Source organism: Aquisalinus luteolus (assembly GCF_009712425.2).
GTDB classification, from domain to species: domain Bacteria; phylum Pseudomonadota; class Alphaproteobacteria; order Caulobacterales; family Parvularculaceae; genus Aquisalinus; species Aquisalinus luteolus.
Genome location: NZ_VCJR02000002.1, coordinates 1 through 57,671, shown reverse-complemented (window position 1 = coordinate 57,671; position 57,671 = coordinate 1). Strand labels below are relative to the sequence as shown.

General features: G+C 59.1%; 44 protein-coding genes (1 of these 44 running past the window's edge). 26 read left to right on the top strand and 18 right to left on the bottom strand.

Annotated features, from left to right (window positions below):
* The 7 genes in view from cpaB to FF098_RS08600 are tightly spaced (at most 46 nt apart) and all read left to right on the top strand, a layout consistent with a single transcriptional unit that may run on beyond the window.
* Nucleotides 1-92: the final stretch of a Flp pilus assembly protein CpaB gene (cpaB, locus tag FF098_RS08630; RefSeq protein WP_155139577.1), read on the top strand. The gene continues 667 nt to the left of window position 1, outside the view; only the last 92 of its 759 coding nucleotides appear in the window; its start codon lies off the left edge, out of view; its stop codon occupies nt 90-92.
* A gap of 46 nt (nt 93-138) precedes the next feature.
* Nucleotides 139-1,626 carry a type II and III secretion system protein family protein gene (locus FF098_RS08625; protein ID WP_166426434.1) on the top strand — a complete coding sequence of 496 codons (1,488 nt, stop codon included), beginning with the start codon at nt 139-141 and terminating at the stop codon, nt 1,624-1,626.
* 21 nt (nt 1,627-1,647) lie between these two features.
* The gene (locus FF098_RS08620) at nt 1,648-2,322 is read left to right on the top strand and encodes a CpaD family pilus assembly protein (RefSeq protein WP_155139575.1); all 675 of its coding nucleotides are present in this window, start codon (nt 1,648-1,650) and stop codon (nt 2,320-2,322) included.
* Between the two features lie 25 nt (nt 2,323-2,347).
* Nucleotides 2,348-3,997 (top strand): AAA family ATPase, encoded by a 1,650-nt coding sequence (locus FF098_RS08615; RefSeq protein WP_155139574.1) that lies wholly within the window; start codon nt 2,348-2,350, stop codon nt 3,995-3,997.
* A 9-nt stretch (nt 3,998-4,006) separates the two neighbouring features.
* Nucleotides 4,007-5,449: a CpaF family protein gene (locus tag FF098_RS08610; RefSeq protein WP_155139573.1), complete on the top strand. Its 1,443-nt coding sequence runs from the start codon at nt 4,007-4,009 to the stop codon at nt 5,447-5,449.
* A gap of 2 nt (nt 5,450-5,451) precedes the next feature.
* A complete protein-coding gene (locus tag FF098_RS08605; RefSeq protein ID WP_155139572.1) occupies nt 5,452-6,450 on the top strand; it encodes a type II secretion system F family protein in 999 nt (332 codons plus the stop codon).
* Between the two features lie 29 nt (nt 6,451-6,479).
* The gene (locus tag FF098_RS08600; protein ID WP_155139571.1) at nt 6,480-7,460 is read left to right on the top strand and encodes a type II secretion system F family protein; all 981 of its coding nucleotides are present in this window, start codon (nt 6,480-6,482) and stop codon (nt 7,458-7,460) included.
* 808 nt (nt 7,461-8,268) lie between these two features.
* On the opposite strand, the gene FF098_RS08595 is transcribed toward FF098_RS08600, so the two are convergent.
* Nucleotides 8,269-9,309 (bottom strand): tetratricopeptide repeat protein, encoded by a 1,041-nt coding sequence (locus FF098_RS08595; protein ID WP_155139570.1) that lies wholly within the window; start codon nt 9,307-9,309, stop codon nt 8,269-8,271.
* A gap of 143 nt (nt 9,310-9,452) precedes the next feature.
* Here FF098_RS08595 and FF098_RS08590 point away from each other — a divergent pair, with 143 nt between their 5' ends.
* Nucleotides 9,453-10,847: a leucyl aminopeptidase family protein gene (locus FF098_RS08590; RefSeq protein ID WP_155139569.1), complete on the top strand. Its 1,395-nt coding sequence runs from the start codon at nt 9,453-9,455 to the stop codon at nt 10,845-10,847.
* Nucleotides 10,848-10,855: 8 nt separating this feature from the next.
* Here the strand turns inward: FF098_RS08590 and FF098_RS08585 are convergent, their stop codons facing one another.
* Nucleotides 10,856-11,170 carry an REDY-like protein HapK gene (locus FF098_RS08585; protein WP_155139568.1) on the bottom strand — a complete coding sequence of 105 codons (315 nt, stop codon included), beginning with the start codon at nt 11,168-11,170 and terminating at the stop codon, nt 10,856-10,858.
* 107 nt (nt 11,171-11,277) lie between these two features.
* On the opposite strand from FF098_RS08585, the gene FF098_RS08580 reads away from it, so the two are divergent.
* Complete coding sequence (locus tag FF098_RS08580; protein ID WP_155139567.1) at nt 11,278-11,691, top strand: VOC family protein; 414 nt, start codon at nt 11,278-11,280, stop codon at nt 11,689-11,691.
* A 7-nt stretch (nt 11,692-11,698) separates the two neighbouring features.
* Here FF098_RS08580 and FF098_RS08575 read toward each other — a convergent pair whose 3' ends face one another.
* Nucleotides 11,699-12,313, bottom strand: coding sequence for a hypothetical protein (locus FF098_RS08575; protein ID WP_155139566.1), 615 nt, complete (start codon nt 12,311-12,313; stop codon nt 11,699-11,701).
* Complete coding sequence (locus FF098_RS08570) at nt 12,310-14,598, bottom strand: peptidoglycan-binding protein (protein WP_155139565.1); 2,289 nt, start codon at nt 14,596-14,598, stop codon at nt 12,310-12,312. Before FF098_RS08570 ends, FF098_RS08575 begins: the two co-directional genes overlap by 4 nt.
* A 243-nt stretch (nt 14,599-14,841) precedes the next feature.
* On the opposite strand from FF098_RS08570, the gene FF098_RS08565 reads away from it, so the two are divergent.
* A complete protein-coding gene (locus tag FF098_RS08565; RefSeq protein ID WP_155139564.1) occupies nt 14,842-17,346 on the top strand; it encodes a glycoside hydrolase family 9 protein in 2,505 nt (834 codons plus the stop codon).
* Here the strand turns inward: FF098_RS08565 and FF098_RS08560 are convergent.
* A complete protein-coding gene (locus FF098_RS08560) occupies nt 17,343-19,145 on the bottom strand; it encodes a PAS domain S-box protein (RefSeq protein ID WP_166426433.1) in 1,803 nt (600 codons plus the stop codon). The two genes, FF098_RS08565 and FF098_RS08560, sit on opposite strands and share 4 nt — an antisense overlap.
* A gap of 149 nt (nt 19,146-19,294) precedes the next feature.
* Between FF098_RS08560 and FF098_RS08555 the strand changes: the two genes are divergently transcribed.
* On the top strand, nt 19,295-19,846 hold the full coding sequence (locus FF098_RS08555; RefSeq protein ID WP_155139563.1) for a hypothetical protein: 552 nt from the start codon (nt 19,295-19,297) through the stop codon (nt 19,844-19,846).
* Nucleotides 19,847-19,849: 3 nt separating this feature from the next.
* On the opposite strand, the gene FF098_RS08550 is transcribed toward FF098_RS08555, so the two are convergent.
* From FF098_RS08550 to FF098_RS08540, 3 genes are all read right to left on the bottom strand, one after another.
* Nucleotides 19,850-21,199, bottom strand: coding sequence for a patatin-like phospholipase family protein (locus FF098_RS08550; protein ID WP_155139562.1), 1,350 nt, complete (start codon nt 21,197-21,199; stop codon nt 19,850-19,852).
* A gap of 77 nt (nt 21,200-21,276) precedes the next feature.
* Nucleotides 21,277-23,283 carry a S9 family peptidase gene (locus tag FF098_RS08545; protein WP_205967449.1) on the bottom strand — a complete coding sequence of 669 codons (2,007 nt, stop codon included), beginning with the start codon at nt 23,281-23,283 and terminating at the stop codon, nt 21,277-21,279.
* A 92-nt stretch (nt 23,284-23,375) separates the two neighbouring features.
* Nucleotides 23,376-24,389 carry a cupin-like domain-containing protein gene (locus FF098_RS08540; RefSeq protein WP_155139559.1) on the bottom strand — a complete coding sequence of 338 codons (1,014 nt, stop codon included), beginning with the start codon at nt 24,387-24,389 and terminating at the stop codon, nt 23,376-23,378.
* Between the two features lie 584 nt (nt 24,390-24,973).
* Between FF098_RS08540 and FF098_RS08535 the strand changes: the two genes are divergently transcribed.
* From FF098_RS08535 to FF098_RS08520, 4 genes are all read left to right on the top strand, one after another.
* The gene (locus tag FF098_RS08535; RefSeq protein WP_155139556.1) at nt 24,974-28,672 is read left to right on the top strand and encodes a TonB-dependent receptor; all 3,699 of its coding nucleotides are present in this window, start codon (nt 24,974-24,976) and stop codon (nt 28,670-28,672) included.
* A gap of 139 nt (nt 28,673-28,811) precedes the next feature.
* The gene (locus tag FF098_RS08530; protein ID WP_155139554.1) at nt 28,812-30,347 is read left to right on the top strand and encodes a tryptophan halogenase family protein; all 1,536 of its coding nucleotides are present in this window, start codon (nt 28,812-28,814) and stop codon (nt 30,345-30,347) included.
* Nucleotides 30,344-31,852, top strand: a complete 1,509-nt coding sequence (locus FF098_RS08525) for a tryptophan 7-halogenase (RefSeq protein ID WP_155139552.1) — start codon at nt 30,344-30,346, stop codon at nt 31,850-31,852. Before FF098_RS08530 ends, FF098_RS08525 begins: the two co-directional genes overlap by 4 nt.
* Before the next feature lie 11 nt (nt 31,853-31,863).
* Nucleotides 31,864-33,381: a tryptophan halogenase family protein gene (locus tag FF098_RS08520; RefSeq protein WP_155139550.1), complete on the top strand. Its 1,518-nt coding sequence runs from the start codon at nt 31,864-31,866 to the stop codon at nt 33,379-33,381.
* Nucleotides 33,382-33,439: 58 nt separating this feature from the next.
* Here FF098_RS08520 and FF098_RS08515 read toward each other — a convergent pair whose 3' ends face one another.
* Complete coding sequence (locus FF098_RS08515; RefSeq protein WP_155139549.1) at nt 33,440-34,216, bottom strand: ThuA domain-containing protein; 777 nt, start codon at nt 34,214-34,216, stop codon at nt 33,440-33,442.
* Nucleotides 34,217-34,363: 147 nt separating this feature from the next.
* On the opposite strand from FF098_RS08515, the gene FF098_RS17940 reads away from it, so the two are divergent.
* The 6 genes from FF098_RS17940 (at nt 34,364) to FF098_RS08485 (ending at nt 41,594) form a co-directional block, all read left to right on the top strand.
* On the top strand, nt 34,364-34,987 hold the full coding sequence (locus FF098_RS17940) for a gluconate 2-dehydrogenase subunit 3 family protein (protein ID WP_155139547.1): 624 nt from the start codon (nt 34,364-34,366) through the stop codon (nt 34,985-34,987).
* Nucleotides 34,988-35,103: 116 nt separating this feature from the next.
* Nucleotides 35,104-36,783 (top strand): GMC oxidoreductase, encoded by a 1,680-nt coding sequence (locus FF098_RS08505; RefSeq protein ID WP_155139545.1) that lies wholly within the window; start codon nt 35,104-35,106, stop codon nt 36,781-36,783.
* Nucleotides 36,784-36,786: 3 nt separating this feature from the next.
* Complete coding sequence (locus tag FF098_RS08500; RefSeq protein WP_155139543.1) at nt 36,787-37,374, top strand: gluconate 2-dehydrogenase subunit 3 family protein; 588 nt, start codon at nt 36,787-36,789, stop codon at nt 37,372-37,374.
* A 46-nt stretch (nt 37,375-37,420) separates the two neighbouring features.
* The gene (locus tag FF098_RS08495) at nt 37,421-39,112 is read left to right on the top strand and encodes a GMC oxidoreductase (RefSeq protein ID WP_155139540.1); all 1,692 of its coding nucleotides are present in this window, start codon (nt 37,421-37,423) and stop codon (nt 39,110-39,112) included.
* Nucleotides 39,109-39,993 carry a sugar phosphate isomerase/epimerase family protein gene (locus FF098_RS08490; RefSeq protein ID WP_166426432.1) on the top strand — a complete coding sequence of 295 codons (885 nt, stop codon included), beginning with the start codon at nt 39,109-39,111 and terminating at the stop codon, nt 39,991-39,993. The genes FF098_RS08495 and FF098_RS08490 overlap by 4 nt, the downstream gene beginning before the upstream one ends.
* Nucleotides 39,994-40,025: 32 nt before the next feature.
* Nucleotides 40,026-41,594: a TolB family protein gene (locus tag FF098_RS08485; protein ID WP_166426431.1), complete on the top strand. Its 1,569-nt coding sequence runs from the start codon at nt 40,026-40,028 to the stop codon at nt 41,592-41,594.
* 99 nt (nt 41,595-41,693) lie between these two features.
* On the opposite strand, the gene FF098_RS08480 is transcribed toward FF098_RS08485, so the two are convergent.
* The 6 genes from FF098_RS08480 to FF098_RS08455 all read right to left on the bottom strand — a co-directional run bounded on the left by FF098_RS08480 (nt 41,694) and on the right by FF098_RS08455 (nt 49,078).
* The gene (locus FF098_RS08480; RefSeq protein WP_155139534.1) at nt 41,694-43,010 is read right to left on the bottom strand and encodes an MFS transporter; all 1,317 of its coding nucleotides are present in this window, start codon (nt 43,008-43,010) and stop codon (nt 41,694-41,696) included.
* A gap of 99 nt (nt 43,011-43,109) precedes the next feature.
* Entirely contained in the window at nt 43,110-44,156 is a 1,047-nt protein-coding gene (locus FF098_RS08475) for a sugar phosphate isomerase/epimerase family protein (RefSeq protein WP_155139532.1), read from the bottom strand.
* 15 nt (nt 44,157-44,171) lie between these two features.
* Nucleotides 44,172-45,338: a Gfo/Idh/MocA family protein gene (locus tag FF098_RS08470; RefSeq protein WP_155139529.1), complete on the bottom strand. Its 1,167-nt coding sequence runs from the start codon at nt 45,336-45,338 to the stop codon at nt 44,172-44,174.
* Between the two features lie 81 nt (nt 45,339-45,419).
* Nucleotides 45,420-46,148: a gluconate 2-dehydrogenase subunit 3 family protein gene (locus FF098_RS08465; RefSeq protein WP_155141279.1), complete on the bottom strand. Its 729-nt coding sequence runs from the start codon at nt 46,146-46,148 to the stop codon at nt 45,420-45,422.
* Entirely contained in the window at nt 46,148-47,845 is a 1,698-nt protein-coding gene (locus FF098_RS08460; protein ID WP_155139527.1) for a GMC family oxidoreductase, read from the bottom strand. Before FF098_RS08460 ends, FF098_RS08465 begins: the two co-directional genes overlap by 1 nt.
* Before the next feature lie 78 nt (nt 47,846-47,923).
* Entirely contained in the window at nt 47,924-49,078 is a 1,155-nt protein-coding gene (locus FF098_RS08455) for an adenine nucleotide alpha hydrolase family protein (protein ID WP_155139526.1), read from the bottom strand.
* Between the two features lie 585 nt (nt 49,079-49,663).
* Here FF098_RS08455 and FF098_RS08450 point away from each other — a divergent pair.
* The 5 genes from FF098_RS08450 (at nt 49,664) to FF098_RS08430 (ending at nt 53,375) form a co-directional block, all read left to right on the top strand.
* Nucleotides 49,664-50,068, top strand: coding sequence for a (R)-mandelonitrile lyase (locus FF098_RS08450; protein ID WP_155141277.1), 405 nt, complete (start codon nt 49,664-49,666; stop codon nt 50,066-50,068).
* 57 nt (nt 50,069-50,125) lie between these two features.
* A complete protein-coding gene (locus FF098_RS08445) occupies nt 50,126-50,989 on the top strand; it encodes an aldo/keto reductase (RefSeq protein WP_155139525.1) in 864 nt (287 codons plus the stop codon).
* A 70-nt stretch (nt 50,990-51,059) separates the two neighbouring features.
* Nucleotides 51,060-51,413 carry a cyclophilin-like fold protein gene (locus FF098_RS08440; protein WP_155139524.1) on the top strand — a complete coding sequence of 118 codons (354 nt, stop codon included), beginning with the start codon at nt 51,060-51,062 and terminating at the stop codon, nt 51,411-51,413.
* 189 nt (nt 51,414-51,602) lie between these two features.
* Nucleotides 51,603-52,001 carry a hypothetical protein gene (locus FF098_RS08435; protein ID WP_155139523.1) on the top strand — a complete coding sequence of 133 codons (399 nt, stop codon included), beginning with the start codon at nt 51,603-51,605 and terminating at the stop codon, nt 51,999-52,001.
* Between the two features lie 3 nt (nt 52,002-52,004).
* Nucleotides 52,005-53,375 carry a relaxase/mobilization nuclease domain-containing protein gene (locus FF098_RS08430; RefSeq protein WP_155139522.1) on the top strand — a complete coding sequence of 457 codons (1,371 nt, stop codon included), beginning with the start codon at nt 52,005-52,007 and terminating at the stop codon, nt 53,373-53,375.
* Between the two features lie 207 nt (nt 53,376-53,582).
* Here the strand turns inward: FF098_RS08430 and FF098_RS08425 are convergent, their stop codons facing one another.
* The 3 genes from FF098_RS08425 to FF098_RS08415 are packed head-to-tail and all read right to left on the bottom strand — an operon-like array spanning nt 53,583 to nt 57,464.
* Nucleotides 53,583-53,873, bottom strand: a complete 291-nt coding sequence (locus FF098_RS08425) for a DCL family protein (RefSeq protein ID WP_155139521.1) — start codon at nt 53,871-53,873, stop codon at nt 53,583-53,585.
* Nucleotides 53,873-56,497, bottom strand: a complete 2,625-nt coding sequence (locus tag FF098_RS08420; protein WP_155139520.1) for a DEAD/DEAH box helicase — start codon at nt 56,495-56,497, stop codon at nt 53,873-53,875. Before FF098_RS08420 ends, FF098_RS08425 begins: the two co-directional genes overlap by 1 nt.
* Nucleotide 56,498: 1 nt before the next feature.
* The gene (locus FF098_RS08415; RefSeq protein ID WP_155139518.1) at nt 56,499-57,464 is read right to left on the bottom strand and encodes a HamA C-terminal domain-containing protein; all 966 of its coding nucleotides are present in this window, start codon (nt 57,462-57,464) and stop codon (nt 56,499-56,501) included.
* Nucleotides 57,465-57,671: the final 207 nt, after the last annotated feature.

Sequence of the window (57,671 nt, the reverse complement as noted above, 5' to 3'; positions counted from 1 at the left end):
TGCGCAGTGCCTTCCAACCGGAAGGTGGCGATGAGCTGCTGCAGGAAACGCAACCGTCCGAAGTCGTCGTAATCCGTTATGGCCAGTCGTAACACGTTTGAGAGAGTGGTCAGCAGGGGCAAGAGAATGAAACACCCAATGTCAGGACATGCCATGAACCGGGCAAGAAAAACTTTCACCGCAGCCCTCAGACCGATCCTGGGCGCGGTTTTCGCTGGTATTGCGGCGTTCACCGCATCGGCCGCACCCGTTGCTGCACAAGGCAGCGATGTTGTCATCAATCGCGGCGGTGACCGCCAGAGCTCGCGCACGCTGACGCTGGCCCTCGACAAGGCCGTGATCATCGAGCTGCCGCAGGCAGCGTCCGATGTTCTCATCTCCAACCCGGCCAAGGTCGATGCGGTCATCCGCTCACCGCGCCGTGTCTATCTTCTGGGTCTGGAGGCCGGTCAGGCAAACGCGTTCTTCTTCGACAGCCGCGGCGAGCAGATCCTGAATCTCGAGATCCTTATCGAACGCGACACGGCAGGGCTCGATTCACTGCTGAAGAAACTGATGCCGGATGCGCGCATCACCGTCGATACGGTCAATGCGAACGTCATTCTGAAAGGCTCCGTACAAACATCGTCGGATGCCTCGCGCGCGCAGGATGTCGCCGCCCGTTATGTCGGCGACCCGGACCTTGTCATGAACATGCTGTCCATCCGCGACCAGAACCAGGTTATGCTGAAGGTCCGCATCGTCGAGATGCAGCGCCGCCTCGTCAAACAACTGGGCGTCAACGGCTCGGCCTTCGCCCGCCTTGATGACGCGATCCTGAATACGTCATGGACGTCATCCTTTGCCGCGTCGGGCAGTGCGCTCGGCGGTATCGATGCTGATATCGTGACCAATGGCATTGGCGATATCACCGACCTCGATTTCATGTTCAACGCCTTCGAGCAGAACGGCATGATCAAGACGCTGGCAGAACCGACGCTGAACTCGCTTTCCGGCGAAGCAGCGACCTTCCTTGCCGGTGGCGAATTCCCCGTGCCGGTCGGACAGGATGATGGCCAGGTCACGATCGAGTTCAAGAAATTCGGTGTTTCCCTCGGCTTCCGTCCTGTCGTCCTGTCGAAAGACCGCATCAACCTTGCGATCGACACAGAGGTCAGCGAAATTTCCCGCGCCAACTCCTTTACCCTTGGCAGTGGCACCACGATCGATCCGGATACGGGCAATCCGACAGTCAGCAGCGTACTGACCATTCCGGGCCTGACCGTGCGCCGCGTGTCCAACGTCGTCGAGCTGCCGTCCGGCGGGTCGATGGCGATTGCCGGCCTGTTGCAGGAAAATATCCAGACTGCTGTCGAAGGCGTGCCGGGCCTGAAGGACGTTTCCGTTCTTGGCCAGCTGTTCCGCTCGAACGAATTCATCAACCAGGAAACCGAGCTTGTCGTGATCGTGACGCCATATCTGGTCGAGCCGACCACCATGGCCAACCTGACCGATCCGTCCGAAGGCTTCGTGCCGCCAAGCGAAATCCAGTCCATCGTCGTCGGCAAGTTGCAGTCGGCCTATGGCATGAAACCACGCGGTGAGCCGCGCACCCTGCAGGGTCCGCACGGCTTCATCCTCGACTAAACGCGAAAGAGAACCAGGCATATGAAAAAGTTTATCGCCCTCCTGATCGCTACTTCGGGTCTGGCCTCCTGCGCATCGCCGTTCAACGGTGAAATGCAAGCCACGACGATCGAGGAACAGCACCCGATCACCGTGGAGCAGCAGGTCGTGACAATGACCGTCGCTGTCGACAACTCGCTGAGCGAGCTGTCCGCCATCGACAAGGCGCGTGTGAAAGCGTTCGCCGATACCTATTTCACTCGCGGGCACGGGCCGGTGACCATCACGGCGCCGTCCGGTGGTGGCCAGATCGATTTCTATGGCCAGCAGGTAGTCGCTGACATTCGCGATGCGCTTTATGCGGAAGGTCTCGACTATGCCGCGATGCAGGGCGCGTCCTATCGCCTGTCGCCGGAACAGAGCGAGCCGGAAGTGATCATCAGCTTCAGCAATTACGTTGCAAGCCCGAGCGCCTGCGGTGCGTGGGACGAAGAATATTACCGTCGCTCGCATAACCTGCGCACGAAGAATTTCGGCTGTGCCCAGCAGAACAACCTGGCTGCGATGGTCGCCGATCCGCGCGACCTGGTCGGGCAACGCCGTCTCGGCAATCCGGATGCAGCCCGTGAAGCCGACGTATACGGCAAGTATATCCGTGGCGAAGTGACCTCGAGTGCCGCAGAAGAAAGTTCGGAAATTTCCGCGTCTGATCAATAGGGGCCGTGAAGGTCTGGAGAACACAATGAGCAATCTGTCAAACAGCAAGTTCGATTTCGACCGGGAAGACGCCTTCGACGAGGATGTCGCCGAACTGGAAGCCCTGTCCGACGACGATCTGGATATCGATCTCGAAGGGTTCGACTTCGACGATATCGATCTCGAAGGCATGGACGACTGGGACGAGGACGAGATTGACGAGGCGCTCGACAACGCCGCTGGCAATGCAGCCGTCGAGCAGACGACTGAAGACATGCTCGCCTTCGATGAGGATGCCGCCACTGATAGCGACCTTGGCGAAGATACTGTCGAACAGACCCCGGCCCAGATGCAGCAGGCGCTCGAGAATGATGACGAGCTGCCGCCGCTCCTCGATGAGGTGCATGAACAGACAAGTGCCGCACCGCTGGCTGCACCGGCCGTCTCCCATTCCCGTCATGACTATGACGATGAAGAGTTCGAACCGCAGGAAGGCGACCACATTCCGGTGCCGCGCATCAATATCGATGTGTTCTGCGAGACAACGGAAATCAGTGGGCTGATCGAGGCGACCGCCAATGACCGGCGCATGGCCAAGGCCCATATCAACCTGTCCTTCGGCGGTGTCGAAAAAGCCGCCCAGCATTACCAGAATACGGCAACGCCGAACCTGATCATCCTGGAAACCGTCCATGGCGGCCAGCAATTGTTCGATGGCCTCGCCCGACTCGCAGAGGTCTGCGACCCGTCGACCAAGGTCGTCATCCTCGGCAAGATCAATGATGTCACCCTCTATCGCGAACTGATGGCACGTGGCATCAGCGAATATCTGATCGCGCCGCGCGCGCCGATCCAGATCACCCGCGCGATTGCCGGTCTCTATCTCGATCCGTCCGCACCGCCGATCGGAAAGAATATCGTCTTCGCCGGCACCCGCGGCGGCACCGGTTCTTCGACGATCTGTCACAACGTCGCCTGGGCCATTGCCGAGCATTACGCCAATGACGCAGTGCTGCTCGATCTCGACCTGCCTTTCGGCACGGCAAGCCTCGACTTCGCCCAGGACCCGTCCCACGGCCTGACCGAAGCGCTGGGCGCGCCGGAGCGTCTTGACGACGTACTGCTTGATCGCCTGCTGCAGAAGTGTACGGATCGCCTGTCGCTATTCTCAGCGCCGAACATGCTGGACCAGGACTACGACGTCCCGGCCTCGGCATTCGAGGAAGTGCTCGACATCGTGCGCAAGGGTGCCCCGAACATCGTCATCGACCTGCCCCATGGCTGGAGCGGGTGGACACGGGACATCCTGCATTCCGCAGACCAGATCATCCTGACGGCAACGCCGGACCTGTCGTCCTATCGTAACGCCAAGAACCTGATCGAGACGATCAACGCGACCCGCTCGAACGATGCACCGCCGATCCTCGTCATGAACCAGGTCGGCGTGCCCAAGCGCCCGGAAGTGCCGGTCGAGCAATTCGCCGAAGCTCTCGACATCGAGCCGACCGCCGTCATCCCGTGGGATCCGGTGCTGTTTGGCACGGCGGCAACCAATGCCGAGACGATCTTCCAGGCAGACGCCAAGTCCAAGGTCACCGGTTCGCTTGACTTTATCGCCGGGACAATCCTCGGCCATCACGGCAAGAAATCCCGCAAGAAGGGATTCGATATCAAGTCACTGCTGAAAAAGCTTTAGGGACAGACTATGTTTGGTAAGAAATCCGCCCTGCAGGAACAGCCCGTCGCGCAAAAGCCGACGCCAAAACCTGCTGCCGCAAAAAGCGCGCCGAAGCCGGCGCCGAAACCTGCTGCAAAGCCGGCGTCAAAGCCGAAGGCGGATGCCGACAAGCCTGTCGTTGAAAACAAGCAGCAGTCGGAGAAATATTACCAGACGAAAACGACGATCTTCAACGCACTGATCGACACGATCGACCTGTCGCAGCTCGCCCAGCTCGACCCGGAATCGGCTGCCGAAGAGATCCGTGACATCGTCAACGAGATCATCTCGATCAAGAACCTGCAGATGTCGATTGCCGAGCAGGAAGCCCTGCTGCAGGACATCTGTAACGACGTCCTGGGGTATGGCCCGCTAGAGCCGTTGCTCGCCCGTGATGATATTGCCGATATCATGGTCAATGGGTCGTCGCGTGTCTTCATCGAGGTCAACGGCAAGATCCAGCTGACCAATATCCGTTTCCGCGACAACGCCCAGCTGATGAACATCTGTCAGCGGATCGTCAGCCAAGTCGGCCGCCGGGTCGATGAATCCAGCCCGATATGCGACGCGCGCCTGCCGGATGGTTCGCGTGTCAACGTCATCGCGCCGCCGCTGTCGATCGATGGCGCCGCGCTGACCATTCGTAAGTTCAAGAAAGACAAGTTGACCATGAAAAACCTGGTCGACTTCCAGTCGATCTCGCCGGAAGGGGCCAAGGTTCTTGAAATCATCGGCGGTTGCCGGATCAATACGCTGATCTCGGGCGGTACGGGTTCGGGCAAGACGACGCTGCTGAACTGTATGACATCCTTCATCGAAACCGATGAGCGCGTCATCACTTGCGAAGACGCGGCCGAACTTCAGCTGCAGCAGCCGCACGTCGTTCGTCTCGAGACGCGTCCACCAAACCTGGAAGGCCAGGGCGAGGTGACCATGCGCGATCTTGTCAAGAACTGTCTGCGGATGCGTCCTGAACGGATCATCGTGGGCGAGGTACGTGGCCCGGAAGCGTTCGACCTGCTGCAGGCCATGAACACCGGTCACGACGGCTCCATGGGCACGCTGCACGCCAACTCGCCGCGCGAAGCCCTGCAGCGTGTTGAATCCATGATCACCATGGGCGGCTACAACCTGCCGTCAAAGACAATTCGCGAGATGATCGTTGGCTCGATCGACATCATCATCCAGGCCGCCCGCCTGCGCGACGGTTCGCGCCGTATCACCCACATTACCGAAGTACTGGGTACGGAGGGTGACACCGTTATCACGCAGGACCTGTTCGTCTACGATATCGAGGGCGAGGACGATGACGGCAAGGTCCTCGGCCGCCACAAGTCGACGGGTATTGCCCGGCCGGCCTTCTGGGATCGTGCCCGCTATTACGGCCGCCATGTCGAGCTGGCCGAAGCGCTCGACGCGGCATCGGAGTAGTCATGCAGCTTGACCAGCAAACCCTCCTCATGCTGATCCTGGGCGTCGTTTGTATCGGCGCCCTTGGTTATGTCTTCATGGCGCCGACGAGCCAGAAAAAGGCAAGCCAGCGTGCCGCAGGCCTGTCAGGCAACAGCCGCACGGCGCAACGCACGGGCGGCAAGGGCCAGCAGGAAAACACGAAGGACCGGCGCAAGCATATCCAGGAATCCCTGCGCAAGATGGAAGACGCGCAGAAGGAACGGGCCGAGAAACAGAAGCTCAGCCTGAGCCAGAAGATAGAGCAGGCCGGCCTGAACATTTCAGAGCGCGACTTCTATGTCGCCTCCGTCATCTGCGGCATCGGCTGCGCGCTGGTCGGGTTCATCTCCGGCCAGGCGATGCATGTCATCGGCATGATGACATTTGTCGGCGCCCTTGGCCTGCCGCGCTGGGGCCTTTTCTTCCTGAAAAGCCGCAGGCAGAAGAAATTCCTGACCGAGTTTACCGGCGCGATCGACGTCATCGTGCGCGGTGTCAAATCCGGCCTGCCGGTGCATGAATGCCTGAAGATTGTATCGAAGGATGCAGAGGAACCCGTGCGCGCCGAATTCGCCCTGATGATCGAAGGCCTGCGCATCGGCCTGTCCCTCGACCAGGTGCTGGAGCGCATGTATGATCGCATGCCGCTGCCGGAAGTGAACTTCTTTTCCATCGTCCTGATCATCCAGCGCCAGACTGGCGGTAACCTGGCCGAAGCGCTGGGCAACCTCGGCACGGTGCTGCGTAACCGCAAGCTGATGCAGGGCAAGGTTTCCGCCCTGTCGATGGAAGCGAAAGCCTCCGCCGTCATTCTCGGCTCGTTGCCATTCATGGTCGGCGGCATGGTGCATATGTCGTCCCCGGAATATCTGGAGCCACTCTGGAATACCCAGATGGGCAATTTCATCCTTCTCGGCTCAGGGCTGTGGATGTCGATCGGTATCTTCATCATGAAGAACATGATCAGCATTAAGGTCTGATTCACCGTAACTGATTTAGGCTCGCGACCATGGAAGACTTTCTCAATGTAGTGATGGACCGGCAGAACCAGATCGCCTTTCTGGCGGCTGTTGCCACCGTTGCTGCTGCGATCACCATTCTGGGGCCGATGCTGGCGCGCGACCCGATGGCCGGGCGCCTGAAGGAAGTCAGCGACTACAAGAGCCGGCTGCGTGACGAGCACCGCGAATCCCTGAAGAAAAAGGGCGCAAGCCTGCGGACCGAAACGGCGCAGGGCATGGCGCGGGAAATCGTCGAGCAGTTCAAGCTGCTGGAATTCTTCGATGCCAAGAGTGCGGCCAAGAAACTGGCCCAGGCTGGCTATCGCGGCGAGCGGCCGGTGTTCACCTTCATGCTGGCACGCCTGGTCATGCCGTTCCTCGCCTGTTTCGCCGTTGGCTGTTACGTCTATATCTTCAACGGGTTTGACTTGGGCAGCTTCATGCGCCTGATGGCAACGATCGGCGCCTTTGCCGTCGGCTTCTACCTGCCGAATATCTGGCTGACAAACACCATCACCAAGCGTCGCCAGAAGATGCAGCTGTTCTTCCCCGACGCCCTCGACCTGTTGCTGATCTGCGTTGAATCCGGCATGTCGATCGAACATGCCCTGCAGAAGGTCAGCGAGGAAATCGCCGTCAACTGCCCGGAACTGGCGCAGGAACTGGCGCTGACGACGGCCGAACTTTCCTATCTGCCGGATCGCAAGGTGGCCTATCAGAATCTGGCCGATCGTGTCGGTACGGATGGTATGAAATCCGTCGTCACCGCGCTGATCCAGACGGAGAATTACGGCACGCCGCTGGGCCAGTCCCTGCGGGTCATGGCCGCCGAGAACCGCGAGCTGCGCATGCAGGCTGCGGAGAAAAAGGCCGCCGCCCTGCCACCGAAACTGACAGTCCCGATGATCCTGTTCTTCCTGCCGGTGCTTTTCGCGATCATCCTCGGCCCGGCCATGCTGCGCGTGTTCGGGATGGATGGTCCGCAGTAGGCGGAAGATTTCAAAATACAGCTTTCGATATCCGGTGTTTCACCGGTGTCGATCTGTCAAGGGCGAAGCCGCTCCGCGGTCGCCAAAGGCGACCCTTGACTGATCGCCGCCGGCAAAACAATGGCTCACCAAGCCTGTAAGGCAGGCTCTGCCTTACAGGCATTGGCTGACCATAAAGGCTAGACTTCAGCGTGATACGGTGTCGAGTTTCTTTCCAAAACATCCATCTTGTCATCCCGGGGGATGCGGAGCATCAACCCGGGACCCATTTGCCAGAGGCCTTTGCTTTACCAAGCCAGCCTCACCGTCTCTGGAAAATGGGTCCCGGCTCGCGCTGCGCTTGGCCAGGATGACAAGAGAGGCAGCATTGAAAGCACCGTCAGCTATCGCTGCGGTGGTGAGAAATAGAACGAGGAAGGCCCGTGACGGACATTCTTCAAGCGTTGAGCGCGAAAGCGACAAGCGTGGAAGCGCATATCGCCCGTCACGGCGGCATTCCGGTGCGCGGCCCTGAGGGAGCTCTCGCGCCTATCCGTCTGGACAGGATGCCGATCCCTGTCACGAACGCCGACGCGCGCCCGCTCCTCTCCCCGAGGGGATAACAGGGATGCCTGCTGGATGATGCCGCCCGCAGGTAAGGGCGACATCATCCCTCCGCCCGATTCTCACCGGGCTTGCATCAGAGAATAGACGGATACGGATGAGCGGGGATAAGTCTGGTCTAAAATAAAAAACGCCGCCGGAGTGATCCGGCGGCGTTCTCTTATCCCGTGCAAGACAGGCTCCCCCATTTTGAATTCGTGCGGGCTTACCCTTGCGACTGGTCGTCAGCGAGAGAAGAAAGGATCTCTTCGTTCTCTTCCTCTTCCGGCTCGATCGGTTGTGGTTGCGGCTGTAGCGGTGTCGGCTCGCTCGCCGCCGGCGCAACGGGGCGCTGCGGCGTGTCCGCGCCAGGGGCCGGCTGGCCGTTGACCGTCAGCGGTACTTCGTAAACCGGCGTCATGCGCGAAGCGCGCGGCGGATTGACATACTCCTCGCCGAAATCAGGCAGATCGACATTGTCGCCGCTGAACTCCTGCCAGTAGGCAGGCTGGGCGACAAGAGAGCGGAAATAGGTGACATTGTTGTCGGCGATGCGCGGCGGCAGGTCGGAGCGGGCGAGCCGCTCTGCCTCGTTTGCCTTGCCGGCGAAACCAAGCACGAGGGCGAGGTTCTGGCGCACGCGGGCGGAACCTTCGCGGCTGGTCGTTGCCTTGCGCAGGGTCATTTCGGCGCGCTGAATGTCGCCGGAAAGAGCATAGGACAGGCCCTTGTTGTTCAGCACGGAAACATTCTCTGGCGACAGGGACAGGGCGATGTCATACTGCTTGCGGGCCTCGCCATGCTCGCCGATCTTGTCGAGGGCGACGCCATAGGCGGAATAGGCACTCCAGTTGCGTGGCTCGGCGTCGATGGACCGTTCCAGCGGGCGTACGGCCTCGAAGGCACGGTCATTGGCGATCAGCACCTTGCCGAGTTCCAGGTTCACCGCGGCATCGGCCCGCACCGTTTCAGCGAAACGGGTCATGACCTTCAGCGCTTCCTCGTTGTTTTCCATGTCGCGCAGCGCTTTTGAATAATTGACTGCCGTGTCGCTGTCGGACGGGTTGCGGTCATAGCGCGTGCCCCAATAGGCAGCCTTGGAGATGACATCCATATTGTCCGGCGACGGGGCGCCGGACATGGTGCCGAGCTGGGCGTTCAGCGCCTCGTTCGAGCGGTCGAAACTGGCGACATCCTTGACGCCCTCGACGCTCGAGCACGAGGCGAGCGCCATGGCGGAAACGCCGATCAAGACTCTATTCAGCATGCGGGACATAGTTGATCCTCACTTCAGACCTGTTACCGTTCGCGCCATAATGGCCCAAGGTGTTCAAGAAACCCTTAACCACCACTGGCCAAACAGGTTTTTCATCCCAGTTTATAAGTTTCAGACAGTCAGAGAGTTAACGAATGGTTGCCTTCAACGACGCCTACACCGCCCATGACGCAGACCGTGCCGCCAAGGCGGTGCCGATCTACCTCGCCCCGTCGGAAAATTTCGATGGCTGGCTGGAGGAGACGGCGATCGATCACCTGCTGCTGACCAAGGCGAACAAGTTCAAGGGGCAGGCTGGCAAGGTGCTTATCGCGAGCAATGCGGTCTTTGTCGGCCTTGGCGATGGCAGCGACCCGTTCGTGACCGGGGCGGCGGCAGCGGCCCTGCCGGAAGGGGACTATGTTTTCGCCAATCCGGTTGAGGGGCCGGTTGAGGGAGAAGCAGCGCAGCTATTCTGTCTCGGCTGGGCGCTCGGCGCTTACAAGTTCGATCGCTACAAGGAACGCGAAAAACCCCCCGTGCTGGTGCTGCCCGAAGGCCTGGACATGGCGGCGCTCGACCGCACCGTCGAGGCCGTGTGGCTTGCCCGCGATCTGGTCAATACGCCGACGGAGGATATGGGCCCGGATGCGCTCGCCGATGCCGCCAAGGCGGTCGCCGCGCGGTTCAAGGCCAAGGTCAATGTGATCGAGGGCGAGGCGCTGCTGAAGCAGAACTTCCCTCTGATCCATGCGGTTGGCCGGGCAGCAGAGAAAGCGCCGCGCCTGATCGATTTTTCCTGGGGCGACAAGAACGCACCGAAGCTGACCCTGGTCGGCAAGGGCGTGTGCTTTGATACCGGCGGGCTGAACATCAAGCAGGGCAGCTATATGGCCCTGATGAAGAAGGATATGGGCGGCTCTGCCAATGTGCTGGCGCTCGCCCAGATGATCATGGCGGCGAAGCTGAACGTACGCCTGCGTGTGCTGATCCCGGCCGTGGAGAACAATATCGCCGGCAACGCCTATCGCCCGGGTGATGTGTACCCCTCGCGCAACGGCATGACGGTGGAGATTTCCAATACCGACGCCGAAGGCCGGCTGGTGCTGGCCGATGCGCTGGCGCTGGCGGTGGAAGACACGCCGGAAATGCTGTTCACGTTCGCTACGTTGACGGGGGCGGCGCGCGTGGCAATGGGGCCGGAGGTTTCCCCCTTCTATGTCCGTGACCGGACCATTGCAGATACGATCATGGCCGCGGGAGATCGCCTGTCCGATCCGTGCTGGCGCATGCCGCTGTGGAAGAACTATGACAGCTATCTGTCATCGGACATTGCCGATGTGAACCACGCCGCCGATACCCCCTTTGCCGGGTCGATCACGGCGGCGCTTTTCCTCAACCGGTTCGTGCCGGAAGAAATTCCCTATACGCATTTCGATATTTTTGCGTGGAACCCCAAGGAGCGCCCCGGCAGGCCCAAGGGCGGCGAGGCGATGGGTATCCGCGCCGTGTTCGACATGCTGGCAGGGAAATATGGCAGTCAGGGATAATTGCCGGATCAGGCAACCGTCTCTGCAATGATGAATTCCGGTTCATCGGCGAAGCCCATGAACTGGCCCATGATTTCCTGAACGGTTTCGCCCGGCAGGTCCTCGCTGGCGAAACCGACCATGTCGTTGATCTCGAAGATCTCGACATAGTCGACCGAGGGCTTGCCCTTGCCGATCAACAGGCTGTCGGCGCGATGGGTGTGAAAGCTGCTGACGCGGGTCAGGCCGCGCATGGTCGGGTAGTCCGTTTCGCGCACCCATGCTTCGAAATCGTCCTTGCTAACGCCGTCTTTCAGCTTGTACATGATAATGATGCGAGTCATCTGTTCTCTCCCCTGCATGTATTGCAGGAACACGATAGCGGCAGATGGCTGGCGATGATATCCCCGGAACCAGTGAGACCAGCAATCATTTCAGGACGAGTGCACAGATGACACCCTTTCACCTTGCCTTCCCGACCACGGACCTTGCCGCAACGCGCAGCTATCTGGAGGGCGTATTGGGCTTTGCTGTCGGGCGCACGGCCGCACGCTGGGTCGATTTCGACATTGCCGGGCATCAGGTGACGGCTCATCTGGTCGACAGCGCGGCCGACCTGCCGACCAATCCGGTCGACGGGCGCGCCGTGCCGGCTTTTCACTTCGGCCTCGTGATGGACTGGGATGACTGGCAGGCGCTGGCTGACAGGCTGGAACAGGCGGGGACGGATTTCCGTATCGAGCCGACGATCCGCTTCCGCGAACAGCCGGGCGAGCAGGGGACATTCTTCATCAATATCCCCGGCGGGGCGGTGATGGAATTCAAGACATTCCGCGACATGGCGAAGCTGTTCGCCACGCAATAGGGACCGATCAGTCGTCTTCGGAGCAGACGGTCAGCACGTCGCTGAGGGTCGGGCAATTGCGCTTGCGGTTCAGTTGCGGCCCGTCATCCTTGCTTGCCGCTTTTGCGTCATACTCCGTGACGGGAACATCTGCAAAAGGTTCCCATGACAGGATGCGGCTGGCCTGGCCGTCGAGGCGACCGGACATGGCGTAGAACTCGGTCTGCGCGATCAGCATGTCGCCGCGCTTTGCCTCGCAGGCATCCCAGCTGTCGCCGCTCGCACCGCTCTCGCATTTCAGGAGGGCAGAACAGCTGTTGCTGGCGCGGGAATAGGTGCGCGACAGTTCCGCCTCGAGCGCTTCCATCTCGCGTTCATACCCATTGGCGCGCCTGATATCTTTCTCCGTACGCGGCGCGACGGTGTTCACATAGAGCCGCTCGCGCATCATCTGCCACAGGCTCTGGTAGCGGGCTTCGTAAAGGGCGTTCTGGGCCGTGATGTCGCCGGGCTGGCAGCTCGGCTCGTAGGTGATTGGCTTGGGGTTGCCGGTCATGTTGTGGAATGAATTGTCGATCGGCGTACAGGCGGAGACAGCGAGGGCGACGGCCAGGATGACGGTGGAAGTCTGTAAAAATCTCATAACGTCTCTCCTGCAGATGTGTCCGGTGCTGTGGGTAAGGGTGGGTTGGGCTGGCAGCCATAGCCGACATTTTCCAGCCGCCGCTCGAATTTGGTATCGTCGCTGGCGGGCGTCGGGTCGCCATCGAGGCCGAGATCGGCGCGGATCGCGGCCCAGCGGCCAGCAGTGCCGAGGCGGCCATAGGCCTCGATGAGGCGACGAGCGACCGGGTGACCGGCATCGGAGGCTTCCTGCAGGTATGCATCGGCCTGTTCTTCGTTCTCGACGACATCGCAGACCTGGTAGCTCGACAGGACCGTGCCGGAGCCATAGAGCAGAGCGAGATTATAGAGGGCGTCATCGTCGCCATCGCGCGCAGCGAGCTTGAGCCATTGCAGGCCAAGATCCGTGTTCTGAACAGTGCCGAGGCCGGTGACATACATCAGGCCCAGCGTCGTATAGGCGTCGACATCGCGGGCGATCTCGGCAGCACCGCAGATGAGATAGACGGTCTCGATCGGGGTCAGGTCGCCGGTCTCGCGGAAGCCGAACTCACGCTGGAAGCTGGAGATGGCGGCACGGGTGTTGGGGCCGTACTTGCCGTCGATGGTGTCGCGATAATGGCCGAGCGCCTTCAGTGCCCGTTGGCGGATGATCAGGTCGATGATGTCGCCGCCTTCGGGATTGTTTTCGCCGCCCCGGGCGATACGCCGCAGGCTGTCCGGTGTGTATTCGCAGGTCAGGTTCAGCGCGCCGAGACGCTTGGACGACATGACGGCAAATTCGGAACCGCAGGTGCGCCCGACGGTGATCGCCTGTGAAAAATAGGCGCGGGCGGTATCGAGGGCACCGCGAGCCATTTCCGCTTCGCCGAGGCTGTAATTATAGCGTGCCTCGTCAGAGCAGCTCAGCGCAGCGAGGCGCTCGGTGCAATCGGCGGGCGCGTCAGTGCCGCGGCATTCCGGCGGCAGGCCGTCATACGTCGCTTCGGCGCGGGGGATGCTGCCGCCCGGGCTGTCACGATAATATTTCGATCCGTCTGCGGACAGGCTGGCCGCGCCATAGCCGCGCCCGGTGTCGCCCGTGCCGAACGTGGCGCCGGTGCGGTTGCCCGGATTGGAGTTGGCGGGGGCCGGGTGGCTGGCGATGAAGCGGTCGAAATCAGCCGCGGGCAGCCAGACCGTGTCGACCAGCTGGTCGAGGGTCAGGACGCCCGTATCGGTCAGCAGCATGTGCGGCTGAAGGCGGGACAGGCGATCTTCCAGATAGGTGCCGGAGCAAAAGGCCTCACGGCTGGTGCCGGCGCGGGTGACGAGGGCAGCGAGTTCCTTCTCCCCGGCCTCTCGCTCCGCGCTCTGGTTCGCCTCGGTGATATAATTGCGCATGGTGATTTCATTGCGCCACTGATAGCCGCCCTGCACGTTGCACAGCGTTGCAATATGGAAATAGCGGAATGCCTTGGCGGGGTCGTTACCGAATACGGGCAGGGCGGTGTCGGCGAGGGTGGTCTCCATCACCTCCGGATGCCCCTGTATCGGTTCCTGGGTGATGATTTCCCCGTACAGGTAATACTGGCCGAGGGCCAGATAGCCCTCTCCGCCATTGAGCTGGTGAACGGCCTCGAACGTCTTCTGCTGTTGCGCGCCCAGATGTTTGCGCTCCTGCAGCAGGATGACGCTGGAGCGGCGCTCGCCCCGGGTCGAGGCGAAGAGGTAATGCAGCGCCGCTTCCGGCGCGCGGCGCAGGGCATATTGTTCGTACAGGCCCAGATTGGCATGGTCGATGGCAACGGCGTCGATGCCCATCGCCTTGATCTTGCGGCTGGCGACATAGGTTGGCTCCGCCTCGACGATCCACGGGGTCAGCGCCAGCGCCTCTGCCTCGACCCGGTCGGTGACGAGGCGCGCATTCTCCAGCCGCTTCTCTTTCAACTCGGTCTGGAAAGCGAAGACTGTCTGGGTCGAAGCGAGCTGGTAGGTGCCATACATGCCGAAGGCGAAGACGACCAGGAAGACGACGAGCAGAACGGCGATGATCAGTCCTGTCACCCCGCTGCCGCCTGATGAGCGGCCATAGCCATCGGCACCGGCATAGGAGGCTGAGGCCGAGGATGTTGTCGCCGATGAGGGGGAGGGTTTTTCAGTGCTGGCATCGGGGCCGGCCCTGGAGAAATCCGGGACCGGGCAGTAATCAGCGCCGGTGAAGCGGATGCCTTTGGCGACGGTCTGATCCTTGAAAAGGCGGCGTGCCCTGGCGGGGTTACGCCGGATAACGGGCTTGTCCCCGCGGTCGTTCCACTTCCCCATTATCCCCTACCTGCCGCACGTCTTTCGACACTTGCAGCTCTCAATACCCCATAACATTGTACACTCTATGCCAAAGGTGGAAGCCCGTAAACATTAACTATAAAAATGGCGCAAATACTGGCTTTGCGTCCGGGTCACAGGTGAAAAAGTTAAGAAAATAATGTCCATGACAACGGTGACACAGGCGGCATCCTCGCCTAGCGTAACCGGCAATAACAAAACAGAATTCAAGTGGAGAAATCGATGAGGAAGGTCACCGGCATTGCTGCCGCCCTGTGCCTGCTTGCCCCCATGGTCGCCCCATCGGGTGCCGCCGCGCAGCTGGAACTGAACGACAAGGAATATTTCGAGGCACCCGGGCTGAACGTCACCGTGTTTGCCGATTACTATCCTGACGGGCACCAGACCGGCGTGACCATTATCCAGCATGGCCAGCGTGTCGCCGCCAACGGTGATGTGCGGCTTGAAGCCTCGCCCGGCCAGTGGTCGCCGGTGCCGAAAGCGGTCGAGCGAACGGTCGATGCCGAGAACGGCATCATCAGCCAGAGAATGGCGTATCCGGATGAATCGAAGGACCGGACCGGGTTCAACCCCATTATCTATCCCGATCTCGACTTCGAATATGAGGTGAAGGTCCGTGCGGGTGAGGGCAACAGCGTGATCGTGTCGGTCGATCTCGATGAGCCGATCCCGGATGAATGGGCCGGGCGCATCGGGTTCAATTTCGAACTGTTTCCGCCGCATTATTTCGGCAAGGCCTTCCTGATGGACGGGGATAGTGGCGAAGAAGCGGGGTATTTCCCGGTGCAGCCGAACGGGCCACTGGTCGACCATCATGGAGAGACACTGGCCGAACCACTGGCGACAGGCACGACGCTGAGCGTTGCACCGGACGATCCCATGGTGTCGATGGTGATCAGCTCCGATGACGGGCTGGAGCTGTGGGACGGGCGCACCAACCACAATAATGGCTGGTATATTGTCCGTACACCCATCCCTGCGGGGGCGACGGAAGGCGCGATCGAATGGACGATCACGCCAAATGTCGAGACGGACTGGATGTATGAGCCGGTGGTGCAGGTCTCCCAGCTCGGTTACGGGCCGAACCAGCCCAAGCGCATCCTGATCGAACAGGACAAGCGTGACACGAAGGCCGACCGGCTGGCGATCTATCGCCTGACGCCGAATGGCCGCGAGGAAGTCTCTGCCGGCACGCCAGAGGCATGGGGCGAGTTCCTGCGCTATAATTATCTGGAATATGATTTCTCCGACATCACCGAGGCGGGGGCTTATGTGGCCGAGTATCGCGGGCGGACGACCCATGCCTTCCGTATCGGGAACGATGTGTTCGGGCGTCATGCCTGGGCACCGACGCTGGAATATTACCTGCCGGTACAGATGTGCCATATGCGGGTGAACGAGAAATACCGCGTCTGGCACGGCCTCGATCATCAGGACGATGCGCTGATGGCGCCGGTCGATCTCAACCATTTCGATGGCTATGTCTCGGGGCTGGAGACGATGACGCCGTTCGAGCCGGGCGAGCACGTGCCGGGCCTGAATGCCGGTGGCTGGCACGATGCAGGCGATTACGACCTGCGCGTCGAAAGCCAGATCGGCACTGTCTGGCTGCTGACGAAGATGATCGAGGAATTTGGTCTCGACCATGACGCGACCATGATCGACCAGGACAACAAGCTGGTCGAGCTGCACCAGCGAGACGGCGTCAACGACATGCTGCAGCAGGTCGAGCACGGTCTGTTGTCGGTCGTTGGTGGCTATGAAGCCCTCGGCCGACTCTATCGTGGCATCATCGTGCCGACCAACCGGCAATATGTGATGCTGGGCGAGGCCAACGACCAGACTGATGGCTTCGTCTGGAGAGAAGACAGCGTCGTGCAGCAGCGCAAGGATGGCTATGAGGCGATGGATGACCGCTGGGTCTTCACCGAGGATAATCCGAGCCGGGAGCTTTATACAGCGGCCGGGTTGGCCGCGGCATCGCGGGTCATGCGGGGCTATGATGACGACCTTGCCGAGCGCACGCTGGCAGCGGCCAGGGGCGTTTACGAGATGTCTTTCGACCGGGCTGACAGCGTCCACAACCGGGTCTTCGTTCTCAGCGAGCTGTACCAGACGACGGGTGATACAGCCTATCTCGACAGGCTGGTCGAAATGGAAGATGCCCTGCTGGAAGATATCGACGCGACGGGATGGATGCTGGCGTCGGCGCTGCCGATGATAGAGGCAGAAGGCGGCTATGGCGATTTCCTGACTGCCCTCGATGCCCGTGTGGCGGAGTATCAGGAGAAAGTTCGTGAACGCTCGACCGAGACACCCTATGGTGTGCCTTACGAGCCGGATATCTGGGGCGCGGGCTGGACAATCCAGCGCTTTGGCGTCGAGCATTATTTCTTTACCAGGGGCTGGCCGCAGCATGCGGATGAAAAACTCTATCTCGATGCGCTGAATTTTGTTCTCGGTGTCCACCCGGGGGAGAATACGATCTCGTTCGTTTCGGGTGTCGGCGCGAATTCTGCCCTGATCGCCTATGGCACGAACCGGGCCGACTGGTCGTTCATCCCCGGCGGGTCGATCTCCGGCACGGCGCTGATCAGGCCTGACCTGCCGGAACTGAAGGACTGGCCGTTCTTCTGGCAGCAGACAGAATATGTGATGGGCGGCGGTGCAACGAACTACATGTTCCTCGCCCTCGCGGCAAACGCGCTTTACGCCGAAGAGGACTAGCCGGAGGCGCCGTCCTGCGGGGTGAAGATCTCAAGCCCGGTTTCGATGAGCCTGAGGAGCCTGCTCATCGGAACCGGCTTTGACAGGGACGGGTAGCCGGAAAAGATTTCCGGTTGCTGGCCTTCGGAATAACCCGAGACCACAATGAAGGGGATACCCTTCTCCTGCAGTTTCTCCGCAACGGGTACGGAGTTTTCCCGGCCAAGATTAATGTCGAGAACGGCGATATCGCATTTTTTCTTCTCGATCATGTTGAGGGCCTGTCGCACGCTGGCGGCAGGGCCGGCGACATCGTAACCGGCTTCCTCAAGGCTGATCTGCATCTCGATTCCGACAAGGGCCTCGTCCTCGACGAGCAGGATGCAATGCCGGGAAGAGTCAGGGATCTGGTCGCCTTTACCGGCTAGGCCGGAAGGCCGCTTGCCGCCTTCGAAGATGCTGCCGTCCTTCGTCTCCAGACACCACCGAAGCCCGGTCTTCTCGAAATCAGCTTTTACAGTGCCGCCGAGCCCCATGGAGGCCATTTTTTCCAGCACGCCGGTACCAAAACCCATGGTTTCCGGTTCGGTCACGTCGGGGCCGCCCGCCTCCTGCCACTGGAGGGTAAGGCCACCTGGCGAAAGCTCCGTGCCCGGTATGGTCCAGCTGATGGCGACAGACCCCGTGTCGTTGGACAGGGCGCCATACTTGCTGGCATTGGTCGCCAACTCATGCAGGGCGATGCCCAGGGTCTGGGCGCTGGCGGCGGTCAGCATCACGTCCGGCCCTTCGAAAGTGATCCGGGTGCCGATTTCATCTTCGAACGGGGTAAGCTGGTGGCGGCACAGCTCGTTCAGGCCGATGCCCCGCCATTCATTGTTCACGAGGATATCCTGATTGCGCGACAGGGCCTGTATGCGTTCTGAAAACCGGGCGTTGAATTCCTCGTGGGTCGCACCGGTGGTTTGCCTTGCGATGGCCTGGACGAGGGACAGCATGTTTTTGGTGCGGTGGTTGACTTCCTGCATCAGCAGCTGGACCTGCCGGTCGTGGTCGATGCGTTCGGTAATGTCAGTATTCGTTCCGACCCACATGGTCACGGCACCGGCCTCGTCGCGTATTGGCAAGGCGCGGGAGAGAAACCAGCGATACTCGCCCTCCTTGCTGCGGAGCGGGAAGGTGTCCTCCCACGGCTCGCCCGTGTCCCATGAATATTGCAGCCGCTCGACCACACGATCGACATGGTCGGGATGGTGGACGGCCCGCCAGCCCCAGCCCTGCATTTCTTCTAGCGTGGTGCCCGTATAATCGAACCATCGTTGGTTATACCAGAAGAGCCAGCCCTTGCGGTCCGCCATCCAGGCGAACTGGGAGATGTTGTCGGCGAGCGCACGGAAACGGGATTCACTTTCCTCCAGCAGGGCACGGTCGAGTTTGCGTTGCGTGATGTCGCGGGCGATCTTGGATGCGCCGATGACGGCACCTGCGTCATCATGGATCGGTGAAATGCTGACAGAGATGTCGATCAGCGTGCCATTTTTGGTCAGGCGCTGGGTCTCGAAATAGTCGACCCGCTCCCCCTGGGAAATCCTCGCGAGGATGTCGTCTTCCTCGTGGGCGCGATCTTCGGGGATCAGCCTGCGGATCGAGGTGCCGATCATTTCATCGGCGGTATAGCCGAACATCGCCTGTGCAGCCGGATTCCAGCTTGTGATGATGCTGTCCAGCGTCTTGCTGATAATGGCATCATTGGATGAGTTGATGATCGATTCCAGCCATGACCGGGTAGAACTGGAAATTTCGGGTTGTCGGTCGCTCACGGGTCGCTCTTGTTATATATCGCGTTAGGATGTCACCTTTAGAGAGTGCATCGTGAAAGTTAAAGTGCGGTGGGAATGTCGCCTTGCCTCGCCGGGGAAGGCAGAACTGTTTAAAATAGTTCCACTGAAATGCGATGAAAGCGGAAAAAATGATAAAAACCTTTCACAGGGCCTCCGCCCGTTGCCTGTTTGTGTTCTTTGGCCTGACTCTTACCCTTGGCGCCTGCGGCGGCGAGAATAGCGAGGGGGCTGGTGGACAGGATGGTGCGCGCCTTGAAGTGCCATGGGCAAGTGTGGCCGCCGAGGCGGTGATGGCGAGCGAGGCACAGGCCGCCATCCTGCGTGAGCAGGGCGTGACGGATGACCTGCTGGCAGATGCCGACATGCCGGTGCTGGTGCCGGGCGACGAGCAGATGCTCGGGCGACTGGAAATTAACGCCAAGAGCCACCTTTACGTGGCCTATATGCGCATGCCGGATTATGTGCTGACCGTTACGGGCATCAGGCTGGCCCAGCCGCGCGAAACCCAGGCTTACGAACAAAGCGGCAATGTCGGTGAGCGCCGGTTCTATCGCTGGGGCAGTTTTTATACCGTGCGGGTCGATTGCGAGATCGCCGACGCCGAGCCGGGCGAATGCGACCTTCGCCAGCGGGTCGATGACGTCATCGGGAACCTCATCCTGATCAATCCGCCGTCTTGACGCTTAGCGCTCCAACCGCCCGAGAATATGGGCAAGCTTGCCGCCCTCCGCTGCGCGCAGCATGGGGGCGGTTTCCATTTCCGGTTCCTCGACCTCGGCCGGGTGGGCCGGTTCGCCGGATGCCGTCAGGTCGAAGCGTTCCGGGAAATGGACATCCCTGACCAGTGTCTCGGCCATGGCCTGGCCGATTTCATAGGCGAGAGCCATCCCTGCAGGGTCGGTCATGTTGCGCACCGTGGCGAGGTGCTTGTCCGACAGCTTGATGCCGAAGTCGCGTTCAAGCTCCTTTTGTCCGAGAACGGACTGGTAGCGCTGGATCGACAGGAGCGGCTGGCTGGTCAGGTAATCGTCACGCAGATCGCCGATCTCTGAATCGATGACCTTCGGGTCCGGGCTGTCGCCGACCCATTGCATCAGCAGCTCGATGAAATCCTCATTGCCGGAGATCATGGAGGTCAGCGCCTCCAGCGTCCGGGTGATCTGCAGCTTCTGGCGGATCTCCTTCTCGTGCAGCTTGACCGCCATCGAACCGGTGCCGATGGAATGCATGATCAGGTCGTCCTGCGATAGCGTCCAGCCGTAATTATAATTGCGCAGGCCGGCCAGCATCAGCAGCTGGAAGCACGGGTTGTTGTGCGGGGTGATGCCGCCATCGACGAACAGGCCGTATTCGCGGCCCTTGAGGATCTCGATCCGTTCCGGCTGAAAATAATGCGGGGCGGCGGTCGAGCCGCGCACGATATTGGCGATGGGGTAGTGTCGGTTGCCGAGATAGCTGCCGTCCGGCGGATCATTGAAATACAGGGCATCGGGGTGGTTGTGCAGTACCCAGACGGAATTCGTATCGACCCGCTTGGCGATGAGCGCAAAGCCGGTGGCGATATCCTCCGAGCCGAGCGTCATGTCGCCGAAGACGTCTTCCAGTTGCTTCAGGAGCCGTTTGCCGTCGAAGAGGGCGTGCCACAGGCCCTTGCGGAAGAACGAGCCCTTGAACACGCCGGGGGCCATGTCGAAATAGAAATCCTTTATCTCGCTGGCGCTGAAGCGCTTGCCCGCGAGGGCGGCAGCGATGATAGAGCCGGTGGAGGTGCCGCCGATGAGGTCGTAATAATCGCACAGGCGGAAATCAGGATGGTTGCCATGGCGCTCGCGCAGCAGCGCCTCGATCCGCTCCAGCACGGCGATGGCCATGACACCGCGCACGCCGCCACCATCGAGCGCGAGCACGCGCTTGCGACCTGCAGGTGACAGATGGTCAGAAAGGGTGCGTTTGGGATAGGGCAGCGGCGGCAAGGATGCTGCGGGTGCGGAATATTTTGAACTGACGCCGAACAGTCTTTTCAGAAATCCCATGCTCTCCCCCAATCTACCCCTATATGCCCTTCAAGAAAAAACCCTCCCGGATAACCGGGAGGGTATCAAGATCAGGTCTATTCTTCAGACTCTGATGTTTCGGCTGCTTCCCCTTCACCATCCGGCGACCCCTCTGGTGACCAGGGCGTTTTCAGGTACTGGTCGAGGAAGGTGACATAGGCCTCTGAGGCCTCGATCCGGTTCTCGCGCTTTGAGAAGCCGTGGCCCTCATCCTCGAAAACGACATATTCGACCGGCACGCCGTTGGCGCGGACCGCCTCGACGATTTCGTCGCTTTCGACCTGCAGGACGCGCGGGTCGTTGGCACCCTGCACGACCAGCAGCGGTACACGGATGTTGTCGGCGTGGAACAGCGGCGAGATCGCGCGGTGGCGTTCAGCATCCGTTGCCGGGTCGCCCATCTCGTCGAACAGCGCCTCGCGGAAAGATTCCCACCAGGGCGGGATCGATTCCAGCGTGCGGACCCAGTTCATGACGCCGAAAATATTGATGCCGACCTTGTAGACATCCGGCTCGAAGGCGAGGGCGGCACCAACCATGTAGCCGCCATACGACCCGCCGATAATGCCGATCTTCTCGGCATCGACATAGGACTGCTCGGCCAGCCATTTTTCGGCATAGACGATATCCTGCAGGTCGACATCGCCGTGGCGGCGGTCATCCATGTGAAAGAACGTCTTTCCGTAGCCGGACGAGCCGCGATTGTTGGCGGCCAGCACGACATAGCCATGATTGACGAGATGCTGGATCGTCGCGGAATAACCGGCGCGGCTCTGGCCACCCGGTCCGCCATGGACCCAGACGAGGGCCGGGGCGGGGTTCTCTTCCGCGCCGTGCGGCACGTAGAGAACGCCGGGGATTTCCAGCCCGTCAAAGCTCTCATAACGGACGATTTGCGCATCGACGAGGTCTTCCTCGTCAATCGCCGGGTTGAGGGCATCGGTCAGCTGGGTGATTTCGCCGGTCTCAAGGTCTGCGACCATGGCGTTGTTGGGCGAGGTATCGCTCGACAGCATGAAGGCGATCCGGCTTTCGTCGCGCGAGAAGCGCACACTGCCGATATCGCCTGCGGGCAGGTCGATGGCGGTGAGCGGGGCGCCTGTTGCCGTTTCGGTGATCTTCAGCGTGGTGCGGGCGTCCTCGTTGATCGCATGGACGCGATAGTCCCCGGACGGAGAATAAAGGACATACATAACGTCCCAGTCCTCTGCTATCAGCTCGGCCTTCTCGCCGGTCGCGATATCATAGGTCCAGGCCTGGCTGAACTCGCCGAACTCGTCCGTCGAAAAAACAAGCTGGGAGCCATCGGGCGTGAAGTCGTAGACGCCATAAGCGATGTTGCCTTCATGCGGGGTGACATGCACCGGCGCGCCGCCGGCCTCCAGATCGGCGAGATAAACGTCCGAGTCGGCGGAGGTGCGTTCGCGCACGAGGGCGACATCGGTTCCGTCACCGCTGACAGCGGCAATCGTGTATCCCTCATCGTTCTGGAAGACGAGTTCGCGCTGGAAGCTTTCCGTGTCGTATTCATAGAGGTCGAAGAAGCGGGCATCGCGCTCATTCGTCGTGATGTAGAAGGACAGGGCGTCATCGCTCCAGCCGGCAAAGCTCGCCTTGACCTCTTCGCCCGGCGTCAGGTCCGTGGACGTGCCGTCCTCGTCGACCAGGTAGATGTGGTTCAGTTCATCGCCGCCTGTATCATGGGTGACAAGGATGCGCTCATCGCCGGGGAAATATGATAGGGCGAAGGTGGAGTCCGTGTCCGACGCCGTCAGGGTTGCAGGCTCGCTGCCGTCGATCGGCAGGGCATAGGCGTTGAAAATGCCGGTCTCGTCGGAATGGACAAGGATCGCGTCGTCATCAGGCGAGAAGGCAAAACCGGCGGAACTGGCCATGCCATAGCTGGTTGTCTCGAAAAACGCGGCGGCCCCGTAAGTCTCGACCGTGCTCGTCCCGGTTTCACTCTGACCGGCCGGTGTAACTTTCTCGCTGGTGCAGGCACCGAGCATCGCGCAGCTGGCGGCCGCGCCCATCAATGCATTGAGCAGGTGGGTATGTTTCATGAAATCCCCTTCGTTACTGTTACCCTCTTGCGGCAACTCTATGGGAGAAGGGACCAGCTGTCAGCACAAAGATGGAGGCCGGCAGGGCGCGGCTATCGCAGCATGTCGGCGATGGCCAGCCTGATTTCGCGAGCCTTTTCGGGTGCTAGTTCGCCCAGAATGCCGCGCCGCTCTTCGGGCAGATGCGCGCCCGGATCTCCCTGCTGCTGGAAGACATAGTGATCGAATGCCGCCTTCCAGGCTTCCCGGTGGGCTGGCGGAAGGTTCTTGATTGTCAGCATGGCGTGCAGCAGTGCATCGCGCGGCTGGCTGCGATCGCCGCCGCCGGGCGTCCACCAGTAGTTGATGAGCATGTTGATCTTGTCCAGCGATCGCACATGGTGCCACCACAGATAGGGGACATAGATTGCATCGCCCGGCTCCAGCTCGGCTGATCGTGCCGCTTCCATTGCCCTGGAAAAGCGCGGGAAGCGCTCCAGGTCAGGGGCGTCGAAATCGACCAGGCTGATCGGCACGCCGGCCGGGGTCAGCTCGAACTGTCCGATGTAAAGATTGGCGACCTGCTCCGGCGGGAACAGGGTAAAAAGGCGCCGGCCTGCTGCGACGCAGGCAATGTTCTCGGACGGGTCCTGATGAGCGGCGATGGTCACCGAATTGCCGAGCCAGAGCCGCGGGCCGATGGCACCGTCGAGCAATGGCATGCTGTTCTGTCCGGCGAACCCTGGCAGGTAGTCGTTCATCGGCACGGACTGGATGGCATGAGCCGGTGGCCGGCGATCATTCTCGTGGTCGATCAGGTAATCCAGTGAAGAGCGGATCGGGATCTGCTCCATCCTGAAATTAAGCCCGCTCATGTCGTCGTTATAGAAGAGCCGGCCTTTCAGGGATGGGGGCCCGCTGGCCGTGCTGACCGCGCCGCCGCGGTCGAACTGGCGGATATAGTCCAGGACGTCCCGCCCTGATGACCTTCCCGCCATCACCACCGGCCAGTCCGCCACGAGACCCCGCATGATCACCGGTTCACCGGCAGGCAGGATCTCGTTCTGGAAGATGTCAAACGTTACATTGTCTCGTTCAGCTATCGGGCGCGGTGATGCAAGTTCCATGGTTCGGGATCCGTGTCCTGTCGTTCTGAATAGGGCTATGCCAGTTGACGGTTGGTCGCCGCCGTCATGAGAAAGTCCTCGGCGTCACTTCTTGGTAGTGAGGTAAATCAGATCGGCCCGACGCTGGCAAGGAGATTGCCTCTCAGTCGCAGGGCGCAAAAATTGCCCTTTTAATTGTCATGTGGGCGCTAACAGACACCGTGAGACGTTGGCGCTAACATCACATGATATCCAGTGATGCTTTTTGGCACCAATAGCCATAAAAATTCCAGTTCTTGCTCCAATTTGCTCAAAATACGGCTGTTTTGAGATAGGCACCAAAAAATCCGCTTGATTGATAAATTTGAAATATCTATCACTGGAATGTGAAATTGCTGCAATGTTGGCTTCCGCGTCACGAACAGTTGAACAAACGCGGAATTCCAGCAGCGATTGAATTATAAAAGACGTCGGGAAAACCGATGGGACCGGAAACGCCGCGCGAAAAATCGCAGACAATTCTTGTCCAACCGCAATGTCCGGTGACAGCGCGGAGAAAAGATTTGGGAGCGTAAACATTCAGTGCCAATGGGAGGGCAAGGGAAATGAAATCACTTAACTCTAGTTCCAAAACACGGGCTTGGGCCCTGACGGGTGCCTCTGCGCTCGTTCTCGGCGTCGCCGGCGTGCCGTTTGCGCCGTCCATGGCGTTCGCACAGGACGACGTCGACACCGTCGAAGAAGATGAAGACGATATTGAAAGCCTTGCCAGCGACGATACGATCGTTGTTACCGGCGTGCGCTCTTCGCTGAGATCCGCCCAGCAGATCAAGCGCGGCGCCGACACCGTCGTCGACTCCATCACCGCGACCGACATCGGCGCGTTCCCGGACAAATCCATCGCCGAAGCGCTGCAGCGTGTTGCCGGTATCACGGTTAACCGCTTTGCTGCATCGAGCGACACGGCGCACTTCTCTGCCGAACCGTCGGGCGTTATCGTCCGTGGTCTGCAGCAGGTCCGTTCCGAGTTCAACGGCCGCGACACCTTCTCCGCCAACTCCTCGCGCGGCTTGTCCTGGTCGGACATCTCGCCGGAGCTGATGGCTGGCGTCGATACCTACAAGAACCAGACGGCCGAGCTGATCGAGGGCGGTATCGCCGGTACGATCAACCTGCGCACCCGCGTGCCGTTCGATTCCAACGGCCGCCTGATCGCCCTGTCTGCCAACGCCAACTACAACAGCCTTGCCGAAGCAACGACACCGGAAATCTCCGGCATCTTCTCCGATCGCTGGGAAACCGAGATCGGTGAGTTCGGCATTATGGCAAACGCTGCCTTCTCCGAAGTCCAGACGAAGTCCGAAGGTCTTCAGCTATACCGGATGAACCGCTTCGGTGTGAACAACCCGGATACGGACGCCCAGAGCTGCGGCGTGAATTTCTTTACCGCCGATGGGCGCCAGGTTCAGTACACCGCGCCGGGCTTTGCAGTTTATGACGACGAGAGCTGTAATAATAACGGCCAGATCGACGAGAGCGATGGCATCTTCTTCGTACCGTCCCAGATATTCGCCCGCGACAACACCTACTATCGTGAGCGCACCGGTGTCTCCCTCGCTGCTCAATGGCAGGACCCGGACAAGAAATGGCTGGCAACTGCACAATACCAGCGTTCCGAATATGACCAGCGCTGGGAAGAATATGTCGTCTTCGGCATTCCGGCTGACTTCTCTTACGGCGAGTCGATTTTCTATGTGGTTCCTAACGCGGATCCGGATGGCAACCCACGGCCACCGCAGCCTCTCGTGGGTACTGATCCGTTCGTGTTCAACAATGATGGTCTGTTCCAGCAGGGCACGCTCGTCAATGACACCGGCTGGTGGGGCAATAACGGCACGGAAGCTGCCCAGTTCCTGTCCAACGGCGACGGCGAAGCTCTCGTCAACCCGTGCTATGGCTGGAACGGCTGCGCGCCGCGTCAGCGTGGTTCCGACGTTCTCACCGAGAGCCGGTCGAACAACAACACGAACCTGACCGAAGATTTTGGCTTCAACCTGAAATATGCGCCGACCGACCGCCTGCGGTTCAACTTCGACGCCCAGCGTGTCGAGGCTGAGGTGTCTAACTATGACATCACCGCTGCGCTGCAGACTTTCGGTAACATCCAGCTCGACCTGACCGGCGAATATCCGGACATCAAGTTCCTGCCGGGTATCAATATCAACTATTCTGATGGTGAGGCTGCCGGTGCGGAAAACACCAATGCCGAATATCAGTCGAATACCTATGACAACTCGGTCTTTGGTGATCCGTCCAACTACTTCATCAAGCACATCATGGACCACATCGAAGACTCCGAAGGCACGGAAACGGCCTTCCGTGGCGATGCGGAATATGATTTCGTTGACAGTGGCTGGTTCCGCTCGGTCAAGGTCGGTGCGCGTTATGCAAACCGCGAACAGCTGATCCGCAACTCCACCTATAACTGGCAGAACGTCGCCAACAACTGGACCAACAATGCCCAGTACGCGAACCCGCTTGCTGGCCCGGTTTCCTCTGCTGATCTCTATGACTCTGTCCGTGGCCGTTTCGGCGCTGACGGGTTCCTCGGCTATGGCGCCAATGGTGTTGAAGTCCTGCCTTTCGGTATCGATCTCGGTAACACTGACCTCGGTTCCGATGAGTGGGTCTTCTTCAACATGGATCTCCTTCAGGACAAGGATGCCTTCGCGGCTGCCTATGGTCGTGAAGGGGTCGGCGGTGTCGGCAATGACGGTCACTGGTCGCCGATCTGTTCCGGCGGTGGCGAGCGCGGCCCGAATGGTCCGAACCCGGCCTTCCGCGAAATGGCTGGCTCATGCTACGGCCCTGGCGAAATCGCTGACGTTCAGGAAGAAACCCTGGCCGGTTACGTCCAACTCAACTTTGGCGGTTCCGATGCGGAACTATTCGGCATCCCGTTCAGTGGTAATATTGGTGTTCGCTACGTCGAAACCACCAACACCAGCACGGGCAGCCTGATCATTCCTGCGCTTCCGGATGCTTACTTTGCTGAGTATGTTGCGGCGACGGACGATGATACGGGCGATCCAATCCTCGACCCGGAAACTGGCGAGCAGACGTTTGAACCAACCAGTACCATCCTGCCGCGTACTTTTGAGAACCTTGCCTGTTACAGGCTGACGCCGCGCCGTGATCAGGAAACCGGTGAAGTCAGCGTGCCGCCGGTTCCGTACACCCCGGGGTGCTTCATCTCTCAGGATCAGTTCAACTTCCTGAGCGGTGGCAACATCGAAACGACCACTAAAAAAGAGCATGAGCACTGGCTGCCGAGCTTCAACATCAAGTTCGACCTGTCGGACGAGTGGCTGATCCGCTTCGCTGCCTCCCGCGCCATGTCCCGTCCGGACATGGGGACGCTGCGCAACTTCGCCAATGTCGGCGTGACTGTGCCGAATTCCTCGGGTGATTTCGATCCGCAGCTCTACACCACTGATGGCAGCGGCAACATCACAGGTATCACGCCGATCTATCGCGGTTCTGCCCAGAACCCGTTCCTTGCACCAGTGATGGCGAACCAATTCGACATCTCTCTCGAGCGTTACTTCGCCGATGTCGGTTCGTTCTCCTTCGCCGTATTCTACAAGGAGTTTGAGGACTACATCCAGGTTGGCGAGTATGAGCGTCAGGTCACCAATAACGGTGTCACCGAAACGGCCCTCATCCGCGGTCCGCAGAACGGTGAGGGCGCATCGATCCAGGGCTTCGAGGTTGCCTATCAGCGCTTCTTCGACTTCCTGCCGTCTCCTTGGGACGGGCTCGGTGTCCAGGCCAACTACACCTATGTCGACAACCAGGGCATCACCAACTCCCGCGTTGTCAATGACGGTGCGAGCGGCGACGGTGAAGACAGTGGCCAGGTTGGCGGCGGTTCCGAGAACCAGGTCCAGGTTGATCGCCTGGAAGGTCTCTCCGACCACTCCTACAACCTCGTCGGCATGTACGAGAAAGGTCCGTTCGCGGCCCGTCTCGCCTACAACTGGCGTAGTGAATACCTGATCACGGCTCTCGACTGCTGTGTGGCCACGCCAATCTGGAACGAAGAGCAAGGCTTCCTTGACGCATCGCTCCGTTACCGCGTGAACGACAATGTCGAACTCAGCCTGCAGGGCCAGAACCTCCTGAACACCAAGACGGTGACGGAATCACAGGTTCAGAACTCTTCCGATGGCGGCTTCCGGGTCCCGGGTTCGAAGTTCCAGAACGATGTCCGCTACACCTTCGGTGTCCGGATGAAGTTCTAGTCATTGCCTGAGGGCCTGACTTAAGCGTCACCCCTCTCGCGGCTCGCCGATACCGGTTCGACCGGGTCTCGATGTCGCGGGAGGGGTGATCTCTTTTCAGACACAGTGTATTGTCAGGGACAGCAGGATAAATTGTGTCATGGATACTCCCCTGAATATCGTGATCGTGGGCGGCGGAACGGCCGGCTGGTCCGCAGCGGCAGCCATCGCCGGTGTGGTGTCACAGAATGTCGCCACCGTGCGACTGATCGAGTCCGAAGAAATCGGCACGGTCGGCGTCGGCGAGGCAACGCTGCCCCACATGAAGGAATTCAACGATCATATCGGCGTCATCGAGGCCGACATGATGCAGCAGGCCAATGCCACCTTCAAACTCGGCATCGAATTCGTCGACTGGGGTTACAAGGGCTCATCCTATATCCACCCTTTCGGTGTGCACGGTCAGCCACTAGGCGGGGCCATGTTCCATCACCAGTGGGTGCGATCAAGACTGAGCGGCGACGAGTCGAGCCTTGGCGATTACAGCTATCCGATCATGGCCAGCCGCGCTGCGAAGTTCGACTTTCCGTCCAGGGACAAAAACCAGGTCAGTTCGACATATTCCTATGCCTATCATTTCGATGCCGCACTCTATGCCCGCTATCTGAGACGGTTTGCCGAGCGGCGGGGCGCAATGCGCACAGAGGGCAAGGTCACCGACGTTTCCCTTGACGGCGAAAGCGGGGATATCGCCTCCATCACGCTGGAAAACGGCGAGACGGTGACAGCCGACCTCTTCATCGATTGTACCGGTTTCCGGGCGCTTCTGATTGGCGACGCTTTGGGTACGGATTATCAGGACTGGAGCAAGTGGCTGCCCTGCGACCGGGCGGTTGCCGTGCCGTGTGAGCGCCAGCCGGGCAAGCTGCTACCATACACCCGCGCGACCGCGCGCGATGCTGGCTGGCAATGGCGCATCCCGCTGCAAAGCCGGACCGGCAACGGCTATGTCTATGCCAGCGACTTCATCAGTGAAGACGAGGCGGCCGGCACGCTTCTTTCCAGTCTTGACGGCGAGGCGCAGGGCGACCCCCGCTTCCTGAAATTCCAGGCTGGCCGCCGCGTGGGCTCGTGGCAGAAAAACTGCGTTGCAATTGGCCTGTCCAGCGGGTTCCTCGAGCCCCTGGAATCCACATCCATTTACCTGATCCAGCAGGCGATCACGACCTTGTTGTCATTCCTGCCACGCAAGAAGATCGATCCGGCCCTTCGCACCGAATTCAATCGCCTCATCGATCTCGAATATGACCGTGTACGGGATTTCCTGATCCTGCACTATTATGCGAACACCCGGGACGATGCCGACCTGTGGCGCTATTGCCGTTCCATGGAGGTGCCGGACAGCCTGCTGGAAAAGCTGGAATTCTTCCGTACCAGCGGGCATGTCGAGACATACAGGAATGGCCTGTTCACCCCGGCGAGCTGGCTTGCCGTCTATATCGGCCAGGGCGTGATGCCCGAGCGTTATGACAGGCAGGCAGACAAGCTCCCGCTCGATGAAATGTTGGGCGAAATCAGGAAGATGAAGGCACAGATCGCAGAGCGCGTAGACCGCATGCCAAGTCATGGTGTTTTCGTGGAAGACTATTGTCCGTCCAATGACGTTCCCGAAGCGATTGCGGAGGCCGTGGAATGAGCCGCCCGATTGAAACCATAACCGTGGTCGGGCGCGATGCCGCGCTATGGCTTTCCGCCCTTGGCCTGCAACGGGCCTATGGCAAGGTCGGTGTAAAGGTTCACGCTATCGAACTGCCGTCACTGCTGCAGCCTAATGACGTATTGAGCACATTGCCAACCACCTATGGCCTGCACGGATTGCTCGGGATTGCCGAGAACAATGTCTTCAGGTTTGCAAAGGCGTCCTATGTGCTGGGGCAGCGATTTGCCGGCTGGTCCGGGTCGCGCCCTCCCTTCATGCATCCTTACGACTCGACCGGCACGAATTTCGGGCATGTCGATTTTGTCCATTTCTGGCAAAAGGCACAGCGAGCAGGGATGAACGTACCGTTCGAGAATTTCTCGATTGGTGCTGTCGCCGCAGCGCAGGGGCGCATCGCTGACCTGAGGGAATCTGCGACACCATTTTCAAAGGCCGCCCAGGGGTTCAATCTCGATGCCTTCAGCTATGGCCAGCTGCTGAAGGCGTATGCGCTGAAGAGCGGCATTGCCCATAGCCAAGGCATCTTGGAAAAGGTGGATGTCGCAGAGGGGGCGGTCATGTCGGTCACGCTGGCCGACGGGACGAGGCATGAGGGTGACCTGTTTGTCGATGCCACCGGGCCGCAGGCATCCCTGATCAGCCAGCTCGATGAAGCGGGGCCCGACTCCTGGGATCATCTTTATCCGTGCAATCGGATGATGGTGATGGCCGGTGCGCCGGTGTCGCCCGCACCATCCTACAGTCATATCCAGGCGTTCAGGGGCGGCTGGGTCGGCATGTTCCCGTTGCAGGATCGCACGGCGATCGTCGCTGTCTATTCGGATGACGAATTGTCCGATGAGGACATGACGCAATCCGTGCCCGTCCTGTCCAGTGTGCCGGTGTCGGGAGATGCCGTCGTCAGCTCACTGAACACCGGATTGCGCCGAAATGCCTGGGTCGGCAATTGTGTTGCGCTTGGCGAGGCTGCCGTGATGCTGGAGCCGCTGGATGCGGTGTCCCTTCACCCCTTGCATACCGGCCTGTCGCTGCTGGTCGATCATTTCCCAGCTGCTGCCGATGCAATGCCGCAAGCGCGCCTTTTCAACCGCAAATTTGCCGGTCACATGGAAAATATCCGGGACTTCCAGCTCGCCCATTATCGTCTCAACCAGCGCTATGATGAACCGCTGTGGGACAGGGCGCGCGAAATGGAAACGCCGGAGCGGCTTGCCTACAAGCTTTCCACGTTCAAGGCGACGGGACAGGTGCCGCTTCATGATGACGAGGCCTTCGAGAAAGAGAACTGGACCTCGATCATGATCGGGCACAATCACCTGCTCGACCAGTATCACCCGCTTGTCGATGGCGTACCCGATGCCGAACTGATGCAACGTTTCCAGGCCATGCTGAAATTCATTGCCGAGGAAGTCTCCGAGATGACGTCCCTGTCGGCGCATATGGAACTTTATGCGCCGCAAAAACCCAGAAGCTCTTTCTAGGATAGAAGCCCATGCAGAAGAAAATCCGGAAAATAGTAATTGTCGGCGGCGGTACGGCGGGGTGGATGGTCGCGGCGGCGCTCGCGAAAACTCTTGGTACGCATCACCATGACATCGTGCTGATCGAGTCCGAAATGATCGGCACTGTGGGGGTGGGCGAGGCGACCATTCCGCAGATCGCCCTTTATAACAGCGTCGTCGGTCTCGATGAGGCCGAAATGATGCGCGAGACGAATGCGACCTTCAAGTTGGGGATCGAGTTCCGCGACTGGCGCAAGCTCGATCACAGCTATTTCCACCCGTTCGGGTTTTACGGCGTCGACATGGGCGGCATCAGCTTCTCTCATTACTGGCTGCGCTGGAAAAAGGCCGGGGGCAATCTCGACTACACGAAATTCAATGTCGAGACGGAGGCCGCGCGCGACGAGAAATTCCTGCGCACGAACGATGACAACAATATCTACATGCCGTCGGTCAATTATGCCTATCAGTTTGATGCGAGCCTGTACGCGAAATATCTGCGCATGATTTCTGAAAAGCGTGGTGTACGCCGCATCGAGGGCAAGATCGTCGATTCCGCCCAGAATGCAGAGAGCGGCTTCATCGAGAGCGTCAAGCTGGAGAATGGCCAGAGCGTCACCGGCGATTTCTTCATCGACTGTTCCGGCTTCCGTGGCTTGCTGATCGAGCAGGTCTACAAGGCGGGTTATCATGACTGGAGCAGCATGCTGCCGGTCAACAAGGCGGTCGCCGTGCCCTGTGCCAAGAACGGTCCGCCACTGCCCTATACACGCTCCACGGCGCGGGAGGCCGGGTGGCAGTGGCGCATCCCGCTGCAGCACCGCACCGGTAATGGCTATGTCTTTTCCGGCGAATTCATCAGCGAGGACGAGGCAACGGCAAGGCTGATGAACTCGCTCGACGGGGAGCCGCTGGCGGACCCGAAAGTGCTGAAATTCACCACCGGCGTGCGCAAGAAAAGCTGGATCAAGAACGTCGTCTCCGTCGGCCTGTCAAACGGCTTCCTGGAGCCGCTTGAGTCAACCTCCATCCACCTCATCCAGGTCGCGATTGCCAAGATCCTGGCGATGTTCCCTGGGGATCAGATACAGACTGGCCTAGTCGATCAGTATAACGAGGAAATGCACTGGGAATACGATCATGTGAAGGACTTCCTCATCGCCCACTATCATGTGACCGAGCGCGATGACACGCCGTTCTGGAACTATGTGCGCACGATGGAAATTCCGGACGAACTGAAACGCCGTCTGGAAACCTTCCGCAATCGCGGCGAGACGCTCTGCCACAAGAGCGAACTGTTCAAGGAAGTCAGCTGGTTTGCTGTGCTCTATGGGCAGGGCCTGGAGCCGACGGGATATCATCCTGTCGCCAACTCCATCTCAGAGGATGACCTGAAGCTGCGCCTCGCCAAGATACGCTCCGGCATTCAGGACAGGCTGAACGGGATGCCGTCCCATCAGGAATTCATCGACAGGTACTGCGCCGCGAATTCCCTCATGTCGGCGTAATGAAAAAAGGCGCCGGATGACTGATCCGGCGCCTGATCGATTTGTATCGCCGACAGGCCTATTCGGTGTCGTCCAATACCCACGCCATGCCACCGGCGACGTGATCAAGGAAGACCGGATCGGAATAGGTTTCGACCGTATGGCCCATGGATGTGTAGAACACCCGGCCGCCATCGAATTCCTGCGACCATGAAATGGGCTTTTCCTCGCCTGCCGGCTCGCCGATCGATTCCGGGTCCAGCGTGACGAGCAGGTCCACCGACGGGTCAAAATTCGCGATCCAGTACCATTCATCGGTGCGCGAGAAGACCGGATCCATATGGGTCGTCGACGGATGATCGCCGTTGACGACAGTCAGTTCCCCGGTCGGCGTTCCTTGCGGATGGCTCTCGAAATAGCCGCCCATCATGTCGCCATACCAGTCCCAGCTGTAATGGGAATCAGAGGCACCATGGATGCCGACGACACCTTTTCCAGCGCGGAGGAAATTCTGCATGGCCTCGCGCCGCTCGCCGACGAACCATTCATTCTCCACTTCCTTGCCGGTGGTGGAATTGAGGAAGACGATCGCATCGAACTGCTCAAGATCCTCATCATTGAAGATTTCCGGATCGTCGCTGTTGGTCACGCTGTAGCCTTCGCGCTCGCCCAGTGCCGTCAGTGCCTCGACGCCTGCCGGGATGGAATCATGCACCCAGCCCGTCGCGAGGGAAAAGACCAGGATTTGCGGTGTATCGGCTTCTGTCGTGTTGCCTTGCTCGGCATTGCTGCAGGCGCTGGTGGCGAGCAGGCAGATCGCCCCGGCGAGGGCAGTCGTGTACCTGAAATTCATCATCGTTCCTTCCCTGAATTTTTGGCCCTTGTTTTAATGCCGGACCATAGCATGTGCGGCCCCTGATCTGAAGCATTCGTTATCGCCCCGAATGGCTGGACAAGAGGGGGCCGGGCACCATAGAGTTTGTAAAAAAGTAAGGGCAAGAAAGTGAGTTCATCCCCATCCAGCGGGTTCAGCAGGCGCCAGCTTCTGTCTGGCAGCGCGCGGCTTGCCGGCGGCCTTGCCGTTGGCGGCGGCCTTTCCGCTTGTGGGTCCAGCGAAGGCAAGGAGCCGACGGATGAGCTGGCGGCAAAACTTGCCGGCCTGACCACCCGCGACGCCGTGCGACGGCCCGGGCATTTCTTCTCGGTAGCCCAGTTCCGGCTGCTGGAGCGGATCAGCGATCTGATCATCCCTGACACGGATACGCCCGGCGCGCTTGCCGCCGGGGTGCCGCAGGTGATCGACCGCATGATGGTGACATGGGCATTGGCCGAAACGCAGGGCGAATGGCTCGAAGGGCTGGCCGCCATCGACACGCGCGCGCGGCGTGAGCACGGCATGGCGTTTGTGGGGCTCGAGCCAGCTGTGCAGTTCGATTTGCTGTCGCGCCATGATGCCGACGCCCTGTCCAATGGCGATCAGAACTACAGACAGATAAAGTCAACGATCGTCGAGGCATATTATTCTTCCGAACCCGGTGCAACAAAAGAGCTCAGATATGATCCGGTCCCCGGTCCCTATCAGGGGTGTGTACCCTTCGAGGAGATCGGCCGGACATGGGCCACGTAACTTGGGCCACATGAATTGGGCCACATAATCATGGTTGCCGTTGAGCGACCAGACCCAACCGGTCGCCAAGAGCCGGTGCATAATCTGCCGGCACGCCGGCACTGGAGGAAAACAGAATGACCGCGGATTTCGACGCCATCGTCGTCGGTTCCGGCATGAGTGGGGGATGGGCCGCCAAGGAGCTCGCCGAACGCGGGCTGAAGACGCTCGTGATCGAGCGTGGCAGGCACATTGAGCATGGTGCGGACTATACCGATTTCAAGGCACCGTGGGAGCTGCCCAACCTCGATGCCGTGCCGGAGCGCGAGCAGGTCCACTATGGTGGGCGTGCCCTGCCAGCGTCGATGGCGCATTTCCGTATCAAGGAAGACGAGCATCCTTATTCCGTCGCCGAGGGAAAGCCGTTCCGCTGGTTTCGTGGCTATCATCTCGGCGGGCGCTCCCTGATGTGGGCGCGGCAATCCTATCGCATGAGCGAGATGGATTTCGAAGCCAACAAAAAGGACGGATACGGCAATGACTGGCCGATCCGCTATGGCGACCTCGCCCCCTGGTATGATCACGTAGAACGTTTTGCCGGTATCTCCGGTCAGGCCGAAGGCTTGCCGCAATTGCCCGATGGCCAGTTCCAGCCGCCGATGGAGCTGAACTGCGTCGAGGAAGTGTTTCGCGACCGGCTTCATGAAGCCTATCCGACCCGACGCTTGACCATTGGCCGGTGCGCGCATCTGACGCAGCCTACTGAAGAACAGCAGGCTCTGGGCCGTGGTGAGTGCCAGGCGCGCAGCCTGTGCCCGCGCGGGTGTTCCTATGGAGCCTATTTCTCCAGCCTGTCGGCGACCTTGCCCGCGGCACGCAAGACAGGCAATCTGACGGTCGTGACTGACGAGATCGGCCACAGTGTCGTCCATGATCCGGCAACCGGCAAGGCGAGCGGTGTGCGAGTCGTCGACGCCGTCACGCGAGAGCACAAGGTCTATACCGGCCGCATCGTCTTTTTGTGCGCCTCGGCGATCGGGTCGGCGCAGATCATGCTCAACTCGCGGTCCGAGAAATTCCCGACGGGCATCGCCAATTCCAGCGACATGCTGGGGCGCAACCTGATGGATCATGTCAGCGGGCTGGGCGCCAATGGCTATCTGCCGGGGTATGCGGATCAATACTACAAGGGCCGTCGCCCAACTGGGTTCTACATCCCCCGCTTCCGCAATGTGACAGAGGATGCTGACTTCGTGCGCGGCTATGGATTCCAGGGCGGCGCCTCCCGAGGCGACTGGCGCCGTGGTGGCGGGCAGATCGGCATTGGCGCAGAGCTTAAACAGGACCTGCGCACTCCCGGCGGGTGGAGTGTCTGGCTCGCCGGCTTTGGCGAGATGCTGCCGAACCCGGATAATCGCGTCACCCTGCATCCGAACAAGGTCGACAAATGGGGCATCCCGCTGCTGCATATCGACTGTGCCTATGGCGAGAACGACCTTAAAATGGCGCGCCAGGCCAACAGGGATGCTGTCGACATGCTGAAAGCGGCAGGGTTTCAGGGCGTGCGCGAGCGTGGGGATGAGCCGCATGAGCCTGGCCGGGCGATCCATGAAATGGGTACGGTAGGCATGGGGCGAGATCCAAAAACATCCGTACTCAATGGTTTCAATCAGGCCCATGATGTGCCGAACCTGTTCGTGACAGATGGCGCGTGCATGGCATCAACAGCCTGCCAGAACCCGTCACTTACCTATATGGCCATTTCGGCGCGGGCGGCCCATCATGCAGCTGAATTTTTGAAGGAAGGGAAGATCTAGGCGATGAGCAAGGACGAACCAATGACCGTCAATCGCCGCACATTGCTGCGGCAGGCCGTCTACATGGTTGGCGGGGCTGCGGGCCTGAACGCACTGGCGGCCTGTTCTGAACAGGGTGTCGAAGAGGGCGGCATTCCGCGCCTCAGCGGGCCAGGGCGCTATTTCACAGGTGTTCGCATGACGCGTCTGAAACTGATCGTCGACACGATCATTCCGGATACGGATACACCGGGGGCCGTGGCGGCGGGCGTACACACCTTCATCGACCAGATGATGGCCGACTGGGCCGCGCCGGACACGCGCGAACAATTCGACAAGGTGATCGACGAGCTCGATGAGCGCGCCGTTGCGGCCCATGGTGACCGATTGACACGACTGCCGCAGGAGCAGCGCTTCGACATCATCCGCGACTATGACCTGGAAAAACTGGGCGAGAATAGCTGGCCGTATCGCCAGTTCAAGAACCTGGTGCTGGTTGGTTATTACCATTCGCAGATCGGCGCGACCCAGGAGCTGCAATATGAACTGATCCCCGGTGAATTGCGTGCCTGCCTGCCGCTGTCGGAAGTCGGCCGGGCATGGGCTGACTGACCCGGAATTTAGATGAGTATACGAATGAAGATGAAAGAGATACGCAATGGATTTTGATGCGATCGTTGTAGGCTCCGGCATGAGTGGTGGCTGGGCAGCCAAGGAATTATGTGAGCGCGGCCTTAAAGTGCTGGTGATCGAGCGTGGCCAGCATGTGGAGCATGGCGCTGACTACAATGACATGCAGGAGGTCTGGGAGGTCGAGAACCGCGGCCGCATCCCGGAGGAGGAACTGGACGAGCATTATCAGGTCCAGCGCGGCTGTTACGCGTTGAACACGGCGAACAAGCACCTGTTCGTCAAGGATTCCGACCACCCCTATGAGACGCCGGAAGGCAAGCCCTTCGCATGGCTTCGTGGCTATCACCTGGGCGGGCGCTCGCTGCTCTGGGCGCGCCATTCCTATCGCTGGAGCGAGATGGATTTCGAGGCCAACAAGAAAGATGGCTACGGTGTCGACTGGCCGATCCGCTATGGCGACCTCGCGCCATGGTATGATCATGTCGAGCGTTTTGCCGGTATCACCGGCGAGAAGATGGGGCTGGCGCACTTGCCTGATGGCGAATTCCAGCCGGCCATGCCGCTAAATTGTGCCGAGAGCGACTTCAAGTCTCATATTGAGGAAAATTATCCGGGCCGCACGCTGATCATGGGGCGCATCGCGCATCTGACGCAGCCCACTCAAGAACAGCAATCGCTCGGCCGTGGCAGCTGTCAGTACCGGGACCTTTGCTATCGCGGCTGTTCTTTCGGCGCCTATTTCTCTGCCCTGTCGGCCACCCTGCCGGCGGCGGAGCGCACCGGCAACCTGACGGTTGTCACCGATGCCATCGGACACAGCGTCGTCTATGACCCTTCAACCGGCAAGGCCAGCGGCGTGCGCGTCGTCGACTATCATACGAAAGAAGGTCGCACCTATACCGCCCGCATGGTGTTCCTGTGCGCCTCTGCCATCGGCTCGGCGCTCGTCATGCTGAACTCGACATCGGAGCGTTTCCCCAACGGCATCGCCAACCGGTCCGGCGCGCTGGGGCGTCACCTGATGGACCATATCTCCGGTATCCGCGCCGGCGGTATCTATCCGGGTCATGAGGATCAGTATTACTCCGGCAAGCGCCCTGGTGGTTTCTATATTCCGCGCTATCGCAACCTGCCGGGACAGGAGGAAGAAAACTTCGTTCGCGGCTTCGGCATACAGGGCGGCATCGGCCGCATGAACTGGAGCCGGGCCGGGGGGCGGCCGGGTATCGGCGCGGAGCTGAAGGAAAGCCTGCGCACCCCGGGGGCGTGGCGCGTCGGCCTGTCAGGCTTTGGCGAAATGCTGCCCGATCCGAACAATCGCGTCAGCCTGCACCCCAACAAGGTCGACAAATGGGGCATTCCGCTACCGGTCATCGACTGTGCCTATGGCGAAAACGAGATGAAGATCGTCGAGCGCTGCAAGGCCGATATCGTCGCCATGCTGGAATCGGCGGGTGTGCAGAATATCGAGGTAGGCGGCGATCCGGCACCGCCCGGATACGGCATCCATGAGATGGGCACGGCCCGCATGGGGCGCGATCCGTCGACATCGGTTCTCAACGGCTGGAACCAGGCCCATGACGTGCCGAACCTGTTCGTAACCGACGGGGCATGCATGACATCGTCTGCCTGCCAGAACCCGTCACTGACATACATGGCCGTGACCGCACGGGCGGCCAATCATGCTGCAGATCTGCTACAGGAGGGAGTATTATGATGCGTAAACGGATGCTCGAAGAATCAGTCTTGTCTCGTCGCAACTTCATTATCGGCGGGTCGCTGGCAACCACTGCCGTGTTGGCCGGATGTGGACAGCAACAGGCCGCAAGCACTGTGCAACCGGTGTCGGGCATCCAGCTCTATACTGTGCGCGATGCGATGGCTGAGGATATGGCGGGCACGCTCGCCCGGATCGCCGAGATCGGCTATGGGGAAGTCGAGTTCGCCGGCTATTTCGACAAGAGCCCGGCAGAGGTGAAGGCGATCCTCTCCGATAACGGTCTTGCCGCACCCAGCACCCATGTCGGTCATGACGTGATCCGCGACAATCCGATGCCGGCGATCGAAGCCGGCGCGGAAGTCGGCCATGAATGGCTGGTGCTGAACTGGCTCGCGCCAGACCAGCGTGAAACCATCGACCAGTACAAGCGCTGGGCCGAGGTGATGAACCGCTTCGGCGAACAGGCGAAGGCGGCGGGCATGAAAGCCGCCTGGCATAATCACGACTTCGAGCTGATGGCGATCGACGGCACGGTGCCGCTCGATGTGCTGATAGATGAGTGCGACCCGGACCTCGTCAAGTTCGAGCTTGACCTGTTCTGGGCACAAAAGGCGGGTACGGATATTCCGGCCCTGCTGGCGCGGGACCCGGACCGCTTTGTGATGTGTCACGTCAAGGACATGGACCAGTCGGGCAACATGGCCGATGTGGGCACCGGCGTCATGGATTTCCGGTCACTCCTCGCCAGTGATGTGTCCCGCTTCCAGCATTTCTTCATCGAGCGGGATGATGCCCCGCAGCCATTCGAAACGGCGGCAGTCGGCCACGCGACTCTGGAGACCATCCTGCAGACGGTTGGCGGGCAACACGCCAGATAGATGAAGGGCAGGGGGTGATGAGGGGACATCTGGTGAGGCTGCTGCTGTCGGCCAGTGCCTTGGGGTTGCTGGCCGGTGCCTGTTCCGCCCCTGTCGAGCAGGCGGATCAGGACGTGGGCGAGGTTCAGGATATCGGGCAGTTCGACAGCCATGCCGATATCGGTGATGTCGGCGCGGCAGGCTCTGTTGCCTATGATCCCGCTGTCGGTGTCTACGAGATATCCGCCAGCGGCACGAATATGTGGGGGGTGGACGACCAGTTCCACTATATCTGGACGCAGATGAGCGGCGATGTGATGATCGCCGCCGATGTCGATTTCGTGGGCGAGGGCGTCGACCCGCACCGCAAGGCGGGTGTGATGATCCGCGCCGGGACAGCACCCGATGCACCTTATGCTGACATTGTGGTTCATGGTGACGGGCTGACGTCCATGCAGTATCGCGCCATGCCAGGCGGTGAGACACAGGAGATCGTCGCTTCCATCACCGGGGCCGACAGCGTGCGGCTGGAGAAGGAAGGCGACTATGTCTACATGTCCGTCCGGGAGGAAGGTGGCGACTGGATCACCGGCGGCAATTACCGGCTGGCTTTCGCCGAGCCGTTCCATGTCGGTCTTGCCGTCAGCGCACACAATAATGACGTCGTCGAGACGGCGCGTTTTTCCAATGTCGAGATCACGCCCATGGACCTCGCGCCGGTGACCGAGACCGGCTATGCTGCCACCGTGGATTCAACGCTGGAAATTCTGGATGTGACGAGCGGCAACCGCCGCGTCGTGCATGTGAGCGAGGACAAGTTCGAGGCACCGAACTGGTCGCGCGATGGCTCCTTCCTCGTCTATAATGCCGGTGGGAAGATCTATCGTATCCCGGTCGAAGGCGGCGGGCCGGTCGAGATCAATACCGGTCCGTATATCAACAATAACAACGATCACGGCATTTCGCCGGATGGCACGCAGCTGATCATCTCCGACCAGTCGGCGGAGGACAACCAGTCGCGCATCTATATCCTGCCCATCGAGGGATCGGACACTCCGCGCGAGGTCGTTTCGCACCCCTCGGCGCCATCCTACTGGCATGGCTGGTCGCCCGATGGCGACATGATCGTCTATACCGCCCAGCGGCCTGAGGTCTCGCCGGCCTATAACCTCTGGGCCAAGCGCCTGTCCGGTGGGGCGGAGTTCCGGCTGACGGATTCCGATGGGCTCGATGACGGCGCGGATTTCTCACCCGATGGGGAGTGGGTCTGGTTCAACTCGACCCGCTCCGGCGCGATGCAGATCTGGAAGGTGCGGCCCGATGGCAGCGAGCCGACGCAGGTGACCTTCGATGGTAACTATCGCGACTGGTTCCCGCATCCGTCGCCCGATGGCGAGAATATCATCATGGTGTCCTTCGGCCTCGACGTGGACCTTGGCGACCATCCGCCGAACCGTGATGTCTGGCTGCGGATGATGCCGACGGACGGGTCTGAACCGCCCCGGATCGTCGCGAAACTGTTCGGCGGGCAGGGCACGATCAATGTGCCGTCCTGGTCACCGGATTCCACCAAGGTGGCTTTCGTCAGCTACCGGATCGACCGCGACGACCGGCCTGAATAAATCCTTCATGGGCTGCTGCGTAACCAGCTCAGGATCAGGACGCAAAAGAAAAGGGCCGGTCGCGCTGACCGGCCCTTTTGCTGTTCTGGATGACCTGCGTTAAACCGGGCGTGTGGGATCATCCGGTTCCGCAGCGGCGGATGTAACCGTCGCGCCTTCATGCACGACAGTTTCTGCAGTGTCCTCGTCAGGCCGTTTCAGGCGCATGAAATAGAGGATCGCGAAGGCGACGATCAGCAGGATCGGGAAGACCATCAGCCGGCTGATGACGGCCTGGCCCGCAGCGATCTCCGCAGCTGCTGCATCAAGGCCGCTGGACGTTGCCGCCTCGCGTGCGCTGTCGAGCCAGCCGCCGATGACCGGGTTCCAGATCGATACGCCGAACATGCCGGCACCACCCATCAGGGACATGCCGAGCGCACCCGTCTTCGGCAGGTACTCGCCGACAAAGCCGATCATGGTCGGCCAGAAATAGGTCACGCCCAGTGCGAAGACGATCGCTGCGAGATAGACCATCGCGCCCGATGTCTGGGTGAAGAGGAACAGGCCGAGCGCGGAGAAGATCGCAGAACCAAGCAGAACGCCCACCGGGTTGAAGCGGTGAACGATCGGCCCGGCGAAATAGCGCCCGACTGCCATGAGGCCAGCGGTCAGGGCCAGCACCATCAGGCCGGAAGCACCGGAACCGGCGAGAATGCGCTCGATCCACTGGCCGGTGCCAAGCTCCGTCGTCGCCGTCATGGTCATCAGGATGATCATGACGAAGAACAGCGGGCTGAGAAGGCCCTTGATGTTCGTGGCCGTGGAGCTTTCGATGTTCTCCGATTTGGGGAATGTCTCTGTAAAGACCATGTAGCCGTAGATGGCGGTCGGGATCAGCATGGTCGCGACCTGCAGCTGCCAGCCAAGGCCGACAGAGGTCATGCCCTGTGACACCAGCGCGCCGATGACGATGCCGCCCGGGAACCAGACATGGAAGCGGTTCAGCATCGCTGTCTTGTTCCTGTGATACATGTCGGCGATCATCGGGTTACAGGCAGCCTCGACCGAGCCATTGGCAAAGCCGATGAAGAAGGTTGAAATGATCAGCCCCCAGAACCCCGTGGCGAGGATGGTCAGTACCAGCCCCAGAAGGTGGCCGATAAAGGCAATGATCATCAGGTTTTTTGCACCGACCTGGTTATAGACGAGCCCGCCGATCATCATCGCGACGGGGAAGCCAAGAAACGCCATGGAGTTCATCCAGCCGAGCTGGGTGTCGCTCAGGGCGAATTCGCCACCGAGCTGGTTCAGGACGCCGGCGCGGATAGAGAACGTCATCGACGTCACGATCAGCGACAGGCACGCCATGATGAACAGGCGGTTGCGATTGATGGATGGCGTTGCGCCGCCCACGGTGGCTGATGCTGTATTCATTTAATCCTCCCTCAAGCCGCCCTTTTGATCTTTTTGCCGGCGGGTGTTGTTGTCAGAGTACCCCCGTCCCGGTTGCCGGGACAGGGAGGTGTTGTTTCCTCAATCGAGACCGAGAATGCGCCGGTTGCGCGCTGCGTCGCTGTCCGCCCCGGCGAAATCGTCGAAGGCTTTCTCGGTGCGGGTGATCATGTGCGCGGCGATGAACGGCGCGCCCTCGGCGGCACCCTGTTCCGGGTGCTTCAGCGCGCATTCCCATTCCAGCACTGCCCAGCCATCAAAGCCATACTGCGTCATCTTGGAAAAGATGGCGCTGAAATCGATCTGGCCGTCGCCGAGCGAGCGGAACCGGCCCGGGCGCTCGACCCAGCCCTGATAACCGCCATAGACGCCGGACTTGCCGGTCGGGTTGAACTCCGCGTCCTTGACGTGGAAGGCCTTGATGCGGTCGTGGTAGAAATCGATGAACTGGAGGTAGTCGAGCTGCTGCAGCACGAAGTGGCTGGGGTCGTAGAGAATGTTCGCAGCCGGATGATCGTCGACGGCATCCAGGAAGCGCTCGAAGGTAATCCCGTCATGCAGGTCCTCGCCCGGGTGCAGTTCGTAGCAGGCGGCGACGCCATTGTCTTCGAACACATCGAGGATCGGTTTCCAGCGGCGGGCAAGCTCGGCAAAGCCTTCCTCAACCAGGCCTGCCGGGCGCTGCGGCCACGGATACATGGTGTGCCACAGGAGGGCGCCGGAGAAGGTCGCATGCGACGTCAGGCCGAAATTGCGGCTGGCCTTCGCGGCCATCTTGCACTGCTCGATCGCCCAGTCGGTGCGCGCTTCCATGTTGCCATGGACCTGTTCCGGCGCGAAGGCGTCGAACATTTCCGTATAGGCCGGATGAACGGCGACGAGCTGGCCCTGCAAATGGGTCGACAGCTCGGTGATCTCGACGCCATTGCCCTCGCAGATGCCGGCGATCTCGTCGCAGTAATCCTTGCTCTCGGCGGCCTTTTCCAGGTCGAACAGGCGCGGATCATCGGAGGGTAGCTGTACGCCCTTGTAGCCATGGCCGGCGGCCCATTTGGTGATCGTGTCGAGATCGTTGAAGGGTGGTTCGTCGCCCATGAACTGGGCAAGGAAAATGGCGGGACCTTTCATGATGTCTCTCCTGTATTAGCTATTCTCGACACCGGACAGGGCTGTCCAGGCGGATTTGTTGTTGCTGGAATTCACTGCAGCGCGGATGAAGCGCATCGTGGCAATGCCATCCTCGATAGTGGTAAAGCCCGGCTCTGGCTCCGTGTCGGGAAATTTCTTCACGGCGGAGGCGAAGGCGCCATAGATATTGGCAAAGGCCTCGATATAGCCTTCCGGGTGGCCGCCCGGCGTGCGGCAATTGGCGAGCGCCCGGTCGGTCAGGAACGGCATATTGGCGCCGGGACGCAGGATCTGTTCCGGCTTGCCTCGGGTCTTCACGATCAGCTCGTTCGGCTGTTCCTGCTGCCAGTGCAGGCTCGCCTTGTCGCCATAGATCTCGATCTTCAGCGCGTTGATCGCACCGGAACAGACCTGACTGGCAGACAGAAGACCGGAGCCGCCGCCAGACAGGCGGAACATCGCCTGGCCGTCATCGTCGATCGCCCGGCCTTCAATCACTGAGCGCAGCTCTGCGGCGACATCGGTGATGCGCTCGCCGGTCATGTATTCGACGAGGTTGAAGGCGTGGGTGCCGATATCGGCAAAGGCTCCGGACTCGCCTGAGCGGGAGGGGTCCGTGCGCCAGGAAGACTGCTTGGAAGAGCCTGTGTCCTCGGCCTTGGACAGCCAGTCCTGAAGATAGGAGACGGCGACGCGCCGTATACTGCCGATCTCGCCGCTTGCGACCATGGCACGGGCCTGCATAACGAGGGGATAGCCGGTATAGGTCTGGGTCAGGCCGAACAGCTTGCCGGATTTCTTCACTGCCGCTTCGATGGCGAGCGCGTCATCCAGCGTGCCGGCGAGTGGCTTGTCGCAAATAACGTGGAAGCCGGCTTCCAGCGCGGCGATGGAAACCGGCGCATGGGTGTCGTTCGGCGTAACGATGGAGACGCACTGGATCCGCTGGTCTTCCGGCAGGGCGTTCTCCGCGTCGAACATTTCCTGATAGCTGCCATAGGCGCGCGCGCCGTCGAGACCCAGCTCATTGACGCCGAATTCCTTCGAGGCCGCCGCGTCGCGGCTGAACGCCCCGGCGACCAGGTCGATATCGCCCGCAATATTTGCAGCGAGGCGGTGGATTGCGCCAATGAAAGCGCCCTTGCCGCCACCGACCATGCCCATGCGTATTTTCTCAGCCATTAATCCTCCAGTTTTCAATCAGTTTTTGCCAAGCTACGGCACTCTGACACCGCTATCAAGCAGGACCCGTGCTGCACCTGCTCACGGCAGGTATCGTGCCTCGGGCATCTCAAGACCCATGCTCGTCAGTACACCGCGAAGGTGCTCTATCGCTTCCGGCGACGGTCCGGGATAGGGGCCGATGACGGGCTTGTTGCCGAGATAGCCGATATCCTCAACACCAGCCTCAGAGGCGAAGAACGCCCCAATGGCGATATTGCGGAAAGACCGGAAACTTGCGGCCATGTCGCCCAGCCCTTCGCCGACGCGTCCCTGCCAGGCAATCTGGTCGAGAATCTGCTTTTGCTGATCATCGCTCGCCTCGGCAAAGCCGGTGTCGAAGCGCTTTTGCGCTTCCACCTCCAGCCAGTCGAACAGGGCAAAGAAACGCTCGCGGTCATATTGCTGGTTCTCGTAAGGGGCGCTGACCCATTCATCGATGAAGTCCGGCACGCCGACAGCGCTGGCCGCCGGGGAGCGGTCATCGGCCGGCAGGATCAGGTCCGACAGGCGCGCAGCGACGTTAAGCTGGTCCTGGCTCATGGTCTTTTCCCATGTCAGGACCGGCTCGATCTGCGCCGGGTCGTAGCCATAGGTCGTGCCGGAAACGGGCTGTGCCGGTGTCAGGGTCTTCCGCTTGGCCATGCGCTCGGCATAGTCCTGTTCGGGGCTCGTATGTTCCGGCCCGCAGGCAGCGGTGGCGGCTACGCCCATGGTCCCGGCAAGCCATTTCAGGGTCGTGCGGCGGCTGATCTTTTGGGTGTAGCTCATCAGATTTCCCTCGCGCGCATCTTCTCGATCAGGTGGTCGCAGCTGCGATCGGCAAGCGCCATGATCGTCAGGGTCGGGTTCTTGTGCGCCTTGGAGGCAAAGGCGGCACCGTCCATGACCCACAAATTCGGCACGTCCCAGCTCTGGCCCGAGGCATTGAGCACGGAGGTCGCCGGGTCGTCGCCCATGCGTGCCGTGCCGACCTCGTGAATGATCTGGCCACCCTTGGCCATCATGTCCCGGGGGGCGCTGTCCGCGCCATAGGTCGGCGTGCCGCCCAGCCGGTCGATGATCTCCAGCATGTTCTGCTGGAAATGGGCGGTCTGGTTGATCTCATGCTCCGTATGCCGATAATGGAAGCGCAGGATGGGAATACCGTAATCGTCAACCTGTTCCGGGTCGAGTTCGGCATAGCAGTTCTCGTTCGGGATCATCTCGCCACGCTGGGAGAAGTGAATGAAGCTGCCATAATAACGGCGCACGTCTTCCTTCACCTGTGGGCCATAGCCATCGACCTGCCAGCTGGCCCCGCCCATGCCGATGCCGGGTTCACCAAAGGTGCCGCCGATTTCGACATGATAGCCGCGCGGGAAGTCGAGTTGCCCCGCCGCCTGTCGCTGATAGTCCCAGAAGGGAATGTAGAGGTGCAGGCCCATCGTGCCGTCTTCATTGTAGCGCGGGCGGTTTTCCAGCGCTGGTATCTGTGCGCCGACGCTGGCGCCGACCGTGTCCATCAGGTTTCGCCCGACCTGGCCGGAGGAGTTGGAGACACCGTCCGGGTGCTGGGCATTCTTCGAGTTCAGGAGAATGCGCGCGCTTTCGCAGGCGCTCGCTGCCAGCACGACCACGCGGGCGGCGATGAATTTGTGCTCGCCGCTTGTCTTGTCGATATAGTGCACGCCCGTCGCCTTGCCGGAACGGTCGGTCTCGACTTCATAGACCATGGCATTGGTCAGGATTTCGAGGTTGCCGGTCGCGCGTGCCCACGGGATCAGCGAGGTTGTCGACTGGAAGGCTGCGCCGATATTGCAGCCGCGACCGCAATTGGTCGCGTTGAAGCAGGCCTGCCGGTCGCCCATGTTCTTGGTCAATACGGCCCGGCGGGAGGCGACGCAGGGGATGCCGAGATCGTTGGCGGCAGCCTTGATCGCCAGTTCGTTGATGCGCGGTTTGGGCGGCTCGTGCAGCACGCCGGGGCCAGAATCCGGGTGGTTCTCCAGCCCGTCATTGGCGCCATAGACGCCGATCAGCTTCTCGACCCGGTCGAAATAGGGCGCCATCTCGTCATAGCTGACCGGCCAGTCGGCGCCGAGACCGTCGCGCGAATATGGCCTGAAATCATGCGGTCCCATGCGGAAGGAATTGCGCGCCCAGTGATTGGTGCGCCCGCCCAGCATGCGCGAGCGCCACCACATGAACTCGTTGCCCTCGGCGCTGACATAGGGCTCTCCCGGCAGGGTCCAGCCGCCGATGGAGGCGAGGTAATAGCCGAAATTCTTTTCCGGGGTGCCGCCGCCGAGTAGGGGCGCCTCGCGGCCCCAGTTGAACATCGGGGTTTCGGTGTAGGGATCGTAGTCCCGTCCGGCCTCGAGCATCAGCACTTTTACGCCCGCATCGGCGAGCCGCCATGCGGCCATGCCACCACCGGCACCCGAGCCGATGACGATGACGTCGTGATCGCCGCTTGGTGCGGTCATACCCTGTTCCTCCCGGCCGGTTTGGTCCGGCTATCCTTATGGGAGAAGCATGCCCCAGGTCAGGCAGGAATGGTAGGGCTAGAGGCCGATTTTGCGGCGGATTTTCGCCATGGCGCGCCGCGGCTGGCTGATTGCGCGGCGCATATTGTTGACGAAGCGCTGCGGTTTCGTCTGTCCCTTCAGGGCATCGCCCATGGCCTTGATAAAGGCCGGTTCCAGCCCGCGCCTTTCTGCCTCACGCATGCTCTCGGTCATGAAGGAGCGGGTGTTGGTCGCGACGATTTTCAGGGCGCGGATGTTCTCGTTGCGCAAGGGTTCCGGGAAGGTGCGGCACTTGTCGAGGGCGCCAGCGACTTTCAGGGCAATCATGGTGCGGTGGCACTTTTCGCAGCGGCAGCAATTATAGGCGCTGTCCGGGTTCATCCAGCAGACGCGCAGCGTGTCCAGCACGATCTGGTGGCGGGCGATCGCCTCGACCTTGCGGATGCGGCGGGCCTCTGCACCGTCATTGACGATATCAAGATCGGACAGGCTCCAGAGCGGGTCGAGCAGCGGGTGCGAGCCGAAGGCGAAAAGATGCGTGTAATCCTGCGAGGACGGGATGTAGACCTTGTCGAACTGGTCGGAGAGCAGATAGGCGGTGGCGGCGAGTGACGGCCCGTGGCCGTAGTCCCAGCCGATATAGCTGTCGAGCACAGGGCGGATGTTGGTTTCAAGCCGGATCAGGTTCTTGCCGGTCTCGCGGGCGATCCTCTCGATCATGGCGAGTGTCTCGCGATAGAGCTTTTCATCTTCCAGCCTGATGTCGAAGCCATGGACGAAGACGAGATCGGTGATCTCCTCGCGCCGCTTCATCAGCGTATAAAAGGAATCGACGCCGCCGGAGAAGAAGGCGGCGACACGGTTCTTGCCGGTGCGGGCGCGCGGCTCTGCGGCTTCAAGGGCCTTGGCTGGCAGCCGTGTGACGCCCGGTATCCAGGCAAGGTACAGGTCCTGAATCTGTTCGAAACTGGCCAGCAGGCGCGGGTCGAGCGGCTGCGGCGCGCGATAGGCGCGGCCTTTTTTCATGCAGGGCAGGATAGACGTGACGAATTCCAGCTCCGGCCGCGAGGCGAGCTGCACATCGGGCGAGGCGAACCAGACCGGATGGCGGTTCTCTCCATCGGTGATGTCGAAACTGATCCGGCTGCCGGGTGAGGCAGGGGAATTTGTGGCCGTCCTGGTCGCCGACATGGCTGTCCCACTGGTCTGCACCCGGTATACGGGCAAGAAGTGCCGGGAGTATGCCGGGGATTAACCAACATCCTGTTAATGGCAGCGGATAAAGAGGGACCAGTCCAGCCGGTCGATCGGGGCCATGGCAGCGAGCGAGTTTAGCTCCTTGTGACCGCTGATAAAAGAGAAGAACGCCTCGCGCGGCGCGTAGATCCATCCGACAATTCCCGAATGCCGCCTGATTTTGCCATGAAGGGCAGGATACCCGGGTAATGAAGGGCGCAAACGGAAAGTCGCGGAAGGACGTTGAGCGGAGCGCGCGGGCACAGGAACGGGCAAGAAGCGCGTATCGACCGTCTCAAAAAGAAAATGCTTTCATAATGGCCGATGAGGCATTCTGAAAGTCAAAATCTGAAGCCTATCAGGCAAAGAATGTATCTCTAACTTACTGGTAAATCGAAACTTGCAGTGCGTCGTCCGGGACAATCGTGCTGGATCAGGCAATAATCGCAAAGGATTGATCTATTGCCATGCGGAAGCAGCGCCTATCTCTCCATCAGGTCAGGCGACAGCCGAGACCTAAGACGAAAAGGAGATGGCATGATGAAAATCATACGCAAGGAAGAGCAGGAAACTGTCGAAGGTCCTGCGGAAAATTTCACCGGCAAGGCGACGATCAAGGGCATGTTCTCCCGCGAAGAACCCTCGCGCCTGACCGGCGCCATCGTAACGTTCGAGCCCGGCGCCCGAACTGCATGGCACAAGCACCCGTTAGGTCAGACATTGATCGTCACCGAAGGTATCGGCTGGACGCAGGTGGAGGGCAAGGAAAAAATCGAATTCCATGCTGGCGACATCATGCTTTGCCCAAAGGACAAGAAGCACTGGCACGGCGCGACACCCGATGCGTCGATGACGCATATCGCCCTTCAGGAAAGGCTGGACGGCAAGAATGTCGAGTGGCTGGAGCATGTCACCGACGAGGAATATCTCGGAGCGGATAAATAAGATCCGTATCGGGCACAATTTCGATAGACGGAAGAATACTACCGAAAGGAAACTGACATGATTATTCAAGATACATACAAATTTTCAAATGGTGTTGCGATTCCGCGGCTCGGCCTTGGCACATGGATGATCGAGGATGACAAGGTTGCCGATGCGGTGAAATCCGCCGTAGCGCTTGGCTATCGTCATATCGACACGGCACAGGCCTATGGCAATGAGCGTGGTGTAGGAGACGGCATTCGCAACAGCGGCATTGCCCGGGAAGAGCTGTTCGTCACGACCAAGCTCGATGCCGGCATCAAGTCCTATGAGGAGGCGAAGGAAGCCATCGATGGCTCGCTGGAAAATCTGGGGCTCGATGTCATCGACCTCATGATCATCCACAGCCCACAACCCTGGGACAAGTTCGGCAGCGATGACCGGTTCTTCGAGGGCAACCTTGCTGCCTGGAAGGCGCTTGAGGAAGCCTGTGAGGCTGGCAAGCTGCGGGCCATAGGGGTCTCCAACTTCCAGAAGCAGGACGTGGATAATCTGATAGAGAATGCGCGCATAAAGCCGATGTCGAACCAGATCCTGGCTCACATCAGCAATACGCCTTTCGAGCTGATCGAACACTGCAAGGGCGCGGATATGGTCGTCGAAGCCTATTCCCCGATGGGCCACGGCGAGATCCTGGACAATGAAAAGATCAAGGAGATCGCGTCACGCTATGATGTCAGCGTACCACAGCTCAGTATACGGTACCTGCTACAGCTTGGCCTGCTGCCACTGCCCAAAACCGCCAATCCCGATCACATGCAGAACAATGCCGATGTGGGCTTCGAGATCTCCGAAAGCGATATGGAGGCCCTGCGCACGATTGAACCGATCAAGGATTATGGCGAGGCAAGCGATTTCCCCGTCTATGCCAAGCCTCAATAAGTAAACCAGGCGGTCGCGGGGCGGCTTTGCACCGCCTCGTGATTGTCTGTAAACTGATCGCGAGGGTAAGATGATCGGGATATCTCTTAAAATGGCAGGGCAAAAAATGCCCCTGACGCTTGCTGACAATGTAGCTGCGCAGGATTTTGCGTCACTATTGCCACTAACGCTCACCCTGAAGGATTATGCGGGGATCGAGAAGGTCAGTGACCTGCCGCGCCGTCTGGACACAGGTGGTGTGCCAAGCGGCTACAAGCCATCAGCGGGTGACATCACCTATTACGCACCATGGGGCAATCTTGCCCTATTTTATCGTGACTTCAGACACGCGCCTGGTCTGGTCCTGTTGGGCAAAGTGAACGCAGATTTGCGCCTGCTTGACAGGGAAGAGCCGTTCGACGTCACGCTCGAGCTGACAGATTAGCGCCGTCCGGAAAAGCTGGCGGAGAATTCATAGCCTGAACTCGCAGCCCGCACGATGGGTTGGCGGGCAGCATCGCGCACTTGCAAAAGTGGCGGAGATCGAAGGACTCCCTTCGAACATCCTTTTCCAAACTTTATCAGATTGGAACACCCAACTTCAAGCACTTGATCTCGATGGAGGGCCGGACGCATGACCTGCCATTCTTTCAATCAAGCCGCCAAGCCGAAGAAGAAACGCCCTGCGCCGATCTCGTTGCGCGTTTCCGAAAATGAACGGGCCTTGCTCAAAGAGCTGGCCGGGCAGCGCTCGGTCAATGCCTATGTGCGCGAGAAGGTGTTCGGCGATCAGGAAACGCCGCGCCGTTCCTATCGTAAACCCCGCTCGGATGAAGCCGCCATCGGCAAGGCGCTGGCTCTGCTCGGCCAATCGCGTCTGTCTTCCAACCTCAACCAGATCGCCAAAGCCGCCAATCTCGGCACGCTCCCGGTCACGCCTGATCTGACCGATGAACTGGCTTCGGCCTGTGCCGATATACGCCGGATGCGCGAAGAGCTGATCGCGGCGCTCGGTATCAAGTCGCAAAGCTGATTTATGATCTTGGTCGGTAATCAACGCGGCGGGGCGCAAGACCTCGCCCGGCATCTCATGTCGCCGGAAAACGAGCATGTCCATGTGCATGAGATATCAGGCTTTGCCTCGGACACGCTGCCGGGGGCGTTCAACGAGGTGCAAGCGATCTCACGCGGTACGCGCTGCAGGCAATTCCTGTTCTCGCTCTCGCTCAATCCGCCGGAAGGCAAGGCGGTCAGCGATGAACAATTCGAGCAGGCCGTCACCAAAGCCGAAACACGCCTCGGCCTGACGGGCCAACCCCGCGCCATCGTCTTTCATGAAAAGGAAGGCCGCCGTCACTGTCATGCGGTCTGGTCGCGGATCGATGCAGAGGAAATGAAGGCGATCCAGCTTTCCTATTCCAAGAGCAAGCTGCAGGAAGTCTCCCGCGAGTTATACCGAGAGCATGGCTGGCAAATGCCGCGCGGCCTGATCGAGCGCGGGAACGCCGACCCGCGCAATTTCACGCTGGACCAATGGCAGCAGGCCAAGCGCATGGGCAAACATGCGGGCGATCTGAAGCATGTCCTGCAGGATTGCTGGGCGATCTCCGATAGCCGGGCGAGTTTCGAGGCGGCGCTGCAGGACCACGGGCTGAAACTCGCGAAGGGGGATCGCCGGGGCTTCGTGGCTGTCTCCTATGGTGGCGAAGCGCTGTCGCTGTCGCGCTATATCGGCGAGAAAGCCGAGCTGGAGGCACGACTTGGCAAACCGCAAGAGCTGCCTTCGGTCGATCAGGCAAAGCAAACTATGGCGCGGGAAATGACTCCCGTTGCTCAAGGCTGGCTGCGTGAAGCGGATGAACGCTCCAAAAAGCGTATGGAGCCGCTAATCGCGCAAAAGACCAAGGTGACTGAAAAGCATCGGGCTGAGCGCGCCAGCCTGCAAAGCCAGCAGGATGACCGCGCCAAGCGGGAGGTGCTGGAGAGGGCCGCGAAACTGCGCTCCGGCTTCTTCGGTCTTTGGGATCGGGTGACGGGCAAGCGCTCCAAAATCGTGCAGGAAAATGAGCGGCAGGCCGAAGCCGCCATGCAGCGCGACCGCAAAGAGCGCACGGACATGATCGCCCGGCAGCTATTCCAGCGGCATGCCCTGCAAGTGCCGATCAAGATGGAACGGCGCAAACATCTGAAAGAGGTGACGGAAGTTCACCGGGAGCTGGCCCGCTATCGACGGGAAGGTAAAGAGCCGCAACGCGAACAGGAAAAGCCGCCGGAGAAGAGAGCGCCGAGGGAAGTCTTCAACGATCAGGCCGACAAGCGGAGGGAATACCTGGCGCGTTTGCGCGAACCTCGCCAACGCCCGCAAGTCAGATCATCGCGCGACCGTGGCCACGGCCTTGAAAGATAAAAAGCAAGGGTTGCCCTGCAACCCTCTGCCATTCTGGCGAAGAATGGGGTGTGCCGTGGGCAAGGAGGCTCCGAACGAGGCTCCGCGCCGTCAGGCGTGGATACGTTTGGATGCCTTGCCCGCGCGAGGGGCAAAGCCCCTATGTAAAATACGGGTCTATAAAAATTGGTATGGTTTAAAATCGTCGAGCATATCAGTGCGTCATTCTCATACGCAGCTCTTGTATGAAAAACGCTCTTCGCTACCGTCCACCCGTCGGATCCAAAAACATCGCGTCCCATAATCAGCCCTACGGACGAAAAAATGATCAATGCCAGAACCAATCTTTTCTTCGGATTCGGGATGGTTTCTAATTGCGTCTAACAAAAATGATTGGTCTTTTTCTGACACCCGTTGCTCAAGCTCATAGCTATTTAACATTGTTCTTAAGTGTGCCATTGCATCGCCTTTTCGCTCGAAAAGCACACCGTCAATTTTTACTACTTTCCCTTTAGCCATCAGTTTTGCTCCATATTAGAGTCAGCTGAGTTCTCGAGCTTTTTTTGCTCAATGACACGACGAATTTCACGCTTCACTAACGCAGGTAAATCTAAAGATTCCCATTCTCCCCGTTCTAGTCTCTGTAATACCTCGATCTCATTTAAATCGGTACGCCCTAGGTAGTCACTCAATTCGATTGAACTTGTGCGCGATAGGCCGAGGCTAATCAGCGTAATCAATGTCCGGGTGCTTACTCCGAATTCCAAGAACAGATCATATGTGAGATCATCAGGAAATTCTTCAGAAATTCCTCTTTCGTGAAAGTTTTGTCTTAACACTGATAGATATGCACCCAGATACTTTGGCGCTAAGAATCTCGCTATTTCCTCAACCGCAGCCATTGTGTCACGAATAAATTTTGCATAAGGAAGCTCTTCGTCTGACTGGTATTCAGGTTTAGCTCTTTCACGTTTCAGTCGGGCTTTTATCATCTGCCCCAGCGTTTTGCCTCGCATCCAGTCCCAAGTTGTTAGCGCACAAGGCAACACGCGTTGTTCTGGCGCAAAGACGGGGGCGAGGGTTAAATTTATTACATCAAATATGAACACAAATCGGTTCACAGATTCCTCATCTTCCGGAGGGATGGGGAGCAATAACTTTGGGTCAGCAGAGAAGTCTCTGAAATATGTTAACAGACGCTGTAATGCTACAATCGAAATTCCAGGGTTCGCATCTACGATCTCCTGGCTTATTTCAATTGCTTCGAGCGATGGCTTAATCAGCTCTTCGAGCTGATTAGCCCTATCTTCGCTTAGTTTTTTTACTGGAGGGGCGTTTCTGAGAGAGCCTTCGCGATATTGCCAACTCATTAAGTAGGCGGCTACATGCTCAAGCTTCCCGTTTACAGCTTCTGTTTTCATTTCTGTACGCTGAGAAAGATATTCAGAAAGATCATCAAATTGCTCGATAACCTGATCCGTTTCACGGCGAATAGGATATGCAGTCTTATTGGGTAACCCTTGTGGCCAAACAGCCGGTTTACTAACATCAACACAAACAATATTCCCGTAAAAGTCGGCTCCCCACCGGCCAGCACGTCCTGCTAAATTCCAAAAATCTTGTGGAGACATGTCTCGGCCAATACCCTTTTTGGGGCCTCTTATTATGATGGTTCTACAAGCCAAATTCACTCCCTCGATGAGAGTTGAAGTAGACACCAAAAAACGAATTTTGCCGGCAGTGAAAAGCCGTTCAATTTCCTCGCGCAGAAGCGAAGGCATATTGCCGTAATGGAAAGCGACTCCACGCTTAACGAGATGTACTAATTGAAATTTTGGATGGATAATTTTGTCACAGAACTCAGAAAGATCATTTAGTTCTTCGTCGTCACTAATTTCTTCATCTGCCAGTCCGTCATAAATCAGGCCTGCAACTCGCTCGGCTGAGTCGGCCGTGGTAACATAAATAAGAGTGCCAGAAGTCTCTTTGCCTAGCGCAAGAGCAACGAAGGCCATTCTCTTCCTGACAGAGGTTGGCCGGTCAAACAGCGAGAATCCGCCGAGCGGTTTAAATCCGTCATTGGTAGAAAGAGAGAGGGTCCATTCTTTTGTATTTCCACGTACCTGTTCCGCAACCATAACATTTTGCATGACGGTGGCGGTATTGCTCGGAACAACTGCAGTGGTTACTCCGCTAGGCGCTTCTTCCAAAAGAACGTCAGGATTCTCGCTATGAGGACTCAAAAAAATGAGTCTGCACTGCTCATTAGCACGAGTAACTCTTTCTATTGCATCCTGCAAGATTACCCCTCTGCGCTCGTCTGATAGTTTTTGAGCTTCATCGATAATTGCGATGTCAAAAGGATGTGGCTGTGGTTTTGCGTTCAAAAATATATGAAGTCGTTCTTGCGTGAAAACGGCGATGAAAGGCTTATCGTCAGAATCAATCTCATTTATTGGAAGGGAGGTAATAGTGAGTTTGTTCAGCTCATGGTTTAGTTTGAGTTGATTTAGCTGGTGCTCAACTTCTGAAACCAGCGCCCGGGTCGGGGCGACAAATACAGATGATTTTGCTTTTCCTGTTGCATGTTGAAGCAAGAGCCAGTTCAACACAGCATAAGTTTTTCCTGCGGCAGTAGGTGCAGTAGCAGAGAGCCAATGTGAAGTCGCTAGACTGGACCACAACTCATTCTGAAACCTATTTCCCAAGATAGAATCATTCTCATTCAGCAGGATTTCAGATTGCAGTCGTCTCCGCGTGAGAAGGAGCTGTTCTATAGTTCCAGTACGACTTTCAAGATTAGGTTTTAAAAATTCACGTTCTTGCGCTAACTGAACTGCTCGATGATTAGAAAGCCTTGTTAAAATTAAGCCGCCAGCGTCTTGAAAGATTCGATCTTCTGAAAAGCAAATTGCGGCTTCCGCCACCATTAACGCGTATTCTTGAGCTTCACGATCTTCGCTTTGTGCCAAAATGCTGGCCGCAAACAAAAGCCTTTTCCAGTCATGCTCAGAGGTCAGATTGTCATGCCGAATAGTATCAGGACCAAAACTCAGGGCCGCTGACCATAACCTAAGACGGTCCAACTCTTCCTTGATGCCATCTGGTCCAACCAACCATTCTTGAATGACTTCGAGACCCACCTTAGCTCTCCAAAAGGCTTAAAAAGTATTTTCTGAATTCTTCGACTGTGCGCATTGGTACACAGATGAAATTTATATCATAAGAGGCTATATTTTCTTTACCGACTCGGTTTTTTATTTGCTTAACCCAAGCTGGAATTTGTTCATTTAGTTCGGCCTCCAGTTTCAATTCATCGCTGTTTTCACCGTCCTTCAAATAAGAAGTTGTATCGAATCCAATTAATGCGATGCCACAATGGTGCAACGATAAGGATTTTTGATCATCCAAATCAAAATATCTTTTTAGCCCTTCCGTGAGTTTTGGATCGTCAAAGCTGGCAAACTCATTGATCAGAAAAACATCTTGAGAACGCGCAGAATCGTCTCCATCTGGATCAATAAGAAAAGGTGCTAAAGACTTGAGGCAATCTCTTACCGCATCTGATGGGTCACCATACAACTTTGATTCTCCCCAATACACATTGAGGCCTCCATCATCGGTGCCTTCTGCATAAACACCGTCAGCGCCATGGTAGTGCATCTCAGTAGATGTCTTTAGGCTCATCTTGCATATGATCTGTGACAAACCAAAAACGGCCTCTGCAAACGCGAAGACCATAAGCTCGCCGCCTTCTCCACTTTGGCTCAGCGAAGTGAATAGCTTCTTCGCTTCTTTTTCGAGCTTTGATAATTGAGCAGTGGAGCCTGTCTCATTCAGATGCTTCTTCGCTTCATCAATACGGCGCCGCGGGATGGCATAATCGACAATTCTTTCTCTTAGAAATTCTGCCAAGGGCTTAAATCTGACACGACCATGTTTATCGATTGGGAGCCGATAGCAATTGACGCTCGTTCTTGTGTCTTCGACGGCAAGGCCTGTGCTTAACTCTTTCAAATGGACATCTGTAATTTTCGTCCCGCCCCGTATAGTGCCGGTCAACAAGCTCGAAACTTGTGGCAACTCATCAATTTTGGTCTCTTCATTCATCTTTTTGTTCTTAGTCGAGGCACAACCATTGGTAATGCTATCACCTAGTGGCTTGTATCAGAAGTGATTTTTCCCACGGGCTAACTTCAAACGGTCCAGCGGCGACTGGCTGGCGGCATCCAATCCGCGCATGTGTGGATGGCCTCCGCGATGCAAGGGCAAATTTTGGAATGTTGACGAGAATGCGAATGGCAGCGTGCATGTGTC

Coding starts and splice junctions, on each gene's coding strand:
- FF098_RS08625 (WP_166426434.1), top strand. CDS start 139: ATGTCAGGACATGCCATGAACCGGGCAAGAAAAACTTTCACCGCAGCC.
- FF098_RS08620 (WP_155139575.1), top strand. CDS start 1,648: ATGAAAAAGTTTATCGCCCTCCTGATCGCTACTTCGGGTCTGGCCTCC.
- FF098_RS08615 (WP_155139574.1), top strand. CDS start 2,348: ATGAGCAATCTGTCAAACAGCAAGTTCGATTTCGACCGGGAAGACGCC.
- FF098_RS08610 (WP_155139573.1), top strand. CDS start 4,007: ATGTTTGGTAAGAAATCCGCCCTGCAGGAACAGCCCGTCGCGCAAAAG.
- FF098_RS08605 (WP_155139572.1), top strand. CDS start 5,452: ATGCAGCTTGACCAGCAAACCCTCCTCATGCTGATCCTGGGCGTCGTT.
- FF098_RS08600 (WP_155139571.1), top strand. CDS start 6,480: ATGGAAGACTTTCTCAATGTAGTGATGGACCGGCAGAACCAGATCGCC.
- FF098_RS08595 (WP_155139570.1), bottom strand. CDS start 9,309: ATGCTGAATAGAGTCTTGATCGGCGTTTCCGCCATGGCGCTCGCCTCG.
- FF098_RS08590 (WP_155139569.1), top strand. CDS start 9,453: ATGGTTGCCTTCAACGACGCCTACACCGCCCATGACGCAGACCGTGCC.
- FF098_RS08585 (WP_155139568.1), bottom strand. CDS start 11,170: ATGACTCGCATCATTATCATGTACAAGCTGAAAGACGGCGTTAGCAAG.
- FF098_RS08580 (WP_155139567.1), top strand. CDS start 11,278: ATGACACCCTTTCACCTTGCCTTCCCGACCACGGACCTTGCCGCAACG.
- FF098_RS08575 (WP_155139566.1), bottom strand. CDS start 12,313: ATGAGATTTTTACAGACTTCCACCGTCATCCTGGCCGTCGCCCTCGCT.
- FF098_RS08570 (WP_155139565.1), bottom strand. CDS start 14,598: ATGGGGAAGTGGAACGACCGCGGGGACAAGCCCGTTATCCGGCGTAAC.
- FF098_RS08565 (WP_155139564.1), top strand. CDS start 14,842: ATGAGGAAGGTCACCGGCATTGCTGCCGCCCTGTGCCTGCTTGCCCCC.
- FF098_RS08555 (WP_155139563.1), top strand. CDS start 19,295: ATGATAAAAACCTTTCACAGGGCCTCCGCCCGTTGCCTGTTTGTGTTC.
- FF098_RS08550 (WP_155139562.1), bottom strand. CDS start 21,199: ATGGGATTTCTGAAAAGACTGTTCGGCGTCAGTTCAAAATATTCCGCA.
- FF098_RS08545 (WP_205967449.1), bottom strand. CDS start 23,283: ATGAAACATACCCACCTGCTCAATGCATTGATGGGCGCGGCCGCCAGC.
- FF098_RS08540 (WP_155139559.1), bottom strand. CDS start 24,389: ATGGAACTTGCATCACCGCGCCCGATAGCTGAACGAGACAATGTAACG.
- FF098_RS08535 (WP_155139556.1), top strand. CDS start 24,974: ATGAAATCACTTAACTCTAGTTCCAAAACACGGGCTTGGGCCCTGACG.
- FF098_RS08530 (WP_155139554.1), top strand. CDS start 28,812: ATGGATACTCCCCTGAATATCGTGATCGTGGGCGGCGGAACGGCCGGC.
- FF098_RS08525 (WP_155139552.1), top strand. CDS start 30,344: ATGAGCCGCCCGATTGAAACCATAACCGTGGTCGGGCGCGATGCCGCG.
- FF098_RS08520 (WP_155139550.1), top strand. CDS start 31,864: ATGCAGAAGAAAATCCGGAAAATAGTAATTGTCGGCGGCGGTACGGCG.
- FF098_RS08515 (WP_155139549.1), bottom strand. CDS start 34,216: ATGATGAATTTCAGGTACACGACTGCCCTCGCCGGGGCGATCTGCCTG.
- FF098_RS08505 (WP_155139545.1), top strand. CDS start 35,104: ATGACCGCGGATTTCGACGCCATCGTCGTCGGTTCCGGCATGAGTGGG.
- FF098_RS08500 (WP_155139543.1), top strand. CDS start 36,787: ATGAGCAAGGACGAACCAATGACCGTCAATCGCCGCACATTGCTGCGG.
- FF098_RS08495 (WP_155139540.1), top strand. CDS start 37,421: ATGGATTTTGATGCGATCGTTGTAGGCTCCGGCATGAGTGGTGGCTGG.
- FF098_RS08490 (WP_166426432.1), top strand. CDS start 39,109: ATGATGCGTAAACGGATGCTCGAAGAATCAGTCTTGTCTCGTCGCAAC.
- FF098_RS08480 (WP_155139534.1), bottom strand. CDS start 43,010: ATGAATACAGCATCAGCCACCGTGGGCGGCGCAACGCCATCCATCAAT.
- FF098_RS08475 (WP_155139532.1), bottom strand. CDS start 44,156: ATGAAAGGTCCCGCCATTTTCCTTGCCCAGTTCATGGGCGACGAACCA.
- FF098_RS08470 (WP_155139529.1), bottom strand. CDS start 45,338: ATGGCTGAGAAAATACGCATGGGCATGGTCGGTGGCGGCAAGGGCGCT.
- FF098_RS08465 (WP_155141279.1), bottom strand. CDS start 46,148: ATGAGCTACACCCAAAAGATCAGCCGCCGCACGACCCTGAAATGGCTT.
- FF098_RS08460 (WP_155139527.1), bottom strand. CDS start 47,845: ATGACCGCACCAAGCGGCGATCACGACGTCATCGTCATCGGCTCGGGT.
- FF098_RS08455 (WP_155139526.1), bottom strand. CDS start 49,078: ATGTCGGCGACCAGGACGGCCACAAATTCCCCTGCCTCACCCGGCAGC.
- FF098_RS08450 (WP_155141277.1), top strand. CDS start 49,664: ATGAAAATCATACGCAAGGAAGAGCAGGAAACTGTCGAAGGTCCTGCG.
- FF098_RS08445 (WP_155139525.1), top strand. CDS start 50,126: ATGATTATTCAAGATACATACAAATTTTCAAATGGTGTTGCGATTCCG.
- FF098_RS08440 (WP_155139524.1), top strand. CDS start 51,060: ATGATCGGGATATCTCTTAAAATGGCAGGGCAAAAAATGCCCCTGACG.
- FF098_RS08435 (WP_155139523.1), top strand. CDS start 51,603: ATGACCTGCCATTCTTTCAATCAAGCCGCCAAGCCGAAGAAGAAACGC.
- FF098_RS08430 (WP_155139522.1), top strand. CDS start 52,005: ATGATCTTGGTCGGTAATCAACGCGGCGGGGCGCAAGACCTCGCCCGG.
- FF098_RS08425 (WP_155139521.1), bottom strand. CDS start 53,873: ATGGCTAAAGGGAAAGTAGTAAAAATTGACGGTGTGCTTTTCGAGCGA.
- FF098_RS08415 (WP_155139518.1), bottom strand. CDS start 57,464: ATGAATGAAGAGACCAAAATTGATGAGTTGCCACAAGTTTCGAGCTTG.